The following is a 55,776-nucleotide window of genomic DNA, read 5'->3' as shown; positions in this document are numbered from 1 at the left end:
ATGAAATCTTTCATCTTAAAAACCAGAAAAACGGAATCGTAAAATTCTCAAAAGCCAAAAAGAGAATCCAAGATTCAAAGCGATTGAAGTGACTCAAATCGGAAAACCTGACGTCCAAGGGAGTCATCACCATCAGCAGCGGTCTTGATCACACGTTGCTGAAGAACCCAGAAACCACCTGGCTCTAGGGGCACAAACGTGTCTTCAAATTGGTTTTCAGGGCCACGCGCTTCACCCGTCGCCGGGTCGGAGTACTGACTGGTGTAGGTATGGCTGAGATAGCCGGCTCCGGTGTCGGTGGTACTGCCGGTGTGAATGGTCACCACCGTTCCGTGAATATGGCGATGAACCATCGTCACCACATCGTTCTTGATCCGATAACGATCACCTTCACCCTTGCCGCCGATGATCACTTCCACTCCAGCATCGGTACTCTCACCAGCCGTGAACGTGTTGTCGCCATGCACTTGGTCGAAACTGCGACGCACACGGTGGATGGCGACTTCCCAGAGCTGAGAGGCAAGCGCTTTCTGCACTTCAGCATCATCAACACCGTCCACAGAGGCCTTCAGATCGGCTCCCACGCTGAACGTGCCCTCCACACGACGGTCGCCTTGCTCCCAGACGCAACGACCCTTGTAACCAGCGAAACCAGGATCCCAGGTGTAGCGATTGGCGTAAGCGGCTTGAAAAGCCTCCCGACAATCACTGCCGGGTGCAATCTGGGTGGGAAGGGCCTGGGTCACAACGAGAAGGGATGTCGTTGAAGACGACCTTAATGGCTTGGCATTGTCTGGTGAACATCTTGCAAGGCATGGATTGAAAGGGTTTCTGCCTGCAGGGCTGCAATCGCTTCAACCGCAGCCCTAGCCCCTGCCAGGGTGGTCACGGTTGGCACTGAGTAATCCAGCGCAGCTCTACGGATGTAACGATCATCGTGGGCTGCCTGACGGCCGATCGGCGTGTTGATCGCCAATTGAATCCCGCCCGAACGGATCAGATCCTCAATATTGGGTCTGCCTTCGTGAACCTTCAAAACGGAGCTGACCTCAAGGCCGGCCTGCTTGAGAGCTTGAGCAGTACCGGATGTGGCCGTGAGCTCAAAGCCAAGTTCGATGAGTCGCAACGCCACCGGGACGAGGGCCTGTTTGTCACGATCATGGGTGGAGAGGAACACGCGTCCAGAGGTTGGCAGTGCATCCCCAGCCGCGAGTTCAGCCTTGGCATAGGCCATCCCGAACTCGCGGGCTGAGCCCATCACCTCACCGGTGGAACGCATTTCGGGGCCGAGCACGGAGTCAGCACCAGGGAATCGCCGGAAGGGCAGAACCGCTTCCTTCACTGCCTGCAAAGGCGGTTGCGGCTCTGCCAATAAGCCAACGTCAGCGAGGGTTTCTCCAGTCATCAGCCGGGTGGCGATACGGGCAAGCGGAACTCCGGTGGCCTTGGCCACAAACGGCACCGTGCGGGAAGCGCGAGGGTTGGCCTCGATGATGAAGACAACCTCGTCTCCCTCGGCATCGCGCTGCACGGCGAACTGCAGGTTGATCAACCCCTGAACCTTGAGCGCTAGGGCCAAGGCTTCGGTCCAGCGGCGGATGAGTTGGAGCGCCTGCTTGCCAAGCGAAACCGATGGCAAACAACAGGCTGAGTCACCTGAATGGATGCCCGCGGGCTCGATGTGCTCCATGAGCCCCCCGATCACCACGGCCCCATCCAGATCGCAGAGGGCATCAACATCCACCTCAACTGCGTTCTCCAGGTACTGATCGATCAGCACTGGATGATCAGGCTCCACCTGCACAGCTTCCACCATGTAGCGATTGAGCTCCTGCTCATCGAAAACCACCTCCATCGCCCGACCACCGAGCACATAGGAAGGACGCACGACCACCGGATAACCAACCCGATCCGCCACCGAACGAGCCTCTTCTTCACTTCGAGCCAGACCATTCCGAGGCTGACGGATCTCCAACTCGCGCAGAATGGCTTCGAACTGTTCCCGATCTTCCGCCCGGTCGATGGAAGCAGGCGACGTACCCAGAATGCGGCTACCGGTCTGGCGTCCAGCTTCGCTGTCAAGCCAGCGCAGTAAAGGGAGGGCCAGCTTGAGGGGGGTTTGACCACCAAACTGGACAATGACCCCTTCAGGACGTTCGGCCTCGATCACATTGAGCACATCCTCTAGGGTGAGCGGCTCAAAATAAAGACGGTCACTGCTGTCGTAGTCGGTGGAAACCGTCTCGGGATTGCTATTGACCATCACCGTGGCGAAGCCCCGTTCCTGGGCGGAGAACGAAGCGTGGCAGCAACAGTAATCAAATTCGATGCCCTGACCGATCCTGTTGGGCCCACCGCCGAGAATCATCACCTTGCGGCGTTGCTCCGATTGCACCTCATTCATCGGAGGCAGAGTGTCCAGTTCTCCAGCGGCATTAAGACGCTGAACGCGTCGCTCATAGGTGGAGTAGTGATAGGGGGTGGTAGACGCGAATTCAGCAGCGCAGGTATCAACGGTTTTGAACAGTGGCGTGATGCCTAATTGATGGCGTCGACTGCGTACATCCAGCTCTTCACAACCTGTGGCCCAAGCGATCTGACGGTCGGAATAGCCCAATTGCTTGAGCTGAAGCAGATCATCCGCATTCAGTTGTTCCAAGTTGCGGTTGCTTAAAAGCGCTTTCTCGCAATCGATCAGCTTGCGCAGCTTGGCGAGGAACCAAGGATCAATACGACTCAGTGCATGGATCTCAGCATCAGTGCGACCTTCCACCATCGCCGCTCGCACAGCAAGGATCCGGTCGGGAGAAGGCGTTCGCAGACTGCGTTCCAGTTCCACTGCCGTGACAGGAGCATCAGGGCGATCACAACCCCAGCCAGAGAGGCCGGTTTCCAACGAGCGCAACGCTTTCTGAAACGACTCTTCGAAGCAGCGACCAATCGCCATCGCCTCGCCCACGGATTTCATCGCAGTGGTGAGAACCGCAGGCGAACCGCGGAACTTTTCAAAGGCGAAGCGAGGGATTTTGGTAACCACGTAATCGATCGTCGGCTCAAAACAGGCCGGCGTCTTACCCGTGATGTCGTTGAGGATCTCGTCGAGGGTATAACCAACGGCTAATCGGGCAGCAATCTTGGCAATCGGGAATCCGGTGGCCTTACTCGCTAAGGCGGAGGATCGACTGACCCGAGGGTTCATCTCGATCACCACAACGTCGCCATCCACAGGATTGATGGCGAACTGGATGTTGCTGCCCCCAGTGGCCACACCAATCTCGCGAATAATGGCAATCGACTGATCGCGTAAGCGCTGATATTCCCGATCGGTCAGAGTCTGAGCAGGAGCCACGGTGATCGAATCGCCGGTGTGCACCCCCATCGGATCGAGGTTTTCGATGCTGCAAACGATCACGACGTTGTCGACCTGATCGCGCATGACCTCCAGCTCAAATTCTTTCCAACCGAGCAGAGACTGTTCGATCAAGATTTGGGAAACAGGGCTGGCCTCCAATCCGCTTTTGCAAATTGCGGCGTACTCCTCTGGGTTGTAGGCAATGCCCCCTCCACTACCGCCAAGGGTGAAGGCTGGTCGAATAATGCGAGGGAAGGTCGTGATCGCAGCGCCCACGGCTTCAGCTTCCTCAAGACTTGAAGCGATCCCGGAAGGACACACCTTCACGCCAATGCGCTCCATGGCCTGCTTAAACAGTTGGCGATCCTCCGCCTTGCGAATAGCAGGGAGGTCGGCACCGATCAGTTCCACGCCGAAGCGATCCAACGTTCCGTTCTCAGCCAAGGCAACTGCAAGGTTGAGAGCCGTCTGTCCACCCATGGTGGGGAGCAGTGCATCAGGGCGCTCCTTTTCAATCACCCGGGTGACAACCTCCGGGGTAAGGGGCTCGATATACGTACGATCCGCCAGCTCCGGATCGGTCATGATTGAGGCGGGGTTGGAATTCACCAACACCACTTCGTAACCATCGGCGCGAAGAGCTTTGCAGGCCTGCGTTCCGGAGTAATCAAATTCACAGGCTTGTCCGATCACGATCGGACCGGAACCCAGCAGAAGGATGCGACGAAGATCAGACCGCCGGGGCATGGGCCTTTGCAAGTAGCCAAACCTGTACAGCCTCCCACGCGACACCCCCAACACGGCGGCTTTCAACCATCACTCGCTAGCGTGAATGGATAGGGAAGGAAGCGAAGGACTATGAGCGAGCTCCAGCGCCTCAAGGGGCTGCTGCCACCGGAAATGCAGAGCTGGGTGTTCGTGGAGGCCGCAGCTGCCGTTGAACCGCCGCTGATCACCCTGGAGGAGATCGGCAGAGATGAGGTGGAAATCCAGGTGGATCTGGAGCATTGGGACAACCTCGCTCTAGACCACCGCAATCTGCTGTTCTGGCATGAGGTGGGTCGGGTTCAGAACGACACCATCCCTCGTGACGGCTGGGAGATGGCGGCATTGGCAATCGGCCTGGGCGGTGCCATCGGTGAGCTGTGGGTCCAAGACGGACTGCTACTGCTGATGGCTCTAGGTCTCTCCGGCTTTGCCGGCTACAGGCTTTATCTCAAAAACAATTCAGAGAAGCGCTTGCAGGACGCGATCGCGGCCGACGAAAGAGCAATTGATCTGGCCTGCCGATTCGGCTATAGCGTTCCCAATGCCTACAAAAGTCTTGGCGGGGCATTGAAAGAATTGGTGGAGCAGACGCGCAAGAAGAAAAAGCGCAGCTTCTACGAAGATCGTCTTGAGGCCCTGCGCAAAAGCGCCAGCAAAGCAAGGGCTGAAATGGCTCAGCAACAGGGGTCGAGAGAATCTGTGACCAGTGAGAATGTTTATGGATAGCGAGCAGCTGGCCCAAATGGCTGCCGATGCCTGTGATGACCGCAAGGCAACCGACATTGAACTGATCCGGGTGGACGAGGTTTCAAGCCTGGCCGACTGGATGGTCTTCGCCGGTGGCCAAAGTGATGTTCAAGTGCGTGCCATCGCCCGCTCCGTGCAGGACAAGCTGGAAGAAACCACAGGCCGACTTCCTCTGCGCAAAGAAGGGGTGAACGAAGGCCGTTGGGCTCTACTCGACTATGGGGAGTTGATCGTTCATATTCTTCAGCCGGGTGAACGCAGTTTTTATGACCTCGAAGCCTTTTGGGGTCACGGAGAACGCAAAGGCTTCGTAGCGTCACAAGCCGAACAGGCACTCTGATCAGCGTTGATGGCCAGCACCAGTGCCTGCCCAGTGCCTCACGAGCAACGTCCCCAGGAGGAATTCCAGCAGCTGTGTGCCTCCTGGTTCTTCACCTGGCCCACGACATCCCAACGCAGTCTTGATCAGGCACTGCTGATCAGCTGGCTTGGGATCATGCCGATCACCATGATCGTGGCCAGTGGCAGCTGGCTCCTGCGTAACGACCTCCCCAGACTGTTGGCAGCCGGGGCCGTCTCTGCCCTAGTGCTTCCCATGCTGCTGCTGGTACGTCAGTGGTTGGGATGGAGTTACGTACACAAACGCCTGCTCTCAGAACAGGTGGAATACGAGGAATCAGGCTGGTATGACGGTCAGGTGTGGGAAAAGCCGCTTGCATGGCGGCAGCGTGACCTGCTCATGGCACGCCATGAAGTGCGACCGATCCTTGGACGACTCGCCCGAGCCATGGCCTGGACTGCTGGACTGATGCTGATTGGCGCCAGTCTCTGCCAGGCTCTCTGAACACAACGAACCGGCCGTTCCCATGGCACTGCCCTCTAGCCTCGGCGGCGGTCCTTCCTCCACGGGCATGCCCCCTCTGGAAGTGAGGCTGAAACGCGGTTCCAGCGTGGAATCCGTGCACCGCGTTCATGCCGTGGTCTGTGATCAGCGCGGTCGGATTTTGATGCGGGCTGGACGGGCTGACTATGAAAGCTTCATCCGCTCCGCCCTCAAGCCATTCCAGGCACTGCCGTTTCTCAGTAGTGGCGCGGCAGCCCAAGTGCAATGCGGCGATAAGGGCTTGGCCATCAGCTGCGCCTCCCATTCCGGCACTGCCGAGCATGCCCGCGAAGCCTTCAAGATTCTCTGGAATGCCGAACTGGAGTCCTCACAGCTGCAGTGTCCGATACCTGATGGAGCGAGCAGTCCGCTGGAACACAACTGCTCAGGCAAGCACGCTGCCTTTCTGGCAACCTGTCGAAAGATGGCTTGGCCCACAGAGAGTTATCTCCAAGGCGATCATCCCTTGCAGCAAGAGGTGAACCGACGGGTTGCCGAGCTTTTGGGCCTACCGCCCGATGAACTGATCGCCGCCAGGGACGACTGTGGTGCACCAACACTGCGTCTCCAACTCCCGCAGATGGCCTTGCTTTACGCCCATCTCGGAGCATCAACTCAGGCAGAACTGGAGCAGATCAGCAGGGCGATGCTGGCGCACCCACACATCGTGGCGGGCGAGGGGAGATTCGATACCGAACTGATGCGCCGTAGCCATGGTCAGGTACTGAGCAAAGGTGGCGCCGAAGGTATTCAGTGCCTCAGCAGGATCGGCGAAGGAATGGGCGTCGCGATCAAGGTGGAAGACGGTGCCAGACGTGCCAAACAAGCCGTCGCTCTTCATCTGCTTCAACAACTGGACTGGTTGACGCCCGGGAGCCTTCAAGAGCTTGAAGAGCAGGTGCTAATCCTCAATCCAGGAGTGCATCTAGAGGTGGAGGGAGCCCTGCGCTTCCAGGAGAGCTGAAGGATTGAGTAGCGGCGGCGGCGAACCACGGGATGTATACTTTTTGAGTCATCGCGGGGTAGAGCAGTCTGGTAGCTCGTCGGGCTCATAACCCGAAGGTCGGGAGTTCAAATCTCCCCCCCGCCACCAATTCAAAACCCCCGAGGCCAAACGCTTCGGGGGTTTTTTGTTGTTTGGCCAAGAGCCTGCGCTGCTGTCAACGAAACAGGCGCAGATCCTGCGACATTGTTCTTAGCGGAGGGCATGGATCAACACACAATGGCTTCAGGATTCAGCACTGCCATGAACCAAAGCCCATTTGAGGCAATTGTGGTTGGCTCAGGTGCCACCGGAGGGGTGGCAGCGATGACTCTGGCAGAGGCAGGGGTCCGTGTTCTGGTGCTTGAGGCGGGTCCTGATCTCACCCCCCGGAAGGCGATGGGAGGAGAACCTGGCAACAGCATCCGCAGGCTGGAAGGACTGATCGGGGGCACCCATCGCCGACAGGCCCAACATCCCGGTTATTGGAAACAAAATCCCCTGCTCTATATCGATGAGCAGAAGCATCCCTACAGCCATCCCAATGATCGCCCATTCCTCTGGACCCGCGGCCATCAGGTGGGCGGAAGAAGCCTGACCTGGGGAGGCATCACCCTGCGGTTATCGAATCGTGAGTTCAAGGCTGCCGCCGAGGATGGTCATGGATCGGAGTGGCCGATTGACTACAACGATCTGGCACCGCACTACACCGCCCTCGAACAACTGCTGGCGGTTCATGGTCGTCGCGATGGCCTCGAGCAACTGCCCGATGGGTGGGCGACCACTGCACTGCCCTCCACCAACGAAGAAGAGGCCTTCGCCTCCAAAGTGCAACAACAGCTGGGCTTCCCCTGGATTCCTTCTCGGGGATTTGAACAACCGTCCAAAAGCCAAGAGGCCGCTTGGCCCCGTTCAAGCAGCAAGGGCAGCACTCTGAAACGCGCTCTGGCCACGGGGCTGGTGGAGGTTTGTAGCCATCAGATGGTGGAGAAGCTGGTGATGGCACCAGGCCGAGATCGGGCCACGGGCGTGATCGCAGTGAACCTGAGCAACGGCAGCCGCTGCCGTCTTGAAGCTCCCCTGATCGTGCTTTGCGCCTCCACGATTCAAAGTTTGCGCATTCTGCTGAATTCAGAACAGCAACACTGCAGCGATGGTTTCAGGGATCCCTCTGGGCAGCTAGGCCAATACCTGATGGACCACGTCTCCAGCTGTCGATTTTTTGCGATTCCAGCCCAGTCGGACGTGATCAATCCGGCACCCCTTTCAGGGGCGGGAAGCTTTTTCATCCCCTTTGGACCTTGTCTTGAAGGCACAAGGCCTGTGAATTTCCTTCGGGGCTATGGCCTGTGGGGAGGGATCAATCGCTTTGACCCTCCTGAAGCTCTTAAGCGCCAATCACACTCTCGTCTGGGCTTCTTGATCGGCCATGGCGAAGTGCTTGCACAGGCCCATAACCAAGTCAGTCTGTCCACCCAAACCGATCGATGGGACGTCCCCATCGTTCACATCGACTGTCGTTGGGGGTTGAACGAAGAAGCGATGGTGGAGCACATGCAGAGCACGATGAAGCAGGCCATCGAAGCTGCTGGTGGAGAGATGAGGCCGCTCCAGGATCTTGTTCACATGCCCCTCATCGAACCACTGGTGGCTGGGAGCGCAGCGCTCGACAGTGGAGCACCTCCCCCGGGGTACTACATCCATGAAGTGGGAGGCGCCGCCATGGGCAGCGATGAATGCACCAGCGTGGTGAATGGATGGAACAGACTCTGGCGCTGCCCGAACGTTCTGGTGGTCGACGGTGCCTGTTGGCCCACCTCAGCCTGGCAAAGCCCGACGCTGACAATGATGGCTGTCACCCGAAGGGCATGCCAGAACGCCATCAAAGGCGGGAACGACTGAACAAATCATCCAGATAGCGCTCAGTGACTGCACGGTCTTCACAACCGTTCTGGAACAGGAAGTTGGCCAGAGCCGAGCTCATCACCCGGTACTGGTCCCAGCTGGGATGACGACCGATGAAGTCCTTCATGCCGCGGTACAGCAGCTCGGGAATTTCAGCTTCCAGACTGACAAAGCTGGAGGGAGCAGGCAAAGCGGAGCTGCCGACCTCGAGAGTCTCTGCTGCTTCAACACAAAGTTCGAGATGGTTTCGATCCACTTAGGCCCCTCAGGCGGTCATTGCTGTCCCACTAAGAAGCCACAAACCAAGGGGGAACGTCAAAGGGTGCGCTCAAAATCGACCATACCCCAATCTCTAGCGAGACTCACTGCAGCGCAGGGGGCCTATCAGCGACGACTTGCGATCGACAAAGACGAGAGAGAACCCGGAGAAGCTGTCAAGAAGTGTCCGATACAGAAGCGTCCAACCGAAGCATTCCCCAGTTTCCGGCCCAAACGCCGAGGTGTCGTGGAAAACAACCGCAAAGCTGTGGAAAACACCAAAAGAAAGCTCGAGGAGCAAAATCGATAAGCCCTCCTTATGAGAGAAAGTCTCAAGAGACCAGGGCGAGATTGAGATCAACGAGGTCCCCAGATCCACTGGTTTCCTTCAGGTTTCGGTGTCAAAAGGTTCTCCTTTTGCAGACACCTTGCGAAGAGTCTCCGGCCCTAGAGGGTGATCGGCATGGGGATAGGGGTGATGTCCGTGTCCATGCTCGTGGGAATGATCATGGCTGTGCTGATGCCCTCCACCCAGAGGGATCGGGATGCCGTCGGGTTGACACGCACCTGTGCACTCGTGTTCGCAGAGCTCACATCCATCGGTGAGGCCCTCCACGTGGTGGTGGTGACTTTCCTGCGCCAGGCCAACCTCAGCCTCGAAGCCAAGAACCTGAGCCCGGTACTTGCAGAGCGAGCAATTCATCGCCGTCTCGCCCCCAAGCACTTCCCGCACCCGTTCCACAAAGGTGTCGAGCACAAGCGAGTGATCTCCGAGATAACCAGCTGAGACAAAATCCACTTCAGGATGGTCAGCAGCCACTAAGGCGGTGTGCTGACGAATGCGGCTCACCAAAACGCCTGAAAAGAGGAAATAGGGGAACACGACGATTCGTTTAAAGCCCAGACGCACCACATGGCGCAGGCCTGGCTCCACCAAAGGGAACGTCACGCCGGAATACACCGATTCACCCCACCCGAAACCGAGTCCCTCAACAAGCATGCGGGTGATCTTGGTGACGTTGGAATTTGCATCCGGGTCGGAAGAGCCACGGCCCACGACCACCAGAAGCGTTTCTTCGAGTGGAACGTCACTGGGGGACTGTGCCAAGGCTTCCTCAATGCGCGCGCCGGCCGCAGCGATCATCAAGCGATCCACCCCAAGCTCACGGCCGTAATCGATGGTCAGCCCCGTTTCGGCACTGTATGTATTGAGAACCGAAGGAATGTCGTTCTTGGCATGCCCGGCGGCGAACAACATCGCAGGCACGGCCAGAACACGCTTCACCCCCTGAGCCCGGAGTCGATCAAGGGAGTCTCGCAGGATCGGCTTGGCAAATTCGAGATAACCGTGCTCCACCGGCAGGCCGCCCATTCTTGGCCTGAGTCCGGCAGCAAGGCTGGCGAACTCCTCAACCGCCTGACGGTTGCGACTGCCATGACCACAGATGAGGACGCCCACATCTTCTGCCTTGAACTCAGACAAACCCGCAGTCACACGTCTTTTTCACCTGAGGGGACCCTATCGCCAGCAATGACGCGATGATTTCTATAGAGCGCTGATCGCCAGTGGCCCCGGTCCGCAATCCCCTCGCTGCTGATTGCCTGACGAAGGGAACTCTTTTGCCCTCATCGACGGAGGTCGAATCGATCCTGCGCAGCACACCACAACCATTACCACTGAGAATCTGCAGCGGTGGTACGACCAGTCGTTGCACAGAGGATCAGCATTGGACGCTTGATCTAAGCGACGGGCACCGAACCCTTGTCCTGAACAACGACCACACCAGTGTCCGCTTGGGTGCAGGCCTGACCATGGGCGAGATTCAAGCGGAGCTGGCCATCCACGGGAGGATGATCCCCACAGGCCTATCGGGTCTGCCCGGCGCTGGGTTCCTAGTCACCGGTGGTATGGGCCCCCTTAGCCGCAGCCTCGGGCTAGCCATCGACCACATCGAGGCGATCAGAGGCGTTTGGGGGAATGGAAGCCGCTTCCGCATCACTCGACCCGGTGTTGCCCTGCTGGAGCACAGGCCCGAGCACATGGAATGGCGAGGGCTGCTTGGAGCTGCGCTCTTTCTCGGGGTGGTGCAGGAGCTCGATCTGCAAACGACCCCCCTCCGATCAGTGGAGATCCTTCAAGGCTGTGTGACACCACAAGAGCTAGTGGCGCTGATCTTGGAGGCAGAGAGCTTCCCGAACGGGATAAGCCTGCAGTGGTGCTGGGGAGCACGACTTGAAGTCATGCTTGTGGCCAGATCAGACGATCTTCTAGCCCTCCAGATTCTCAGGCGTCAACGCGACGAGCGAAAGCTCTCACAACCTTTGCAAACTTGCCTGAGCGGGATTCATCAGCTTCCGGCCTTTGGGGCGATGAGTCTGGCCCGGACCGATGAAGCGCCCGTGCACCAAGAGGTTTTAGGCCTGCTTGGACCCCGATGGAGCGATCAAAGCCAGGCCCTGATCACGGCGCTGGGGGTGGCCATGGCCAATCGCCCTCACCACCGATGCACGATCGCTTGCCAACAATTGGGAGGAGCCGTGAGCCAACAGCCCTTCAACAGCAGCTCGTTCATCCACCGCCAGGCGGAATGGAAACCGTGGATCACCGCCAGCTGGCTGCCTGGAGATCAGAGCGGTCGCCAAGCCAGTCTGCGCTGGCTTGAGCAGGTTCGAGACTGCCTCCATCCCCTCTGCCCAGGGGTGCATCTGGCCCAGCTTCACGACCATCTTCCCTGGCACGCCCGCGAACTCGAGCAAGCCTTCGGATCCTGGCTGCCGCATCTACGGGATCTCAAGCAACGACTCGATCCCAACGGGGTGCTGCCGATGCTGTGAATACTGGGAGGGATTAGGGGCAGTGAGATACGGTCGCCGCATGACGAACAGCGTTGGCATGCGGCAGTGGTTCGACAATCCAGCCAAGGAGGTTCTCTCTGGCCTGGTGGTGGCTTTCGCCATGATTCCGGAAGCGATTGCCTTTTCCGGCATCGCTCATGTTGACCCTCAGGTGGGTCTCTTCGGGGCTTTTTGCCTGTCGGTGACGATCGCGTTCGTGGGCGGTCGCACAGCCATGATCACCTCGGCCACAGGCTCCACGGCCCTGCTGATGACCAGCTTGGTGGCCAGTGGGAATGCCCGCGGCCTTGAGCTTGGTGTGGAAGGCCTTGGCCTGCAATATCTGCTTGTAGCAGGCATTCTCACCGGTGTGCTCCAAATTCTCTGGGGTTACCTGCGCCTGGCCCACCAGATGCGTTTTGTACCCCAGGGGGTGCTGAGTGGATTCGTTAATGCCCTAGCCCTGCTGATTTTTCAGGCACAGCTTCCGCAGTTGGGAATCAATTTGCAATTCGGAGAGCACGGCGACCACGGTGGTCAGGCAGTGCTGGCTGCAGCACAAATTCCGACCGTTGGATTGCTGGTGGTCTTGGGATTGGTGATCATCTACGGACTCCCCAGGTTGACCAGGCTTATCCCATCACAGCTGGTGGCGATCGTGGTGCTGACCGTCATCAGCATCAACCTCAATCTGGACATCCCAACGGTTAAAAGCCTGGGGCAACTGCCTGGCAATCTGCCGATCCCCAGTCTTCCTTTCGGGGCTTTAACCGATGGCAAGGTTCCCTTCAGCCTGGCGACGTTTGGCATCGTCTTGCCCACAGCCCTGTCGATCTCTCTCGTCGGCCTGATGGAGACCTTCCTGACCCAGGACATCTTGGACGACAAGACCGACACCACATCCAACAAGAACCGTGAGGCGCAGGGGCAGGGCATTGCCAACCTCGTCTCGTCGCTGTTCGGAGGGATGGCGGGCTGCGCACTGGTAGGGCAGTCGGTGATGAACATCGACAACGGAGGACGAGGTCGCTTCTCGACCCTGTTCTCTGGCGTCAGCCTGATGGCCATGATCCTTCTGGCCAGAGGCTGGGTGCAACAGATCCCGATGGCTGCTCTGGTGGCAGTGATGATCAGCATCGCCGTCAGCACAGCAGATATCAATGGGTTGCGTGCGATCCTCCGCATTCCCAAAAGCGACACCGCTGTGATGGTGATGACCTTTGCGGTGACGATGCTCACAACCCCCCACAACCTTGCCCTAGGCGTGTTGGCAGGTGTAGCGCTCGCCGCTCTGCTGTTCAGCAGAAAGGTGGCGAAGGTGATCAAGGTGGATGTCGAGGACATCGCCCCAGACCACCGTCGTTATCGGGTCACAGGCCAGTTGTTCTTTGTGAGCAAGGTGTATTTCCTCCAGGGCTTTGATGTCCATCAACATCCGCCGCGGATCACGATCGATCTCAGCAACCTGCACATCTGGGACCAAACCGGTGTCGCTGCCCTCAAGCAACTCACCCGCAAGCTGGAACGTGGAGGATCAGTGGTGACCGTGGAGGGCCTCAACCGTGAAAGTCTTGATCTGCTCGAACGGATCGGCTCTCAGCCGGAAGCAGCTCACGGTTAGAGACGTCCGGAGGCCTTCCCTGGCCTCCACAACAATCAGCGCAACGTCAGTAGTTCAGTCATCAAGCTGATCAATCGGCTGTTGGCAGACCGACGAGGCAAGTGTCGAGATCAGCTTTCATCACCTGATGCCGTTCCTGAAGCGCAGGATCGGCATCGAGAGCCTGCAGATATTGATCGGTCACGTCAACGCCAATGCCAAGAATCAGACAGAGCGTTTGAAGATCCCCACTGGCAACGGCGCGTTGACGGGCGCTCTCTCTGAGCACACCAATCAGAGCCATCTTGTTGTTGTAAGTGCTCCGTTCTGGATCTTCGGCAGAAAAACCAGCACCAGGCCAAGTGAGGGCCATCAGCATCAACGCCAGCGCTGGCCAGGATCGGCTGGCGTTCATTCAGGCAACCAAGAGCGGAATTCTGTTCACGCTAAGGAGGATGATCCTGTCTGGCCACTAAGCAAATCCACAAAGCGTCTGAGACACTTGGGGTCGCAGCAGTTGAGCATGCCCTTCCGTACCCTCTGGGTCTCGCTCGCCGCTGCACTGATGCTGCAGGCTTGCGCCACCCTTGGCGAAGGCGGTGCCTCTCGCCTGGGTCTGATCCAACAACGTCAAACGCTCCGGTGTGGCGTCAGCGGCAAAATCCCTGGCTTCAGCTTTCTGAGCTCAGACGGCGACTATTCCGGCCTCGACATCGATCTATGTCGAGCCTTTGCCGCAGCTTTCATCGGTGATGCCGATGCCATCGAGTTCCGGCAGCTCACAGCTCCAGAACGCTTCACCGCCCTTCGGACTGGCGAGATCGACCTGCTCTCGCGCAACACCACCTTCAACCTCAGTAGGGATGCGGCTGGCGGCAATGGCGTCAGCTTCGCGCCGGTGGTGTTCCACGACGGTCAGGGCTTGATGGTGAAAAACGCTCGAGGGATCCGCAGGATCGACGACCTCAACGGTGAGACCATCTGCGTGGGCTCAGGCACCACCACAGAACAGAACCTCAACGATGCCTTTGAAGCACGCGGAATTGCCTACACACCAATCAAGTATCAAGACCTTAACCAGGTTGTAGCCGGCTACCTCCAGGGTCGATGCGCGGCCATGACCTCCGATCGCTCACAACTGGCGGCGGCCCGTTCAGGCTTCGCGGATCCGAAGCAACACCAGATTCTCGAAGCCGTATTGAGCAAAGAACCACTGGCTCCCCTGTCGGCGGGTGGGGACCAACGCCTTGGAGATGCAATGCGCTGGGTGGTGTATGCCCTGATCACGGCAGAGGAACTAGGGATCACCAAAGCGAATGTGGGGGATTGGCTCGACAAGGCAAACAAACAGACGGAGCTAACACGTCTGCGCCGTTTCCTGGGAGTTGATGGAGATCTGGGCCTGAAGCTCGGTCTCGAAGCGGATTTCGTCGTCAAGACGATTGCTGCCATTGGCAACTATGGCGAGATCTACAACCGTCATCTCGGCCCGGACAGCGCCGTACCGATTCCACGAGGGATCAATCAGCTGTATCGCGATGGGGGAGCAATGACAGCTCCGCCCTTCCAGTAGTGGCAGTCATGAAAGGGACACGCCGCTGGCTGCTGCAACTCGCGGTGGTGGTGCTGCTGCTCACGCTGATGGGGGTTCTGATCAACAACCTGGCGGTCAACTTGATCCGCACAGGTCTGGGGCTCAGTTTCAGCTGGCTGAGTCGTCCCACAGGCTTCGCCCTTGCCGAGCACGCTCTGCCTTATAGGCCCTCAGACAGCTATGCCTGGGCGTTGCTCGTGGGTTGGATCAATAGCCTCAAGGTGATTAGCGCCGGTCTTGTCGCCGCCACAACCCTCGGAGTACTCGCGGGTTCGGCGCGGAGAAGTACCAATCCTCTGCTTCGAGGACTAGCTGCTCTCTATGTGAGTGTGGTTCGCCAGATCCCCCTGCTGCTGCAGCTGTTTTTCTGGTATTTCGTAGCCCTGCTCGGGCTACCGCAATCGAATCCATCACCGCTGGGCTCCCTCTTCAGTCTCACGAACCAGGGGATCGCCATTCTGGGAGTTCATCTCAGCGTGGAATTCACTGCTGTGCTGTTGGGACTGAGTGTGTTTACAGGCGCTTCGATCGCCGAAGTGGTGCGTGGTGGCCTCGATTCGGTCCCTCGCGGGCAATGGGAGGCCTACAGAAGCCTGGGCCTATCCGAGCGCTTGGGTCTGCGAAAAGTGGTGCTCCCCCAGGCTCTTCCAGCAATCCTTCCAGGCCTCAGCAGTCAGTATCTCAATCTCGCCAAAAACAGCACTCTGGCCATCGCTGTCGGTTACTCCGATCTCTACTCAGTCAGTGACACCAGCATCACCCAGACAGGCAGGGCGATTGAAGGTTTTCTGCTGCTGTTGCTGAGCTTCCTGCTGCTCAATCTGCTCATCAACGCTGTGATGCAAGTGCTCAACCGAGCCGTGATTCGGCGTGGACAGCGCTCTTAAGCTTCGCCTGACACATCGGGCAGCATCATGCCTTCCAAGCCGAAACTCGCAGCCATTCTGCTCACGATCGCTGCCGTGGCTGCGATCCTGCTTCCCTTCCTCTCGGCCACCCTGCTGACGGTGGGCCTGGGTGGCATCGCCTTCGCTGCGGGGATCGGCCAGTTCCTCCGACTCAGCGGTCCGGAAGGTGCCTCAGCCAAACTGTTTCGGGCTCTTTCCGGCCTGTTGTATTGCGCCGCTGCCGTCTGGGTACTGGTCGATCCGATCGACAGTGAGATCAGTCTCACCCTGTTCGCTGGTGTGCTGATGTTGGTGAATGGAGTGATGGAACTGGCGGCTGGTGCCAGCGCTGGAGGCCAGAGCGGTGGTTTTGTGCTTGTGGATGGCCTGATCACCTCTCTACTGGGTCTCTTTCTTGTTCTGGAATGGCCGAGCGACAGTCTCTGGGCACTCGGCACATTGTTCGGCGTTGGTCTGTTCATGACCGCCCTCAATCTGTTCAGAGCTGAGCAATCGGCACCGCCAGCGGGCTAATGCGTGCATGCAAAGCCTTGATCAGGCACTGTCGTTTTTATCCAATCGACAGTGTGTTGAGCCTTGGGGTGATCGCACTGATCAACTGGGTTCTCTGGGCCAGCGTCAGCTGGATTGTCCAGGCAGCTGACTGGTCTGTTGTCAGTACACATCTTCCTTTGTTCGCTACCGGCAGTTACCCGCCTGATCAACGCTGGCGCCCCCTGCTCTGGATATCACTGCTCGCAGCATTGACCCTGATCACATTGATCGTTCCAATCAAGCGTGGATCCAATCGCTGGATGGGGATGGTCCTGCCCTGGTGCTGGGTCAGCATGATCCCGCTCGGCCTTGTCCTCATGGCAGGCGGTCTCGGTCTCTCCAATGTCCCCAGTCGTGCATGGGGGGGCATCAGCCTCACCCTTCTACTCACCGTCTGCAGCGCAGTGCTCGCTCTCCCTTTCGGAATCCTGCTTGCGCTTGGGCGCACCAGTGACCTTCCGGTGCTCCGCCACAGCAGCCGTCTGTATATCGATGTGATGCGCGCAGTCCCTCTGATTGCCGTGCTCTTCTTCGGGAAACTGCTAATCCCCTTGTTCTTGCCTATGCAACTGGAAATCAATCAGGTGCTCAGAGCGGTTGTCGCATTCGCCCTCTTCGCAGCGGCTTATGTGGCTGAAGACGTCCGCGGCGGACTTCAGGCCATTCCACAGACACAGCGTGAAGCTGCTGCGGTGCTTGGCCTCTCGCCCCTCCAGAGCCTGCAGCTTGTGGTGCTTCCACAGGCTCTGCGCATCGCGATTCCCGCCCTGACCAACCAGGCCATCGGCCTGCTACAGAACACAAGCCTGATGGCCCTGCTTGGATTGGTGGAACTGTTGGGCATCGGTCGAAACCTGCTCGCCAATCCGGCGTTCATCGGCCGCCACCTCGAGGTGTATGTATGGCTTGGAGCGCTCTACTGGCTGTTCTGTACTGCCATGGCCCTGCTGGCACGCAAGATCGAACACAGCGGCCCAACCCTCAACGGCCGCTCCGCCTGATCACTGCCTGCGCTGATGACGCACTCCATGAACACTGCCATTAAGGCTCACCACATCTGCAAGACCTACGGCGCTGACCATCGTGCTCTCGACGATGTCTGCGTTGACGTGATCAGTGGCGAAGTTCTGGTGGTGATGGGCCCATCCGGCTCAGGCAAGAGCACTCTGATCCGCACATTCAACGGTCTTGAAGAGATCGATTCAGGTGAACTGGATGTGCTCGGCATCAAACTCGACAATGAGGCAGACCCTCGCCATGTTCAGCGCATTCGCAGGCGAGTGGGGATGGTTTTTCAGCAGTTCAATTTGTTTCCCCACCTCTCCATTCTCGAGAACATCACCCTCGCACCAATGCGTGTTCAGAAGCAGGCAAGGGTTCAGGCCGAAGCAAAAGCGCACAGCCTTCTAAAGCAAATGGGGATCTCAGAACAGGCGGAGAAATATCCCGCACAACTCAGCGGAGGCCAACAGCAGAGGGTCGCCATTGCCAGGGCTTTGGCGCTCAATCCAGAGATCATGTTGTTTGACGAACCGACCAGCGCACTCGATCCCGAACGGGTGAAAGAAGTATTAGATGCGATGCGAACGCTCGCGAACCAAGGAATGACCATGGTGGTCGTCACCCATGAGCTCGGATTTGCCAGGGAGGTTGCCGATCGCGTTCTGTTTATGGATAGTGGGCGCGTGATCGAAAGCGCAGACGCCAAAACCTTCTTTAATCAAGCGCAAGAAGAGCGCACAAGAAAATTCCTCAACCAGATCAACTGATCAAATAATTCGATCAAATAAAAAGCCTGACAGCTGATGAGCTATCAGGCAATGATCAAGGCAACGATTCAATCACTCTTCAACGTCACTAGATCCCTCAGGAATTAAACGAATCACCTTTCGACCAAGCTTGATCTCGAAGTTATCACCTGGATTGAGGTCGAGCATGGCGGTATAAGCCTTGCCGATCAGAAGATTGCCATTGCCCTGCACCTTGGCGATGTAAGAGAGCTTGCGACCGCCTTTTCCGATACCCGCACTGCCGGCACCTAAATCGATTCCCTTCGCATTGAGAAGGGCCTCATAGAACGCCGTGAAATTGACACGGTCCGATCCATCCTTTTTCTGGGAGACGTAACCGCATGCTGTGGCCAGGTCTGTCTTGGAGGCATCTCCCATCTCCTTCACTTTCGCGAGGAGCTCTACGCCAGTCAGCATTGAAAAATAAGCAACCCGATTGTTATAGCGCTCAATAATCGGCCAGCAAGGGCATTGTTTCACCTGCCCAAATGAGACTCAAACCCACCAATCAGGACGCCAAACGTTTGGGCAGACATCGCAATGCCAAAGCTTCGGCTTAGCTCCAGTCGGAGCCAGACCTCAACACTCCAGGCTCCGCAGTTGGCGAAGCGCCTGCTCAGCCGCCACCAGCTCCCGCTCGGTCTGCATCCAAGCTTCATTACCGAACGGAAGGGACTCAACCTGATCAGACAAGGTGAGCCGCAATTGATCCAGACGTCGCATCAACGAAGCCCGCAAGTGGACCACCCTCAGCGGGATGGAGCAGGAAGGAGCTGAAGCGAAAGCCACGACCGAAGCTCATCAATGGACAGTAGCCACTTTGGCACAGGGGTCAACAGGTTTTTGTTTAGGTTTCCGATGCTTAACGGAATCCTCTTATCCTCACACTCTTCGCTGAACTGATTCCCTGCCTGGGCTTGGGGTTCTGGATCGGCAGGCTCAGACCGGGATGGACCCAACCGCTCGCCATTCCTCTCGTGCGTTTCGGCGTGCCCCTAAGCGTGATGGGCTTACTGCTCAAAGGGGGGCTGAACTGGAGCCTGGCCACCATCGCGCTCACTGCCGCCCTGGCCATCAGCACCTGGATGTTGGTGCTGCAAGGGCTTCCCCCAGCCTGGCGACCGGTCAACAGTCCTACTCTTCAGATCGGCTGCGCCCTGGGCAACACCGCCTACTTCGGCATTCCCGTCGCCCTAGCCCTGCTCCCCAGTGAGGCCCTGCCAGTCAGCATTGGCTATGACCTCGGAGCGACGCTGCTGGCTTGGAGCCTCGGCCCTTTCTGGCTCCGGCGCAGGTCTCAAGGTGGAAGATCCGCGCCAAGCCGTGCAGCCGATCTGTCTACAGGGCGCCAAAGCACCATCAGCGCTCTGCTCAGTCAGATCAGCGCCAGTCCTGCCAGTCGCGGCCTGGTCGGCGCCCTACTCGTACAGAGCACTCCATGGAGCGATGCAATCGCCTCAGGCCTGTGGTTGCCTTCCCGGATTGTGATTGTGCTCGCCTTGGTGGTGGTGGGGATGCGGCTGGGTGCCATTCCTGACGCCAGGAACGCGTCCGCCTCTGACCTCGACAAGCGGTCGGAGCTTGATCAACAGCCAAGCGGGGAACTCCGAGCCGCCCTGATTTGCAAGCTGCTGCTCTTCCCCTCCTGGGTCTGGTTGCTGTGCAGTCTTCTACCCCTCTCCACACTCAGCCGTCAGGCCTTGGTTCTGCAAGGCGCGGCCCCCGCCGCCATCTCCGTGCTGCTGATGGCCGAACATGCCGGCAAAGATGCTGATCGAGCCGCGCGTTTGATTTTGAGAAGCACCCTGCTGGCCCTGATCAGCGTCCCGCTTTGGTGGTATTTGCTATTGCAACCGAGCGGAACACTCTGAATGTGAGGTTGAGACGAGAGCAAGCCACGCGCTTTCGCACTGGAAGAGCGTGCATCCAGTCCCTTTGGCACGGAGGATTCATCACCAGCAGATCGCCATCGGCCAGCTCAAGGGAATGGCTGGCAGAACCATCGCGGCGGCGCAGCTGAAAACTGCGCGTGGCGCCGAGCGACAGAGAGGCGATCGGTTGGCTGGGATCAATCTCCGGCTCGTCATCGGCATGCCAACCCATGCGGTCATGACCATCGCGGTAGCAGTTCAAGAGACAGCCGTTGAAACGTGTTGCGCAGCGGGCATTCACCTGCTGCAGCAAGGGCATGAACCAATCTGGCCACCCTTGGCCGCGGTGAACGACACCGCTATAGCGATACGACACACCGCACTCAGCCAGAAAAGCCGCCAATCGAGGTGTGAGATAGCGGCGGCCATACACGAGAACCTGCGGCTGTCCCCAAGCAAGCTGTTGGCTGAGCGTGCCCTGCCAGAGGCGGGCTTCCGAGGGCTTCAGCCAACCGCTATACAACCTCCAGGGCACGCCTGACATCAAACGGAACGAGACAACTGCCACCATGCTGAAGGCTGTTGGGATCGAGTCGTGGTGAGCGCCAGCGAGGGACAACCGCCGCTGATCCTTTCGCTTCTGCGTCCCGAGGCCTATCCCCACCCAGTGGGAGCGATTGAGCTGATCGAAACCCATATCTCTTGGGTGCTTCTAACCGGCCGCTTCGCTTACAAGATCAAGAAGCCGATCAACCTGGGATTCGTGCAGGCGGCCAGCCTGAGCCAACGCCAGCACTACTGCCAGGAAGAACTACGCCTGAACAGGCGCTTAGCACCCGAGCTTTATCTCGGGGTGGTGCCTGTAGTGGGCCCAGAAGGAAAGGCACGCATCCTCTCGGATGACATCGCCTCCGAAGCCGGTCAAAGCGGAACCGTGATTGAGACAGCGGTCAAAATGCACCAATTCCAGCCGCAGAAGCTGCTGAGCAAGCTCCTTGCTCAGGGAGCGATTGAAACCAATCAAATCCATGCACTGGCTTGGGATCTAGGGCATTTTCATCAGATCGCGATTCCCGCCGCCACCGACAGCCGCCTCGGGAGCCCAGACCAGGTGTGCGAACCGGTGTTCACCAACCTGGATGTGCTCAAACGCCTGGCCTGGAAGGCTGACCAGCAGCACCTGCTCAGCAGGCATCGCCACTGGGTTAAGCAGCAACAGCAACAGCTCAAGCAACGCTTTGCCGCGCGCCAGAGGCATGGAGCCATCCGTGAATGCCATGGCGACCTGCACTGCAGCAATATTCACCTCACCTCCCAAGGGCATCTGGAGGTGTTCGACGCCATCGATTTCAACCCTTCACTGCGCTGGATCGATCCAATCAGCGAAATGGCGTTTCTGGTGATGGATCTGCAGACGCTTGGCCACCAAGAACAGGCGATCGACTTACTCAATGCCTGGCTGGAATGCACCGGGGCCTACGACGGGATGGATCTCTGGCCCTGGTATCACGCCTATCGGGCCATGGTGAGGGCCAAAGTCAGCGCAATCCAGGCCGAGCAGTGCATCGAGCCTGAACGGAAGCAACGCTTACTCCAAGATCTGGATCGCTACCTGATCACTGCTGGCACCAATGAGAGGCAAGCGCGGGGAGGCCTCGTGCTGATGCATGGTCTCAGCGGCAGTGGCAAATCAACAATCAGCAAGCAACTCTGCGCCAGTCTCGGTGCCGTTCGCATTCGCTCCGACCGGGAAAGAGCCAGGGCCTTCACTGCCACCGCAACGCATCCAGCGAGGTATTCAGGGAATCGCTATCGCCAGGACGTGAACTCCTGGCTATTTGAGACACAACTGCCTCAACTGGCGGAGCACTGCCTGATGAGCGGTTTCCACGTGATCATTGATGCAACCTTCCTACGTCGGCACGAACGACAAACCATGGCCGCTGTGGCCCAACGGCTGGATCGCCCCCTAGCGGTCGTTCACTGCCACTGCAAAGAGACCACGGCACAGACTCGGATTAACCAGCGCCAGCAGATAGGAAACGACCCATCTGAAGCCGACAGTGCTGTCAGGGAGCGCCAGAAGCAATGGCTGGAGCCATTAGATGCAGACGAGCAACAACGCACCGTTTGCGCTGATGAAACAACCGCTTTCGAAGCGGTTAACACCGCCTTGGCAAAGCTGCTCAAAACCGAGGACGATACGTAACAAGCCATAACGCCGCATCGATCGCGCCTGGATTCTGCCCATAGATTCATGGCATGGGAGCTCGGATCACTGAAAAGCAATTTCTTGAGCGCGCTAAGCAGCGCTTCGGGGATCGTTTTGATTACTCCGAAATTCATTACCGCAGCTACAAAAGCCCGATCAAGATTCGCTGCCGCAAGCATCCAGTGCAGTTGATCTGCATTACTCCGGAGAAACATCTGCAGACAACCGGGGGCTGCAGGCACTGTTTGCGGGAGAAACGGGTTGAATTCCTTGAGCGTGAACTGAATCGCAGCAGCCTGGCGAAACACCCGACAAGCAAAGACAGAACTGCTACCAAGGCATAAAGACCGTCTGACTGCATTCGCAGTCTCTGCCATGCCCAATTCCAGACTGCTGAATGCTTTAGGGCTCTTCATTCCCCTGGTTTGTTCCGCAATAACACCGCTGCCTGTGATGGCAGGAAGTGTGACAGCAGAATCAATCTGGGATCAGAACAACGCCTTAGAGCGTGCTCAGAACCAGGTGCCCAAAGGGCGGACCATCACAGGACAGCACTGCACAGAGCTTCAGGTGCGCGAAAGCTACCGCTACCGCTGCACTGTCACCTTCAACTGAACACGATCCAGTGCAACAAAGCACATCGCCTAGGTATTCAGACTGACCCTCTGATAACAGAACCACACCCATTGCTGGAACAACAGATTGCGGTGTGATCTCCAGAGGGTCTGCGCCTGGTCTGAGTCAAAGTTCTCGGGGGGTGGCACATCGCCACGAGCCTTATCACGCTCCATCTCGGCCTGAATCCGACCAGCGTTGTACTCCGGATGCCCCAAGTGCATCAGCTGGCGCTGGTCCGTGGTTTCAAAAATGGTGTATCCCACCTGCTCCCCATGCGCAAGCAGGCGCAATCGGCCCTGACGCTGCGCTGCTTCCATCGCTGCATCCGGAAGCCCAGCATGGCGACTCTGGGGACAGAGGAAGACGTCATCCTGTGTGCCCATCAAGGCATGGCCAGGCACAAGACTGCGCATCGGATAAACACCGAACAACTTCTGCTCAAAAGCAATCTTGTCCACTCCAGCGAGATAGGCCAGTGCGAATCCGGCCCAGCAGAGGCCAAGGGTGCTTGCACAATTGCGGCGAGCATCCTCAATCAACTCCACCAGCTCAGGCCAGTAGTTGACCTGCTCAAAAGGAAGATGCTCCACTGGCGCACCGGTAATGATCAGGCCATCAAGAGGGGCATGAGCGGTGGCTTCCTCCCAGCTCACATAGAGCTGATCCAGGTGACGTGTGTCCCAGGTCTTGTACGAGTGGCTTCTCAGCCGGATCCAGATCGGCTCAATTTGCAGGGGTGAGAGGCCAAGGGGATGCAGCAAGTTGAACTCATACTGCTTTCCCAAAGGCATGATGTTGAGAATGCCGATCCGCAGCGGGCGGATGTCCTGGCGTTCAGCCAAAACAGGCTCAATCCAGGAGATCCGGTTTCGTTCAACCGCGGCGATTTTGTGATAACTGCGCGGAAGAATTAGAGCCATGACTGCAATGAATCAGGCAATCGCCGCCAGGGCCTGATCGAAATCAGCCTTGATGTCATCGATGTGTTCAAGCCCCACAGACACCCGCACCATCGTGGGGGTGACTCCAGCAGAGGCCTGCTCCTCATCGGACAGCTGCTGGTGCGTGGTGGAGGCCGGATGGATCACCAGCGTCTTGGCATCGCCAACATTGGCCAGGTGGCTGGCGAGCTTGAGGCTGTCGATGAAACGCACGGCATCGTCGTAACCGCCCTTCAGCGAGAACATCAGCATGCAGCCCATGCCTCGGCCGGTGAGGTACTTCTTGGCAACATCGTGGTATGGGTCGCCCGCCAGACCGGGATAACTCACAGACGCCACCAGGGAGTGATCCTGCAGCCATGTGGCCAACGCCATCGCATTCTGGGTGTGACGCTCAACGCGAAGGCTGAGAGTTTCCAGCCCCTGCAGGAGCAGGAAACTGTTGAACGGGCTCACGGCCGGCCCCCAGTCACGCAGCCCCTCTACGCGAGCACGCAAAGCGAAGGCGATATTCCGATCATCAGGGAGGCCGAGCATCTTGCAGATATCGCTGCCAAAACCGAAGGCATCCCAGTGCACCAGGCCGTGATAGGCGGCACTGGGCTGACTCATCAGCGGGAACTTGCCGTTACCCCAATTGAAGGTGCCCGCATCAACAATCACTCCGCCAAGACTGGTGCCGTGGCCACCGATCCACTTGGTTGCACTCTCCACAACGACATCTGCGCCATGTTCGATCGGGCGCAGCAACGCCCCGCAGGCCCCCAGGGTGTTGTCAACGATCAAAGGGATGCCGTGGTCTTTTGCTAGAGCCGAAAGCCCCTCAAAATCAGGGATATTGAAGCGGGGATTCCCCATCGCTTCGACATAGATGGCCTTGGTTTTGGAGTCGATCTGAGCGGCGAAACTCTCCACGGAATCGCCTGCTGCGAATTTCACCTCAATGCCGAGACGTGGGAACTGCACCTTGAACTGGTTGTAGGTTCCGCCGTAGAGGAATGAGGTGGAGACAAAGTTGTCACCCGCCTGCATGCAGTTGGTAATCGCAAGGAACTGAGCCGACTGACCAGATGCCGTTGCAAGAGCCGCCACACCGCCCTCCAGTGCTGCCACCCTTTTCTCGAAGACATCCGTCGTCGGATTCATCAGACGGGTGTAAATGTTCCCGAATTCCTTGAGGCCAAACAAATTGGCCCCGTGCTCTGCATCGTTAAAAACGTAGGAACTGGTCTGGTAAATGGGCACCGCCCGCGCATTGGTCGCGGGATCGGGAGACTGACCGGCGTGCAGCTGAAGCGTCTCGAAGCGATGCGTGGTCAAGGCTGATCAGGCGAGCGTGATCCTGTTCTAGCTGTCGGCATCAACGGCACAACTCCACTCATCAGCAGGCTCGGGCTTGTCGGTCTCAGCCAGGGAAGGCAAGGTCTGCCGAACGAGGGGCACGAAGCGGCTGCGAACCTGCTGCCGGAAGGACGCCGCCGTTGGGCCATCCAGGACTGGATAGGGCTGGGCACCATCTTGATCCAACAAGTGACGCCAACGACTGGTTTCCGTCGCCTTGAGGGTGTCCAGCGCTGCTTTGAAGTCGTACTGCTGCATCGAACCACCATCGGCGGCGAGGCTGACGGCATCAGCGGCCATCTCGGCGCGCACAGCGTCGAACCCCTTGGCCTTCAGGGTGTCGGGGAGACCAAGCACAGGTTGGTAATAGTCGAGCAGGCGTAGCTCCTCCTCAAGCAGCATCGCCCATGCCCCACGGGCCCCCTCGGATAGTCCGAATCCCTGCTCCGCCGCGGTCATCGCATCAAGATGGAACTGCAACCAGAGGTAGTAGGACTTCTCCCGAATGTTCTTCTTGGCTGCCGCCTTGCCGGTCACAATCGCCGGCAGAGCAGCCTCGGCCTTGCGCAGAAAAAGTCGGTCCTCCCGCTCGAGGTTCATCGCACCCCAGCGCTGGCGATAATCCCAGAGTTCGGCATAACGAGCCACCTCATCAGCAGACCAGCCGAGGGCCTGAAGTTCATCGGCGCGATGGGTCAGTTCCTTCGCCACTCAGCTCTGTGTGTTTGTACTTAAGGGCAGCGTAGAGGGCGGTTTGCTGAACGGCTGCTCTCGGCTGTGCTGATGGGCAGATGCAGGCTTGCTGCGGTGATAGCCCTCATGCAACCAAAGGTCACCAGCCGCCGAGGCGTAATGGATCTGCCAGTGATAAAGCCCCCGGTAGGCCAGGGGATCGCGATCAAGCAGCGCGGCATAGCGCAGCACCGCTTCACCGTAATGATCGCTGTTGTTGTAACCCCACAGTCCCTGGCGAAGATCGCGCAGGCCGCCACGACGCACCAAATACCGAGCGGCAGCATGAATCGAATCCCAAGGATCGCGGATGTCTCCGCCTTGGCCGATGCCCGCCTCAGCCCAAGTCGTGGGCAAGAACTGCATCGGGCCCTGGGCATTCGCCACAGACACGCCATCGATGCGGCCCATTCCGGTCTCGACCAAATTCACCGCAGCCAGGACAGTCCAGGGAATTCCTGTGGCCTCAGCCGCGCTGCGATAGGCACGAAGGAGCTGCGCTTCAGGCGCTGGCGATTGAATCCGCCATGCGGGAACACGAGCGGAAGCCGGACCGCGATGCATCGCCAGAAACTCCCGACGTGCAGCGATGTGCTGATCGAACACCCAGCGCCAGCGGGTTGGGAGGGCGTTGCGCACAGCTGTTGCGCGCTCAGGCTCGTGAGACAAAACCCGATAAATCACCTGCTGCTGATGGGCGAGCTGGGGGATCTGATCGAAGGGGGTGGCAGGGTTGCGGATTGCCTCCTCTAAAACGCTGAGCAGCTGGGCAATCGCATCGGCCTTGGTGGGCACTAGCGGATAGTGACGGCCACTTGGGCTGAGGGGCAACAAGGGATCCGTTGGCAGCATCGGGCCTTCAGACGGGCTCGTGGCCGGAACCGATGAGGGAGCCATCTCTTCACCGGAAGGGATGGCAAGGCGCTGCTGGGCGACGAGGGCGAGGGGCACACCACAGCCAGCGACAAGAATGCCAATCCATCGCCGCAGTGAGGTCATGGGAAGAGAAGGAATCAGGGAACCAGGAAGCTGCGGCGATCGTGAAAATCTGCCTGATCTCCAGGATGGGATAAGGCCCAGTAGCTGAGGGCACCCGTGGGATCTTCCGCAACCATGGTCAGGCCGATCTCGGGCACAGCCGAGGCTGGCCAGAAGCCTCGGGGATCCAACTGCACAGTGCAGCGAAGTCCCAGGCCCTGTCGCTTGATCGATACCAGAGGCGGAACAGCCGCCATTTCGGCCAACCCATCCCTGCGGTAACCGCTGAAGTGATAAAGATTCCAATCCCCACCAGGAGACACATTCAGCTCCCAATAGGCCTCACTACCAGGGAGTCCCAGGAAGGCCTCAAAACAGGTGTGCTGCCATAGCTGATCGCAACGCTGGCCCTGCGGGCAACCCCACTGCCAGGGACCGACCAGCTGTTGATCGAGTGGCTCAGCAGCCTTGCGATCACCAATTGGCAAAACGCCATAACTGAGAAGGATCGTGCCGGCCTCCTGCCAGATGATCTCTGCAGTGATCGCAAGGGATGGAGCTGGTTCCAGGCAGTGAGGTTGCAGCCTGCAAACCTGGCAAACCATCGTTGAGTGGCGCGCCATCTTGGCTCAGATCAGGTGGTGCTTGTCAGTTCAACAACGAGGGTCTCAATCGCCTCGAATTGGTTCTCAATGGAACGCATCAAGGCGAACTGCACAAGAGCACGATCCAGATTTTGACCGCGACGATCCACCTTGAAATACCGATCACCCTCCAGATGATCCGTCAGAAAACGAAGACCAAGCTCGAACGGAATCAGGCGAATGCAGGCAGGCAAATAAGCCAGATCAGCAGACGAGAGGAAAGCGCGTGCCACCGAGAAATACCCCTCAAGGATGGCGCGACAGAGGCCGAGATCAAAACGGACCTTGCTCAGGTCGCTGACCTCCTCACCGACCGGATTGCAACAGGATCGCAGGCAATCACCGATGTCGTAGTGCACCAAGCCGGGCTTCACGGTGTCGAGATCGATCAAGCCCACGGCCTGACCACTGCTCTCATCGATCATCACGTTGTTGATTTTCGGATCTCCATGGATCGGCCTGCGCTGCAGCTCTCCTCTTGAACAGGCCGCTTCCAGCACATCCGCCCCGGCTCGACCTTGGGCGACATAAGCGAAAGCCTCCGACAAGCGAGACGCATCAACATCGACATCTCCATCGACACCTCCATTAGCGCCAGACCAAGCCGACAACACGCCGTCGTAACGCTTTAGATACGCAGGCGTGACATGAAACCCTTCAAGGGTGTCGGCAAGGGCCTCCACCGGAAGGTCACTGATCAAATGGTGAAACATGCCCAGGCCATAACCCACCTCTCGGGCATGAGCACAGTCGGTGACAACATCGTGGGCGGTGGCGGCACCGATGTAGCTGATCGATCGCCAGAACTGACCTTCATGCTCCACCCAATGACGATCCTCGCTGAGGGTGGACAGCACGCGTGGCACCTCCCAACGGCGGCCATCCAATTCGGGAAGCCCTGAGGCGATGCGGCGCTGCACGTGGCGCCCCAGGGCGATCAGATTGCCCATCACGAGATCGGGCCTGGTGAATACCTGGGTGTTGATGCGCTGCATCACAAAGGCATCGGGATTGGACTCCCGGGCCAGTCGCACTAAAAACGTGTCGTTGACATTGCCTGATCCGATGGCATCGATGGCATCAATCTGATCCGGTGGGTGAAAACGACCGGCAATCACCTCCAGAGAGCGAGTAGCAGAGGAGGAAGCCAGGGTCACACGATTCGCATGCGTCTCAGACCGCAACCTTGGCGGGTTGAAGCCTGAGATTCAGGCAGCAGTGTGCAGAACCTCAGGCGTTATACGGGCAAGCGAGCAGAGAATCAGCGCCAGTTGTCAGTCTTTCGCCCAGCGCTGATTGCAACGGCTGCTGCATTTCATCTCGCCATCGGGGTAGTCGAAACCAGCTCGCCGCGCGTTCTTTTCCACTTCAGCAGGGTTGGAACCGCTGAAAGAACGGGTCGTTTTGGCTTCAACCGGAGACACCACGGCTGAAACGACCCCAACACTGATCGCCAGCGACAACGTTCCAGTGGTGAGAAGACGGTTAAGAACCATCAGCGAGATTTCGAGGCCCTTTCATCTTCGCGCCATTCGCCAACCATGACAGCGCAAGGCAGCATGGGCGCAACTCCGTTGTTCCTCGTTCCACCGTGCCTCGTCTGCTTCACACCGCTGACTGGCAGATCGGCAAGCCCTATCGATGGATCACTGATCCGGAACGCCGCAGCCGTCTGCAGCGGACACGACTCGTCGCAATCGAGCAGATCATCGAACAAGCCGCAAATCATGCGGTTGATGTGGTGATGGTGGCTGGCGACCTGTTCGACAGCAGCACCGTGGACGGTGCCCTGGTGATGGAGGTGCTCGAACTGATTGGGTCAATCAACATTCCGGTGCTGGTTATTCCCGGAAACCATGACCACGGTGGCGCCGGTGGCGTCTGGCGCCGAGGCGATGTGCAGGTGGAAATGCAGCAACGGGCCGCCAATCTCCATCTGCTCCTCGAGCCCGTTCCGTTGGAAATCGCCGGCTTCACCGTGCTGCCTTGCCCCTTACGGCGCCAGCACGAGAGCGTCAGTCCTGGCGCCTGGATCGAGACTCTCGACTGGAGCCAACTCAAGCCAGATCTCGCCCGCATCGTGCTGGCCCATGGCTCGATCCAAGGCTTCACAGCCACCGACTACGCATCCATTCACAACGAAGACGACGTCGCCCAGACAGACAGCAAACGACCCCAAGCAGTCAATCAGCTCAACCCATCCCGTTGGGATGTCGAGGCCTATGACTATCTCGCCCTCGGCGATTGGCATGCTCTCAAGGCGGTAGGTCCAAAAGGCTGGTATTGCGGCACCCCCGAACCTGACCGCTTTCCCACCAGCAGCGACGACCAACGCAACCAGGTGCTGATCGCCGATGTGGAGCGCGGTCAATCCCCGGATGTCCGGCCGGTGTGCACCGCTGGGATGCACTGGCATAGCGAACGGATCAGCCTCCGCAGCGGCAAGGATCTCGAACGCGTCAAACAACGGATCCAAACCCTCACCGGCAGCAGAGTTGGACGGGACCTACTCCGCCTGGAGCTCGATGGACAGCTGGGCCTTGAGGATCACCACGCCTTGCAGCACTGGCTCGATCGACTACGCACCCGGCTGCTCCACCTCAGGATCCGCGGACATTGTCACCGCCGCCCTGAGGCCTCGGAACTCTCCGAACTGTTGGATCGAAGCAACGCTCCCCTCATGCGCTCGATTGCCCAGACGCTTCAGACCAAGCTCGAGCAGACCGACCCGACGGACTCTGAACAGATTTCCCTACTGGAGACATCACTGTGCGAACTGCACAGGCTTTATCAGGCGGCGGAAGCGGAGGAAGCGTTGGAGGCCGCCGCATGAAATTGCTGCATTGCAGGCTCAGCAGCGTTCGCCGACATCGTGAGCTGACGCTGGCCTTTGATCCTGGACTCACCTTGATCACAGGTGCCAACGAAACCGGCAAGAGCTCCCTGGTGGAGGCCCTGCACCGCACCCTTTTCCTTCGGGCCACTGCCACTGGGGCCCCAGTGCAGCGAATGCGCTCCCTTCAGCACCCTGGCCATCCTCAGGTTGACCTCCAGTTTCAAGCCCGCGGACGAGAGTGGGCCCTCCAAAAACGGTTTAGCGGGCAGAGCGGCACGACCAGCCTGAAGGGGACTGGGGAAGCACCTCGGCTGGGAGCAGAAGCCGAGGAACATCTGGCAACCTTGCTCGGCGTGGAGGAGATCATCGGCAGCCGCCAAGCCGGACGTGTATTACCCAGCCGCTGGGCCCATCTGTGGGTCATGCAAGGAGAGGCCGGCAGAGATCTGCTCCAACTCGGTGGTGAGTATTACGACCTCCACGGTCTAATTGAGCAATTGGAGCAACGGGCTGATGCCGCACTGCAATCCCCTCTTGATCAACAGCTGCATCGTCAACTCGAACAGTTGGTGAGTTCGAGTCTCACCAGCCGCGGCACACGCCATCAGAGCCGGCTTTGGCAGTGTGAACAGGCGTTGGAGGAGCGTCGCCTCCAGCTGGATGCCGCCACCGCGGACCTGGAGCGTTATGAACAGGCCAACGCCGCGTTGGATGCGATTGAAGACAAGCAGCGTCAACTCGAGCAGGTTCAGAGTCCGTCGTTGGAAGCGAAACGTCAGCGGCTCGTTGCTCTGCAGCAGCAACAAGACAAGGCCTTGGCAGAGCGCAAGGGCGTGGAACAACAACTCATCCCCATGCAGCAACAGCAGAGCCAATTGGCGATGCAGCAGCGCAATCTGCGCCAGACCGAAGAGAGCCTCCAGCGTCAGCAAAAACAACTGAAGCAGGTTGATGCCGAATTAAACCGCCTCAGCGAAACGATCAATCAGGCTGAGGAGGCGGTAAAAAATGCGCGTCGCAACCGCGACCAGCGCGAGGCAGAGCGCAGTGCATTGGAACAGCAAGGCCAAAGGCTCAGGCGCCTGGAAGAACACAAGCAACTGCAAGAACGCCTGGGGCACCTGATCCAACAACGTCAGCATCAACAGGCCTGGCAACAGGAGCTCGTCGACATCACCAAAGCCCTGGCCGGGCTGAGGGCACCAGCGCGAAAGGAACTGAACACCCTCAAGGATCAGCAACGCCAACTGGAGGCCGTCCAGGTCCGCCTTGAGGCCATGGCCTCGGTGGTCACCCTCGAACGCAGCGATCAAGAGGTGCGCCTTGATGACGAATCGCTCGCAACAGGTGAATCCCAGCGTCGATCCAGCACCTTTGCTCTATCGATCGGTGAGAACGTCAGGGTGCGCATCAGCCCCGGAGGAGGCGCTGGCCTGGAAGAGCTCTGCCAGGACAGACAGGCGCTTCAGGATGCGATTGCAACAAGCCTCAAAACGTGGCAGGCCACCAGCCTTGAGGAACTCGATGGGCGCTTTGAAAAGCGAATGCAACTGCACACCCGTGAATCCCTGTTGAAGCAGCAGCGATCGTCCGCAGGCACTGACGAGGGCCTGGAGAGGGACGAACAGACCCTGCGGCAGCGGCTGCGTGATCTTGACGAGGAACTGTCAGACGAGGAACTGTCAGACGAGGAACTGACAACAGTGGATCCCTCACTGCCAGAGTCCAGCAGCAGCCGGAATGGGGACACACTCCAGCAGCAGCTTGCGCACTGCCGCAGCCGCTACCGCCAGGTGAAGGATGAAGGCCAGAAGGCCCAACAAGGGTTGCAGGACCTGGAGCAGAGGTGCATAACCGTCAGCAACACACACCAGGCTTTGCAACTCAAGCGCGAGGGGTTGCTAGCCGAAACCCGCAGCCTCCACAAACAACTGGAGACCATGATTCGCGACCACGGCGATGGAAACGTGCTGACGGAGACGCTGCGGCAGCTCACCGAACAGATCGAACAGTTGCGCTCCAAGCTCTCAGCCTTCGCAGACACCGCAGGCAGCAATGACGCTCAGCGACCGAACGCCGCAAGCCAGTTGGCGACGCTTCGGCAAGAGGAGCAGGCGATGCAGCAACAGCTTCAGAACCTCAGTGCTGAACGAGGTGGACTGCTGGAACGATGCCGCAGCCTCGGCAAAGGAGATCCGTATGCGGTAACCGAAGAATCCAGAACGCTGCTGCAACAGGCCGAACAGGAGCATCAGGACGAAGCACTGCAGGTGCGCGCCCATCGCCATCTGCTTGAACTGTTCGACACCGCGCGAAGCGATCTATCCAGCCGCTACACCGCACCCATTCGTGACGGCATCAGCAGCTACCTAACCCCGCTGCTCAGACACCCCGGCGATGCATGCGCCCTGAACTATGCCGCCAAGGATGGACTGAAGGATCTCAGCCTTCAACGCGACGGACTGATGCTGCCTTTCACAGCGCTTAGTGGCGGCATGAAGGAACAGTTGAACGCAGCACTTCGACTGGCCATTGCCGACGCCCTGCGCTCTGGCCATGACAATTGCCTACCCGTTTTGTTTGATGATGCCTTCACCAACACGGATCCGGAACGTCTCCAGACCGTTCTGGCGATGCTGAGGAAGGCGGTGGACAGCGGCTTGCAAGTGATCGTGCTCAGTTGCGATGGCAGCCCCTATTGCGAGATTGCCGATACCGTCGTCACATTGGGCTAAACACAATCCAGACAGCAGGCGCCTGGGCAGGATCACTGCTTAATCCAGAGCGGTTTCAATCACATTCATGGCCCGCAGATAGGCAGGGGGTTGGCCAAGATCGTCCCCCTCGTCGAGGGCCAAATCATCACGGATGGCCTTACGTGCGTTATCGGCGATCACCGCGTTGACGATGAGATCCATCGCCTCCGGCTGCTGCAAACTCTGCAATGCCTCTGCATAACGTCGGCTGTGGGTCGGACGCACAGACTCCTGGCAATACGTGGAGAGTTCTCGACTGTCCGTCATCACCGATAAAGCCACATCCTTCGTGGAAGGTATGCCGTAGATCGCCATATACAGCAAGTTGACCATCGACGCGTCATGTACAGGGATGGCGTACTTGCGCACGATCTGAGGCCAATAACGCAACGCCTTTAAACCTTCGAGGCCTCCTTTACTGAGCCCCTCTTCTTCGCACCAGCCCTCTAGCTCCTCCATCGAAGCCGGACAACGCTGAAGCTCGCGCATCCGATCGGCAAGCACCTGTCCCGCCTGGAAGTTGCGTGTAGGCCGACCGGAAACCGGCAACATCATGCTGCCGCGCACATCGGCAACCATTGCCGTGAGTTGGGCGAAGGTATGGTCCCGAACCTTCTCCATATCGCCACCACGCACCAAGGCCGCCTCAATACGTTGCACCCCATAGCCGAGCTCTGTCAGAGGGAAGGGTTGACGGTTGTAAAGCCTCTGACGATCACGGCGCGCCATCGAGACCGTTGCCGCTTGGTCGAGGCACTGCTCGAGTAAAAGGGTGAGCAGAGTCGGTAAGACCCCAGGGTTCTCCTGGTGATAGGTGTAGCCAAAGCCAGCAAACACCGAAGACATATTCTTCGCAGCCTTGATGTATTGCCCCTCAACGTTGTGCACGCCAGGGGAAACCTGAATGTTCGGTGACAACCGATCGAGCATGCGTGCGCCAAGCAGCGCTGTGAGCGCATTGGGATGGCAGAAGTTTGCCGTGAAGCTGTCGAGTGGATTGCGTAGGGCACCGTGCCGATGGAATCCAGAAAAGAAGGCGAGATTGGGCTCTCGTTCACAGAGCACATAGGACTCGTTCTGAATGTGATCGTGACTGAAGGATCCGGCCAGACAGGCCAGCACAACGTTTTCGCGACCGAGCTCCTGTCGCAACCTGCAGGCCTCCTGCAGGTCTTCCTCAATGTGGTTGCTGTTGGCCGCCAACACCACCAGTTCACACTCCCGAATCAGATCGCTGAGGGTATTGGGCACCCTCTCGCCAGCGACGGCATGGCTGGCCATCCGCTCCATCGCATCGACGTGGTCTGAATCCATCCCATCCAGTGCGCTCGCTGGGAAGGCCCCGAACAAGGCGCGACCTGGGCGAGGCGCCAGCATCAGACTATTTTCTGATGCCTGCTGCATCGCGCAGTTGTAGGCCAGTGAAGCGGGGTATAGGCCAACGCTGTACAGACCGACCTTGCCTCGCTCAAGATCGAGGATGCGTTGCTTGATCAGATCGGCATCCAGGCTGCGAGGGAAGAAAGCATTGCTGCGAAGGCCATTTTCAAGCGTCATCCGTCCGGTCAACTCACTGGCGCGATGATCGCCTCACACCCTAATCAGCAAGACCAATGACACTCACCCTTTACGGCGGTCAGCGCACAAGAGCATCGATGCCGCGCTGGTACATGGAAGAGAAAGAGATCGCCTACAAGCTGGTGGAACTGGATCTGAAGGCCAATCAACACCGCCAAGCGGACTTTCTGGCGATCAATCCTTTCGGCAAGCTGCCAGCCATTGTGGATGACAGCCTCTGCGACAACGAAGGACAACCGTTGAAGCTCTTCGAAAGCGGTGCAATCCTTCTCCACCTTGCAGACCGTCACAGTCAAGACATCCAATCCGATGCCGAGCGAGCCCTCACCAGCCAATGGCTGCTGTTCGCAAATGCAACCTTGGCCATTGCCCTGTTCGTGCCCAGCAATCGGGAACGCGAATTCCCGCGCCTGATGGATGCGCTCAACCAGAGACTTGACCCAGCCCAGCCTCTTGTGGGTCGCCAGTGGGGCGCCGCCGACTGTGCTGTGCAAGCCTACCTGGCCTACCTGCCGATGTTCTTCCCCGAGCTCGACCTCAGCCCTTACCCGACCATCCAAACCCTGATCGCCTCAGTGCAGCAGAGGCCCGCCTACCGGAAAGCGATGGGACTGCAAAGCTGAGCGCGTTCGCAGGCAAGAGCAGATAGGCCACTTTGCCTATAGCACACCTCGTGACAAGGCTCTATGAAGTGATGACTCGCCATGCGCGAACGCATCCATCGCCATCTCATTCACAACGTCTATGCACTGCTCGCCATCCTTCAGCCGTACGTCGGCCTCTAACCCTCAAGCCTGGTCATCATCGCGATCAGGACGAAGCTCCCAAGCCTTTGCAAAGCTTGTGGCTGCTGGGTCATTGCATGACTTGATGGTCGAACAAGAGGTGAGGTTGCTCCAACGCTGCAGCAACGTGGCCAGCTGAAGCTGTCTGGCGCAAACAGGGATCACTCCACCGGCTCACCCTCAACACTGATCTCAAAGTCAATGCCGAAGCGATGCGCGGTAAGCCGAAAACGCCTCGCCAGCTCAACGAACAGCTTTTTCACCAAGGCATCGTCGAATTCATAAATCTCGAGGTTGGCCGTCTTGGCCACAGCCTGAAGATCCTCGATTAATTTCTCAACCCGAGGAGCGAAGACCTTGCCGAACCGGGCCCGCTTCTCTTCGGAACTATTGAAATCAGGCAAGCCAGCCATCGCTGAATTGTGACGCCCACCATTTTGCCAGTGGCATCTTCGCAATCCAATCAGATCAAATCTTTTCCAAGCCGAAGCGTCTTGAGGTCCTAGCTCCGGACCGTTCAGAGGTGATCAGCAAGGGTTCCACCGCCGACCTCACTCAGCCCTCCTGATGCGTTCCAGCGGTGCCCTGATGGCGTTGGTGATCAATGTCATCCATTGGGCAATGTCTGAGCAACCTGGCCATTTGCCGTAGGGTCCCTGCGGCAGCCAGGATCTGACTCTGCATCCATGCACTGGTGGTGTTGATTGACCACCAGGCTGAGCAACGCTAGACACGAGCCCCTCTTACCTCGCGACACACCTTGCCACGACTGACATCTGACGAGCTGCTCAATGAGCTTTCAGGCCTTGAAAACCTCTTGATCGTTCAGGACCTCGATGGGGTCTGCATGGATCTGGTCAAGGACCCTCTGACGCGCACCATCAAGCGGAGCTATGTGGAAGCCGTGGCGCGGATGGCAGGCCGATTCTCTGTGCTCACCAATGGCGAACATGAGGGCAAACGGGGAGTCAATCGGCTAGTTGAGCGAGCCCTTGGCAAGACTCAGCATCCAGGCCGTGATGGCCTCTACCTGCCGGGACTCGCCGCAGGTGGCGTACAACTTCAAAACAGCCATGGAGAGCTGTCGCACCCTGGCGTCAGCGAAGCAGAGATGACCTTTCTGGCGGATCTACCCAAACGCATGGAAGCAGGTCTTCTCCAGCGTCTACCTGCCCTCATGCCGTCCCTCACCGGAGAAGAATTGCAGGCAGAGGTGAGCAAGGCCGTGCTCGACACCCAGGTCTCTCCCACCATCAATCTGAACGGACTATTCAGCCTTTGCCGCGATGACGTCAAGCTGCAACGCGCCCTGCAGGCCATGCTGCAAGACCTGATGGAAGAACTCCTCACGCTCGCAGCGATGGAGGGTCTAAGCGATGCCTTTTTCCTCCATGTGGCCCCGAATTTAGGTCGGGATGCTGAGGGGAAGGAACGCTTGAAACCAGCTCAGGAAGGTGATGTGGGTTCTACCGACATCCAATTCATGTTGCGCGGTGCGATCAAGGAAGCAGGCTTGCTCGTGCTTCTCAATCGCCACATCGCCGCCCGCACGGGCAAGGCCCCGCTTGGGGATGATTTCAATGTGAGAACGGCACCACAAGAGCATCAAGCGTTGATCAGCCTCTGTGAGCAGGCCATTCCCAAGGAGCAAATGCCAGTGCTTGTCGGGGTCGGTGACACCGTCACGTCCACCCCGACCGCAGAGGGAAACGGCTGGCTTCGTGGAGGGAGTGATCGCGGCTTCCTGATGCTTCTGCAGGACATCGGTGTGCGCTACAGGCAACCGAACCGTGTGGTTCTGGTGGATAGCAGCGGCGGTGAAGTCGATCGCCCTAGCCTCTCCAACAACAGCCTTACTGGCATCAGCGATCCAGAGGATCCACTCCATTTCGATCTGCTCATGCCAGGAGGTCCAGAGCAATACGTTGCCTGGTTCCAACAACTGGCGACACGCACCTAGGGAGTAGACCGGGCCACCACCCGAAGCATGAATGGCAGCGCTGTGATCGATGGTTTCCCACCGCTGACCCACTCAGCTTGTTCCTCACTCCAGAGGCGTTGACCGGGAACGATCAAACGCGACTTCGAGGCATGGTCTGGCAGATAGGCCGCCTGAAAACCCTTGGCACGCACAAACAAACGCAAATCAGGGAACAGCACACCATCAGCAGTTTCCACCACCTCGAGTCGACCGTCCTTTCTCAATCCGTAGACGATGCGCACATCGGCCATCGTCATGGCTCCATACACACCCTTGTAGTCAGCCGGTGGGGTCTCAAAGGAATGGTGAAAGGCATGCAATCCACCGATGAAGAGGCGGAAGTGATCTGCGGCTGAAGCGGTGAATGGCCCGAAGCCAAACGTGAGTGTGCCGTCGTGACGAATGCCAATGAAGGCACGACCAGCGGCAGCAGCTCGGTTGCCAGCTCGAATCAGTCGGTTGGTGAGCTTGAGGTCTCCATGGAGGACCATGCCGAGAGGTTGATCGGGATGGCCTTTTTCAAAGGTCGGTCCAGTGAAAAAGAGCAGCGCCTCAGGATCCGTGTTGGCATCAAACTCCCGGCTCCAGCCTTCGTAGTAGTGAAGGTCGATCCAACGAGGATCAAGGATCACGCTGGAATAGGCGATGGTGAGCTCACTGCCGTCCTCCCTCTCAATCTCGAGGGACTGATCAGGCATAAAAACCGCGATCTCACTGGGAGAAGGGGCTGGCGGTAGATCCGGAGAGGGATCGACGCCAAAGCTTGTCAAGGGAAGCTTGGGCGACTGCTGCAGCCAGGACGGTGCTGACAGGAGGGTGGCAGCCACGGCACCAAAGACCGCTGAAGTCAGCGCTATCAAAGCCAGCCAACGTCGCCGCACTCGAATGAAAGCGTGAGAACAAATCCTGTGGTCAGGGTCGGGGCTGCCGGCACCACTGTCAACGTCAATCGTGGCAATGATCTCTCAGAATGAGGCCTGATTCGGCCTACCACTGATCAGCGTCTCTCCAACGTCTACCGACTGCATCACCACCACAGCGCCCTTCCCAACACTGACGCGAGGAGCTCTGAGAACACTTCAAGTGAATCTCGGCTACCGCTGCAATCAGAGCTGCAGCCACTGTCATGTCAATGCCGGACCCTGGCGCACCGAGATGATGGCCGAATCGCAGGTGACATTGATCCCCCGCGTGTTGGAACATCTCAACCTGCAGGTGCTGGACCTAACAGGCGGCGCACCGGAACTGCATCCCCTGTTTCGCCAGTTGGTTCGAGACGCACGCCGGCTTGGAGTGGAGGTGATCGACCGCTGCAACCTCACCATCCTCAACGAACCGGGGCAGGCCGATTTAGCAGCCTTCCTTGCCGACCAGAGCGTGCATGTGGTGGCATCCCTTCCTTGTACCGAAAAGGGTCGGGTGGACGACCAGAGGGGCCAAGGGGTGTTTGAGCGCAGTCTCGAGGCACTGCACCAACTCAATCAGCTCGGATACGGAGACCCCAGCACAGGCCTCAGCCTGGACTTGGTGTACAACCCAGCCGGTCCCAAGCTTCCACCGGCCCAGAATCAGCTTGAAGAGCATTACCGGCAGGCACTGCTAAGCGACCACGGCATCCGCTTCAACCATCTGCTCACCATCACCAACATGGCGATCGAACGCTTCGCCAGAGAGTTGGAACGGAGCAATCAGCTGCAGAGCTATCGGGAGCTGCTGCGCCAGTCATTCCGGACGGAGAACCTCGAGGCGGTGATGTGCAGGTCCCTGATCAGCGTGAACTGGCAGGGGAGACTCTTTGACTGTGATTTCAATCAGCAACTCGGGATCGCCTGCGGCGGCAATGTTCAAACCCTTGAGAATCTGTTGAGCATCCCTGCACAAGAGCTAGAGCACCAGGCGATCACCGTCGCCGAACACTGCTTCGGCTGTACCGCCGGCAGCGGTTCCAGCTGTGGGGGGGCTTTGAATGGAGGCAGTAATACCACCTAGGGTCATCCCAAACCACCTTCTGGCTCGATGAGCGCATCAGCAGACACAGGACCTGCCCACTGCGGCAGCAAGCCCAAGCGCTTCGCTATCGGCATCGCCCCGCTTGGCACTGTGTCCATCGGCATCGTGCCCATGGGGGTGGTTTGTATCGGTGTCGTGCCGATGGGAGTTGTCTCCATTGGCGTTGTCGCCATGGGCGTGATCAACCTTTCAGTCGTAGGCATGGGCCTCTTGGCCGTCGGCGTGAACACGATGGGGATCTGGACGGCGGGCCCGGTGAGCATGGGGCTGGTGCAACTCGACGGAAGCAAGAGCCACGACCACCAATTGCACAACCACACAACATCGGCACAGAAGTCAGAGCCATCAATGGCCTACCCCAGTCGGGAACAGGCCGAAGAGGAAGCGAAGAAGATCGGCTGTCAAGGGGTGCATGCCATGGGAGATCTCTGGATGCCCTGCGAACACCATCCAGGCACTGACTGACGGATCAGGCCGACCGAGACACTTAGCGACAGTCTGGGCAGATCCCTCTGACGTTCAGGGTCGATTCGATCAGGTCAAAACCATGTTGATCGGCCGCCGCTTGGCCTGCAGAGATCACAGGAACACTTTCGAACTCCTCCGTGCGACCACAGCGGATACAGACCAGGTGATGGTGATCGCAATGATCCGCAGAGGAAAGCTCAAAGCGGCGGCCGGCCTCGCTCAGTTCCAGCTCTTGGAGGAAACCCATGTCCACCAGCAGCCGTAAGGTGCGATAAATCGTTGCCAGTGAAACCTTCGCTTCACCTTCGAGTAACTGCTGATGCACGTCTTCAGCACTGAGGTGCCGACCTGCGCCCATGCGCTCAAAGAGATCCAGAATGCGCAGCCGTTGGGGAGTGAGACGGCGACCGTCCTGATGTAATCCCTGCTGAAGGGGCTCCTGAACCGGTGTCGAAGACGAACTCGTTGCCATCGTCATTCGATATGGTCTTCTCAAGAGTAGCCACTAATGAGAGCGCCCGTCAGCCCTGCAGGTCATGCGTGTTGTCCAGCTCAGTGACCCGCACCTGGTGAGCACACCATCAGGATGGGTTCGCCAGCGTCCGGCATTGCAGCACTGGCAAGGCTAGATGCCTGAACGCAGCGATGTCACGCTGCTGGCTTGCCCATCCACGCTTTGCGCCTTTCCGGCACTACAGGCGTGCCCACTAGGACGCAGTCAGCTGCCTGGCGGTCGCCTGCTGGACCTAAGCAGCAATGGGCGCCTCATACACACACTGCTGAGATGGCCGATGCCCAAGAGAGGTTGAATCCCTTCGGCCAGTCGGCTTAAGGTGCTGAGACTCTTGATGGTCCATTGCCGAAAGCCTCGAGTGGATCCTGGGACGTGCTGATGCGATGCATCGCCAGTGCCCTGTTTCTGCTTGCCCATGGGCTTCTGGTGCTGGAGCACATTGCCATTGGCACCGCCTTGCATGGGATTGCCGAGTTGTTTCTCGCCCCATGGGCAGTGCGTCATCGAGCCTGGGACATCATCGTGATCGGTGTGATCTTCTGCGTCTTCGATCTGTGGGGCACCGTTCGACTGACCACTGCCATCGGCTGAAAACCCACCGCCTTAACGACGGCTCTGCACTGTTTCGACCCACCAGCGCTTCACCACGCCGCCAAGCTGGCTGGTCTGACTTGAACGCTGCGAGATTGGAATCGTAACCACCGAAAGCTGACGTCCATTGCGTCGGTAATCAAATCGGCAGAAGCCATAACCAGTGCCCGAACAAGCGGAAAGGCTGGAGAGAGGCACACCAGCTCGACGCTGATCCAACGCCATTGGTTGTTGCTGGGGATGGGGCCTCCAACCTGAAGCGAGCAACACAGCATCGGCCTCGAGAATGGGTTGCCCAGCACTCAGCGGGAGCACACCACGCGGCTGCGCAAGGGCAGCCGGCATGACGGCGGCACTGACCACCATCAGCAGGGCTGCGATTGAGAATCGAGGCATGGTGGAGATGGCGGTTGCCACTCACTCCATAGCCATGACATGCGAAAGCTGGCCATTCGAGGCTGAATCATGAGTACCAGTGCAGGAGGCAATGCAACACTTCAGCGGCTTGCCCCCTATTTAGTGGCCAGGCCCCGCCGCGGTGTCGTCGGCAATAGCCCGCAGGCAAGACGACTAAGGGAGGCGATACATGAGGCCTCAACGGATCGCCATCCCCAGGCAGTTTTGCTGGTGGGTGAACCGGGGCTTGAGAAAGACAACCTCGCAGCACTGATTCACTTTGGATCCAAACGAAGGCATCAACTGATGCTGCGCGTGGACGGGGCCCAGATGCGCAGTGATGGCAGTGAGCTCTTCGGGCGGCAAGGGGACCATGAGCCGGTCCCGCTTCTGGAGCTGGTGGGCGAAGGCAGTCTTCTCATCGACAACTTCGAACAGCTCGAAGCGCCTGTGCGCCAAAAGATTGTGGAGATGGCAGCCAATGGCCGATGGCAATCTCCCGGGCTGGAGCGCAAACCTCAGACTTTTCGGGGACGGCTGCTGATAACCGCCGAAAGCGCCATCCCTGAGTTGTCACCGCTTACGCAGCTGATCCGAGTGCCACCACTACGGGTACGACGTCAGGATCTCGGAGATTGGTTGCGTTACGGCATCCGACAACAGAGTGGCCGCCTGGGCTGGAAGAAGCCACCCAAGCTGCCGATTGCAGTGGTGAAACAACTGCAGAACCATGACTTTCCGAACAATCTGCGCGAGCTCGAGGCGTTGGTCGAGCGAGCACTCCAGCAAGTGCGTCGCCAAGGCAACAGTCCGAAGGCGTTGCCAGAGGACGTGTTCTGGACGTCACCAAGGCAACAGCATTCACGGTTTGACCTGTGGGCATGGAAACCAAAGTTGCGCAACTGGATGCGCGCACCTCAGCTCTGGAATCTCCTGCTCTTTGGAATCGTGAGCTGGCTATTTGTTCTGGTCAATCTTTGGTTGTGGTTTGGCCCCCAAGACAGGGATCACAACGGAGCACTCAATTTGTTTTGGGCCTGGTGGTGGCCACTGATTCTGCTCAGCTTTCCTGTTGTGGGCCGGTTGTGGTGTTCGTTCTGCCCGTTCATGGTTTGGGGTGAACTAAGCCAGAAGCTGGCACGGCGGTTGGGCTGGACCCCATCCCCATGGCCACGTGGTGATCACGATGCCTGGGGTTCAAGATGGCTGGCCGGTGGATTTGCCCTCATCCTGCTCTGGGAAAGCCTCTGCGATTTGCCTCAGAACGGGCAACTCAGCAGTTGTCTGTTGCTGCTAATCACAGCAGGAGCCGTGATCGGATCGATACGCTTCGAAAAACGCTTCTGGTGCCGTTATCTCTGTCCAATCGGTGGCATGAACGGGCTGTTCGCCAAATTGTCCATTTTGGAATTACGCGCCCAAGCCGGAGTCTGCAGCGGAAATTGCAGCAGTTACGCCTGTTTCAAAGGAGGGCCCGCTGAAGGGGAGGGACTACAGACATCAGGTTGCCCACTTGGGACCCATCCCGCCCATCTCCGCGATAACCGCAATTGCGTGTTGTGCATGACCTGCGCACAGGCCTGTCCGCATCGGTCCGTACGCCTAGCGATCCGGCCACCTGCTGCCGACCTTCAACGCGACATGGTGATTCCCAACGGTGAACCTGGCCTGGTCTTGGTCCTAACCGGGAGTATCTGCTTACAGCAATGGCAGAAATTGTGGGACTGGACTGGTCTAACGCCAAGCTCGATCACAAGTGGACCTCTGCTACCGCGGTTAGCAATCGCATGCCTCAGCCTTGCCCTACCGGCGGCGGTTTATCTCATGGCCCGGATGATCATCAACCAACAACGCCTAGAACACACGCTCTATGGCTTCTTACCAGTGCTGTGGGCACTGTTGCTGGCCTCCCATCTACCGATAGGGATGAGGGAGGCGGGGATGTTTCTACCCGTCAGCATGGAGGGCCTACAGGCGTTGCCTCCGTTGGGGCTGCCAAACTGGCAAGCTGATCCCCATGTGATCCGGTTCTGCCAGAGTGCAGTCGTCACAGTGGGAGCTCTCGGCAGTGTTGTGGTGCTGAGACGAATGCTGTGCAACCAACGCAAAGCTTGGTTGGCAGCCTGCATGGTGCTGACCGCTGTTGCGGGCTGCGGCAGATGGCTCGTTGGGAGCTGATCGTGCACCAAGGCGGCAACCCGCTTTGGGAGCAAATCCTCAAGCCAAGGGATGATGATGAAGCTGCTGCAGAACTCGGGCCGCAAGACCACGAGAAACACTGCGATGAACAAGCAAGGAGCAGACCCAGTCGAACAATTGAGGATTAGAAGGATCCTTGGCCAATTGATCTCTTAGCAGGAGTAGTTGCTGCAAGTTCTCACAACCACGCAAGGCATCAATGAGCGTGTCTTCAGACACTGGAGCCTTGGGTGCAGAGGCAACAGTCATGGCAAACGCCTGATTCGATTCAACGCTAAGCCAGCGAGGGGAGAGACCTGAAGGCCAATGGCGTGCAAGAAAATTGCCTCGGAAACGAAAAACCAATCCTGATCGGCTATCAGAGAGAACACGATTATTGGCGATAGAAAAATAATCCCCAGGGGGGGCTGCCGCATCAGCAATCAAGGGCCACGAAGAAGCAAAGCGAGATGGACTCGGCAGAAGGAACAGCTTCGTTTACCTCAGCGAGTCAGCTCATGCAATGAGTCATTCACCCCTGGCGGATGTTCGGGTTGTTACACACACTGGAAACAGGGAAATGCTCCTGAGCAAACATAACGGCTCTGAGGGGGGCCGTTTTTTATGGGTGCTCTGAGCCGAGAGAAGCAACCTGAAGCGCAAGCGAGAGTGCCTGAATCAGACGAACTAGGGCAGGTTGAGACGAGCACGCTCAACGAACAGCCCAAGTGAGACGCAAACCATCGGCTCTGAACGGGAAACCGCGACGACTGGACCTGCAAACAACATTTCAAAGCGAGATCCGCATCAAAGGCGAATGAACACGAATCAAGGGCCGCGCAGGTAGTCGATAGCGACGATACCCAGGCGGACCATTAAGAATGCCAGGAGGGGAAGTCGGGGCCAAGCGAACAGAGCCAGGCCGATAACGAGGAGCAGCCGGCACCAGGCGGGGGCCCACGTCGCGACGAAGGACGCAACGTTCTAGGCGGTACGAAAAGCGATGGAACCTTCCGCAACCATCAGCGGCCAGAGCAGGGGCAGCAATAGCGAAACATGCACTGACACCAAAAAGGACGAAGCCGAGGTGTCGACTGGCAGGCTTGGAAGGCATGGCTCGCAGCACGATGAGGTTGAAACCCCGAGGTGCCTAGTTTCTGGTTCAAGCCATTGAGCAGGGATGACTTAGATCAATGGTTGGCGTGATCGTGCTCACAACCAGAAGTTCTGGTACGGATCTGAGCCAATCTGAAGAGCAATCACACATGGGCGTCACTCGTGACAAATAAACGATCAACAGATTTAGTCGACCATTCCTGGACAGCACCATTAGTCAAGGAGTAGCGATCACCACAGCATGTGCTGACGTCGAGAGCCCAAACAAAGATTCGCTTGCAGGAGCCAGCCTGAGACAAAACAACGGCCAGATCATGACCAACCAGAAAAGGTGGGCTAGGGAGGAAAAGGCCAGCACGACAGAAGCGTGAAACGTATCCGTGAAGCGAAACAATTGCAGAAACCATGAATCAGGTCGGAATTGCCCCATCAAGATGGGAACATTGGGACACCGTTGCAGTGCAGCCATTCAAATAAGAATGAAGGAGCAGGGGCTGGGGGAAAGATTCAATCTCGCGACAAGGCGCAAATGCTGTGATCGCTAGACAGCCCACCACTGATTGCGAATATCGAGCAGAGGCAGATCAGCGATTGCGAAGTAGTCAAAATCGATCAAGGGATCAACAAGGCAGGCTTTACCTCGCTGAATGGCGCTTGCGACTCTGGAAATTCCATCACCAGAGGAAAGGGCCAAGCCAAACTTGTCGGCACCATAAAAACTATGAAGAAGACCAGTCTCCAAGATAGAAATTGCACCTATAAATCCAAGCGTTGCTCCAGGCGAGGCACTGGAGGAGGCCATGAACGATGTCACCTCCAACTCACCAATTGGAGTGGTGTCGTAACCGGCAATCAAATGAATCCAATCATGATGTGCCAGTGCAGCGTTACCAGCTCCAAGCTCACCAGGAAGCTTAAAACCTCTGGCTTGGTAGAACTCCCAGAGACTTCTACCAAGACTGTATGGAGGCAAAAACTGAAGTTGATTCCATTTAGAAAACTCTTCTGAGTCTGCTTCAACACACAACCCATAGGCATGATCACCATACTGTTGCACAAGGTGCTGAAAGGCAGGATCATCCTGATGATCACCCTTGCCAATCCAATTTAATCGATAAAAATCAGAGGTCGCCTGCGCGATCGCATTACGGGCCAAGTCTCGTGACATCAAGAGACAGTCACTTTGAACGTCAAGGGTTTCAGACCAGGTGTCAATATCATCAGCCAATGCTGCAGGGATGGGGTTGCAAAGCATCTCAAAAGCGATGAGAAGCTCGAGTAACTCCTGTCGCTCGCCAGGAGTGTTCAAACTTGTAGTGACAAAAGCTGGAGCAAGACCAGGATGAGAATTGAAGTCAATCTCGGCACCGAGAAGCTTCAGAAACAACGAATGCGCCAAGTCAGCTTGGGAAGGGGCATACCAAACACCGTCAGGACGATGCACCTGCACCAGTGCTGAGGCGAGAAGAGAAGCCTGCTCTGGCGAGTTATGAACTAAAAACATTAAAACCCCTACAACAAATCGAGCCAAGTCTATCGACATTGAATAAGAAGGCCTAGCCCTAAGTATTCACACAAAGTGGACGGATCAAAAATGCTCGCCTGAGATGAAAGGAAACAATCGGAATGGCGGCGATTAGGGATGCAGAGCAAAGGGAGTGCGCTGACAGAGACCAACGCAACAGCGCACGCAAGGCTGGATGAAGGAGAAGGGCGCAGAGAATAACGAGCGCCGCCATGGAGAGTCGAAAGGGTGCCCAGCCAACGCAGGTCAAGGGTTGCAAGACACAAGAGAGGGAAGCACAAATATTGGCGGTTCCAGGTATGCAGAGAACGACAAGCTCCACAAACACCAATGATGAGACGGAGAGAGACGTTGCGAATAGAGGCTTAAACTGGAATCAATCCAGGCAGTCACTAAATGCCTGCACCTCGTTTGCGACTGAGCGATAGCGCTCCTGAAAATAATCTTCCCTTGCCTGATTAGCTCGATGCTCCGCTTCACGCGCTAAATGTTCAAGATGAGCATTTTGCTTCTTACGGGCTATTTGGCCAATTTTGTACATGGTGATGGAATTCAGTTCACAGAACCTAAATTCAAAGCCAATAGAGCGAGGAGCATCTTTACCGAACTTCGCGCATCGATGAAGTTGAGTAAAAACTGTGATCCATGATACAGATAAAAGCAACAAGCAGAGCGCAATTGTGCTTGACGAAATCGACAGTCAATACACGTTCAAACACGATAGATAGGTCCCCAGGGAGGCACTAGGACGATTGAAGACCCTAAGAGTAAAAGGGATAACCAACGCGAAGCAAGACAGAACAACGTCGCCCAAGACAACGAAAGGGCTGACAAGCCAACAAGAAACGGAGTCTCGCAGGAACGAATGATCGTCATGACCGAGGAAGCCAAGAAGGAGACAAACGAGGCAATGCAAGGCTTGAAACATAGAAATGAGAGCCCGTATCAATGCTCAAATCTGGTCCTCAGTGCCGTTAACCAGCATTGGGAGCATGAGATGGCGCAAAGAAGGTTGAAAAACAGACCCAGAAAAGGCCAAATCCCGATCAGTCCGGCACACTACAAGAATCGGATGCCAACAGTGAGGCGAAGGTGAGTCAGGATCAAGATCAGGGAAAGAACAAGCCAGTGGGAGATGGGCGCTCCAACGAGATGACGGGGAAGAAACCCGAGGGAATGGAAATCGAGATGCGCTCCGAAGAGGAGAAGGCTCTAGCGCAGCCAGAAGGAGACGACAGGCTGAAAGCAGCCCGGGCCATGACTTACACAGAGATGATGAACAGCGGCATACAGCGTTTAGGCTGAAAAGGCAATTGAGGCATCATTGGTATCTGCAACAAGGGGCAAGACAAGTCAGCAAATCTGTGAGAAGGTCAGGTTTTCAAGCTTGATTCATGCCGAAAGGGTATTGGGTGTGCACCGGTACAATTCACACTCCGCTGGGCATGGTGCCCTACATCAGCAAGTTCACAGCTTGGCTAGCGACAGTCAATGCAAGGATTTTGATCCGAGACCTTAGCAGTGACGTAAGAGAAGGTAGCCCAGGTACGGTGAACGTGATTGTAGAATTTGACTCAAAAGAAAACGCAATCGATGCTTATGAATCTGAGGAATACCAAGAGCTCATCAAACTCAGAACGCCTTACTCCGAACTAAGCCTAACCATAACCGAAGAGCTGAATGATTAAGTGGCTGATAGCTGGGCGATCAGGAGATCGCCCTTGTCGCACCAAAAGCTTATTTGCACAAAAGAGGTATCGTACAGAATCAGGGAGACAAGAGCGCATTAATAGCTAGTGGCATATTTTACCAATATGAAATCACCTATGGAATCAATCCATTTGGTCATCTTTTGGTGGTTTAATCAATTCACCTGTCTGCCAAGACACAACAGCAAAGCTGCCAACAAAGACAAGCGAAACAACCGCCAGAAACAGCACGGTGACATTGCTGATTTCAAGCTCACCGAGCATGAAGGCAACAGTACTGATCATGATCCAGTGCAATGCATGTCAAATGTTAGACACCCATTTGTGGTTTCGACGAAAGGCATGACAAGTATGGAAACAGAAACAACAGCACAATCTGAAGCGAAAAGCACACAACGGAGAGGCCCTGTTCAGGACATTAGATCAAATCGATGGTCATGCTCGCAGTGAGGCTCCAATTGATCCCAAATCCGTGACTGACATTACTGACGCCCCCTGATGCGCGTCGAGGTGAAGACCAGCTTGAGCTGGGGGGGGGGGGGGGGGGGGAGAGCGGGAAGGATTGCTAGACATGAGCTAGTGATGCAAAAAACCCAAATGCAACGAGCTGCATTGCTGTTTTGTCTCGGGCTTCTTGCTTCAGGGTTGTCACAAACGTCTGCGAGAGCCTTTGACGATGACGGCTTCGAGGGCTGGGTCAAAAGCCGAAATCCCGCAGAATTGTGCGAACTGTTTCTGAGTGGGATGATTGATGATGAAGATTTACCCTCAGGCCGAGCACAGGATCCCTGCGTTGGTGTTCACAACAAGTGATGTTGAGTCAGATGAAACCACAAAGTGAAAGGCTTAGGGATTAAGAGTGATCAACATGTGAGCCATTGCAGAACTAAAACTGGCAGAGATTGCTGCTAACAAGAACGACACTGGAGGCCATCGAATGAGACAAGCCAACGTGAATTCAAGTTCCAGTATTGATCCAGCCGAAGGGAGACGTACAGCCATCACTGCAGCACTGCTTGTACTGGGAGCCATCGTCGTGCCAGTAGCGAGCCACAGTAATGACACCAATCATTGTGATCTGATCAAAGCTGCTCAGAGCAGGCTTGGAAGAAGCATGGCGATCAACCGTTTCATCATCTCCTCCAACGATGACGAGCAGGTGGTCGAAGCAGCGAGTCAGCAACTTGCCAAACAGGAATTAAGTTTTAGAGAAAATAGGCGTCAATACGAAAAGGAGAACTGCACCAGCATCTGGGATCGATAAAGAGACAATAAGGTATTACTCCATAAACCCTGTGCGGCTGAATCAGGGCATTGACTCAAAATCATGATAAGTTTTGGCGAACAGAATAACACCATTCACCAAGATCAACACGAACAAAATACAGCAAATCAACTCACACCAATCAACACAAGCAATGACCTTGATCAGCAGTCATTGGATCCCACAAAGGAAGAGCAAACCATTCAAGATCAATCAGATAGGAACTATTTGCAGGGTTGAGCTGCTGAATCCGCTTAAGCTGAATTTCGCCGAGCTTTGTCACTTGCTTGACTCATACTCTCTTAATTCTAACGGTTATAAAAAGATGACCGCCAGTGCACAGTCAAACCAAGCTGCATCGAACGCTTCCTCTCGCGAGGAGTCACGATAGTTGTGATACAAAGAAGCGATGACCCGCTTGTTCAGTTAAACCTGTTTCTGCCTCAAGCTGCACCCGTTGCCCCATGCCTCCATATCGATTGATTGGAGGCATGGGTGCTGATTAGAAAAGACCACAGCACCGCCGCGGAACTGTGGTGCTGTTTCAAGCGAAGTCAGGCTTGCGGCGGATTGATGCTCACCACTTGAGCTTCAACTGCCCGCCGTGAGGTCCTTCAAAGGTGATGCTGCCAGATTTATTGCGAGGTTCGTAATAAGGCCCCCATTCAACGGGTCTACGACCAGTCCACCAAGGACCATTTCTGACACACCGTCCTTTGCCGGCGTAGTGGTAACCAATAGCGCAGACGAAATGATCTTTACGGTGCTTGGGCTTGCAGTAACCAGCACCCAGCATTGCGCCGGTCTGGACCCAACGGGCATCAGGACCGCAATTTTGAGCTGCTTTGCCTGGCAGTGCACCAAAAGTGAACACCTGAGCAGCAGCAAACACTGCTGCTGCTACGGAATAGGGTCGAAGCATGTGGAGGCCCCAGAAAAGCTCAGCCTGATCAACCACTGGCCTTTTGTCAGGCAACTCAGGCAAAAACATTTGCCTGAGTGTTGCTATTAGTGGGAGCCACCTGTGAGATATTGAGCATCGAGCAGGCTAAAGCCCCCTCATCAGCAACAGTGACCGCGATTGCAGGTCAAAGGGATAGGCAGCGTTTTCCTGCCCTAGCCCTGGACCCTTGAAGGTTCCACCAAAGCCCTGCCCCGCATTCAGCAGATCTTCAAGCGCTGGGCTGGTGGGCAAATCACCCTTGCTGCTGCTGCACAGAACGCCGATACCTCCAGCCGTCACCAGAGGCTGAATTTCAGCCAGTTCATCGAGAAATATCAGGCGTTTGTGCCCAACCCTGGCCCAACCAAGTGGAACACGTTTATAGACCTGTGCTGCGCAACTGCGCCAAAGCCTTCGACGGCAAGCCACCTGTTGACGGTGAAGCGTTAGCGATGCAATGCCTGGCGCCATGGGAACAGGGCTCAAGAATGCGTCAGATCTCCCGCCAAAAGCTTTACGGCTTCCTGAATTTGGCGGTGCAACGCGGACACCTCAAGCCCATTTACAGACCCCCTGCAGCGCTGCCAGAGGTGCTGAAGCCCAAGCGGAACACCATTTAGACGCCGTTCTTTGGCGTGACGGGCAACTCCCCGAAAGTGATCAGCAGGTCTTTCGTGAGTTCTAAAAAGTTCGAGGAGCTCATGAACGTTCCGCCCAGCGGTGATGGTTTCACCGTTGACGCGGGCTTGATTGGCAGCCTTGTCGGCGTATCGGTCCTGTTTGCGCGTCATCGCACAGGGGGAGGTTTACAGAACCGACGCCATCAGCCAGCCTTCCCTCGATGGCAGTACGGAAAGCCCACTAAAAAGGGTGAGCCTTGAGAGGCCGCGAAAAGGAATGACTGGGGGTGAACCCTGCCCTTAGCGCTTTCTCTCATCAGCAAACCAACGCTAGCCGTCACGCGTTACGTACAAGCACCTGCAGGAACAATTGTGTGGTGAGCGCTGCATGGTCTTGCGCCCTGACCACACCCTGACCACACACGCGGTTGCGAGCAATAAAAAGCCGCCTTGGGAAGGCGGCTCAGAATCCAGTCTTTGACTGGCATTTGAAGGAGTCGGGGTAGAGGGATTTGAACCCCCGGCATCCTGCTCCCAAAGCAGGCGCGCTACCAAACTGCGCTATACCCCGATGCAACAGAGTTTAGCGGTCAGCAGGCAGACGCAATCCCTTCCCCTCCCTAGCCTGAGCAGGATTGCAGTCCTTCGATGGCCAGCGAGTGGACCCCAGGAGCCGTTGCAGCCTTGCGTGAGCGGCATGACCTTCCGTTTGTCCGCGCAGATGCGGAAGGCCGGGTGATGGAGTTCAATCCACGCTTTCACGATGTCTATGGCTGGGATGAGCAATTGATCGGTCAGTCGATCAGTGCCATCCTTCCTCAGGAATTCAGAGAGCAACATCACAGTGGCTTCTCACGCTTCAAGCTCACGGAAACATCCAAGCTGGTGAATCACCCTCTGGAACTAATCACTATCTGCTGTGATGGAACCAGTGTGCGCAGTGAACATTTCATAGTTGCTGAAAAAACAACCGATAATCACTGGAGCTTTGCCGCAACATTGCGCCCCCTGGAAGGGCCCCATGCCTGTTGACGACAGCGAAAAACAGGAGAGCGTCCAACAGGACCTTCTAGACCAGATGCGGCAGTCACTTGGATTGCTGCGGGTGGCCTTCGACAGCACTGACGAAGCCATGTTGATCCTCGATCACAAACAAACGATCCGATGGGCCAATCAAAAAGCAGCTGACCTTTGCAGCAAGGGAATGACAGCACTTCTGCTCGGCAAACCACTGAGCAAAGCCATCCCTTTTTACAGCCTGAAGGGTGAGCTTCTTCCAGCTGACTCTGAGCAGCATCCTTGTCATCGGTTTGAAGATGGCGATGGTACAGAACGTCTTCTCATCGCCAACAATGAAGATCAATCCGGTTCTACGTCTCAAACTCTGTCGCTGCTGCTGTGGAGACACATCACCAACCTCAGAGAACCCTTTCTTCTCCTGATCCTTCGTGATCTCGATCCGATAGAGCAAGCACTGCTGAAACAACGGATCTTCATTCAGGCGCTCGCCCATGAACTGCGCACACCCTTGGCCATTCTTTCGGGCAGCCTCAAGCGTTTAAGTCGAATCATTCAGAACGACAAACGAGTGCTTTCAAATCTTGAAACTGCAACATCAGAATCGAGACGTGTGTGCAAGCTAGTTGACAAGCTGATGCTTCTCTCAGACTTGGATACTGGTCAATTCAATTGGGCAATTGAGGAGACATCCCTATCAGAAGCTTTAGAGGAATGGAGAACATCCTTACCGAAAGAGAAGGCAGCAAGGATCAAATTTCGATTCGACCCAAAGTGCCGCTACGCCAAGATAGACAGACAAGCATTCTGCATTGTTCTTGATCAGTTACTCGACAACAGTTTGCACTTCAGTGATCAAAAAGCGACTGTAGAGATCTCCGCCAGGCTAGATGCTGAAACCGTGTTGATTTTCTTCGAGGATTCTGGGCCTGGGTTTACTGACACAGAGCAGGCTGAAGTCAACAGCATCTTCGAACGCTTCAAGCGTCTGGAAGAACACCGCTCTAACAGCAGACCGGAAGGCTCAGGACTCGGGCTCGCGATCGTCAACGAGCTGATGCAAGGAATGGGAGGACGTGTGGAGGTGAAGCTCCGCACCCCGAGGCCGGGACCGATCCGGCAGGGCGGTTGCATCGTTCTCAGCCTTCCTTTCAGCGGCAAAGCGCAGGGTTGTCTCATTGAGCCTCGGTAGGGGAACCCTGGAGATGGCGCTTTAACAGCAATGGAAGGACCTCAAACAGATCTGGCTTCAAGATGTAATCACAGGCACCCGCAGCAAAAACACGCCTGCGAAAACTTGGGTCCCCGTGGGCTGTGACGACAACAATCGGACCGGCATAGTGCTGGTCGCGCAAGGCATCCAAACAAGCGAAGCCATCCATCACTGGCATCATCAGATCCAGCAGAATCAGGTCGACCCGCTGGTTGGAGAGCAGCTCGATCAGCGCAGCACCGTTGTCGCAAAGCAAGGGATCAACGCCCAAATCCTGGAGTTCCTCTTCAAGCAGAGAACGGAGGCGAGGGTCATCGTCAACGACGGCAACCGAAGCAGCTTCAGTCTGTGAACACGTCTCCACCACAGGAACGGCGCAATCACCGAAAGACACTCCCATCCTGGCGCAATCTGGAGCGTCAAGCAGAAGGATGAGGGAAATGGGTCGCCTGAGATTCGAACTCAGGACCAGCCGGTTAAAAGGGGGTCGCTAATCCCTCAAAAGCCTGTCCACCACTAGAGCAATTTCCAAAAGTTTCCGCAAAAGTTTCCGCACACGATCCCTTACCCCATCTCCTCGGGCTTCTCATCACTAGGGTTCCGCCACGGTTTTCATGAAGATCTGGTCACATTTGAGGGCCTAGTCGTTCGTCGCATTCCTTTGCCTCTGAGTGGCGTCGGCCATCGCCGGAACACTGAATCGACCTCCGCGCCCAACCAGATGGCGATCACTCATTACGACGCGAAGACGGGTGAGCCCGTCGCATTTCACCACGCGATCGACGCAAGCAAGCAACTCAACAAGCGTTGCAGCGAATGGGCGCCAACGTGGAAGCAGGAGGCAGCTGGTGGGTCAATGGGGAGCACTGTTGTGCAAGAAGCCAAGGTAAGGATGAGTATCGGCGGGGCTTCTGGACCTGGTGGCACCACCTTCCTGAAGGAGAACATCGCCGGCAGCGGTGATCCTGGTGGTGACGATATCTAATCACCTGCTGCCAACACGATCACCAGCCCCGCCACGAGCGGGGGGTTTTATTGGTTTGGAGAGATGTCATCTCCTGCCCACGGTGGAGTGATTGGGAGGTTAGATGGGCGGCAGTGATGGAAGGAGCAGGTTATTCTTCGACTGCTGACTTATGACCGACGCTGACCTCACCAACGACTTCAATGACTTAGCGCCCACTCAAGAAAAGTTCGAGTGGGTCACACCGCAGCTTTCGCTTATTGAGGCGGACGAATCAGAGGGTAAACCGGACCCGTGAGTAGTCGAAGGCACTGATAGGGAATACGCCAATGGTCCTTCCTAACCAATTATCCACAACTTCACCCAGCACCATCAAAACCCAATCATTCCAACAGCTCCTACGGGACCTTTTTAATGTGCCGCTTACTTTTTGAAGAAGTAAATGATGACGGACGCGACTGACATAAAGAGAATGCCGAATGTCCATATCTGAGAGGACGTGCCACTCATCTCAAACCGGAACAACTTGTCTCTTAATTCTTTATTGCCATTGGAGAGAAGAATAGTCCCGACGATTAACAGTACTGCGGGAATACCAACTGCTAGAAGGAGATCCATTGGTTACCTCTGCGCTTCAGAAACCAGACAAGAACTCTGTAGCTGGTGTGGGCACCTTCTGCATGGCATGTAATTGGTCTTCAAGGCCTCTACGCGGGCTAACAGCTTCTGTAGGGCTTCACGGACAGGCTGATCTACTGCAGGGCCGCCAGAGGGCACAGGGGGGCTAATCACAGTGCCAGGGCCACTAGTTAGCAGCAATTCAATCGCAGTACGGATGGCATTTGTGCGGTCTATACCACCGTGTTCTTTAGCCCATGCATCAAGCCTTGCTAGCTGGTCTACGTCTAGACGGAGGCCCACATGGACGCTGTCTGGATTTCTTGGAATAGCAGCAGTATAGCCCCAGCAGTCTGTCAGTCTTTACGCATCAAGATCCCAACGGCACTCGCGCCAGCAATTAAATACAGAAGCCCCCTGGCTTGATCTCCTTGGCTGCAAGGGGATGGGCCTAGAAAGAAACAAGCACGCGTCATCTTGTCGCTACCGGTCAGTGAGGTCTGCCATGCCACCACGGCCCACAACAGCAGGAAAGAGATTTTGGTCTGAAGTGTCAATTACAAGGTTCCCTGTATAGAGACGCTGGCAGCACCCGAGAGCAGTGCAACGTTCCTTCCGCCAAATTTGTTTATCTTCTTATCCCCGCCCAGGTTATGAGCAGCACCACCAGATAGCTTTTTTAGCTCTTCTTGGCTTAGCTCTTCTGATAGCTGCTCTTCTGATTGCTGTTGAGTCATGGTCGTGGTCCTAGGGCTGTTTATTAGTGATACCAGAAACAGCTCACTATGCCTTTTGATGCGGCATGAGAAGTCGAAGGGCAAAGCCGCCTGCAATCCAATACAGCGTGCTGCGAGCACTGTCTCCTTGGATTCGCGTTGTAGGTCCTTGGTTCGTTCCCAACCAATCGTTCAGCAGCCACCATCTCCATAGTTCCCACCAGCAATGGCGACCAGAGCGATGGCATCGAGTTCGATGTCATCAAATTCTTCATCGACATCAATGGTTTTAATCAGCTCCGAGACCTCAGCTTGATTGAGCTCCAGCCCTTCCTTGGCGGCTAGAGCAATGATGCTGTTGATGCCTGCTTCTGGATTGGAAACAAACTGCTGATAGAGCTCCAGCTTTGTCGCCATCGGCATGGCGTCAGAAAGCTGCTTAAACCGTTCCAGCTTGTCCATCAGGCGTTCCTCCCGAACAACCA

The 55,776-nt window shown here is 57.0% G+C and carries 62 protein-coding genes and 2 tRNA genes (1 of these 64 only partly in view); 33 read left to right on the top strand and 31 right to left on the bottom strand.

Going from position 1 to position 55,776, the window contains the following annotated elements; genetic code table 11:
- The 3 genes in view from DXY10_RS01930 to carB are tightly spaced (at most 60 nt apart) and all read right to left on the bottom strand, a layout consistent with a single transcriptional unit that may run on beyond the window.
- Positions 1-14 carry the beginning of a sodium:alanine symporter family protein gene (locus DXY10_RS01930; protein WP_115015510.1) on the bottom strand. 1,345 nt of this gene lie to the left of the window's left edge, so the window shows 14 of its 1,359 coding nt (coding positions 1-14); it begins with the start codon at positions 12-14; the stop codon falls past the left edge of the window.
- A gap of 60 nt (positions 15-74) precedes the next feature.
- Positions 75-746, bottom strand: a complete 672-nt coding sequence (locus DXY10_RS01925; RefSeq protein WP_115015507.1) for a DUF3386 domain-containing protein — start codon at positions 744-746, stop codon at positions 75-77.
- A gap of 29 nt (positions 747-775) precedes the next feature.
- Positions 776-4,099, bottom strand: a complete 3,324-nt coding sequence (gene carB / locus DXY10_RS01920; RefSeq protein WP_115015505.1) for a carbamoyl-phosphate synthase large subunit — start codon at positions 4,097-4,099, stop codon at positions 776-778.
- A 111-nt stretch (positions 4,100-4,210) separates the two neighbouring features.
- On the opposite strand from carB, the gene DXY10_RS01915 reads away from it, so the two are divergent.
- The 6 genes from DXY10_RS01915 (at position 4,211) to DXY10_RS01890 (ending at position 8,634) form a co-directional block, all read left to right on the top strand.
- Positions 4,211-4,846 (top strand): DUF3318 domain-containing protein, encoded by a 636-nt coding sequence (locus DXY10_RS01915; protein WP_115015503.1) that lies wholly within the window; start codon positions 4,211-4,213, stop codon positions 4,844-4,846.
- A complete protein-coding gene (gene rsfS, locus DXY10_RS01910; RefSeq protein ID WP_115015501.1) occupies positions 4,839-5,207 on the top strand; it encodes a ribosome silencing factor in 369 nt (122 codons plus the stop codon). The genes DXY10_RS01915 and rsfS overlap by 8 nt, the downstream gene beginning before the upstream one ends.
- 9 nt (positions 5,208-5,216) lie before the next feature.
- Entirely contained in the window at positions 5,217-5,711 is a 495-nt protein-coding gene (locus DXY10_RS01905; protein ID WP_115015498.1) for a CGLD27 family protein, read from the top strand.
- A gap of 22 nt (positions 5,712-5,733) precedes the next feature.
- A complete protein-coding gene (locus DXY10_RS01900; RefSeq protein WP_115015496.1) occupies positions 5,734-6,714 on the top strand; it encodes an asparaginase in 981 nt (326 codons plus the stop codon).
- 52 nt (positions 6,715-6,766) lie between these two features.
- Positions 6,767-6,843, top strand: a tRNA-Met gene (locus DXY10_RS01895).
- Between the two features lie 153 nt (positions 6,844-6,996).
- Positions 6,997-8,634 carry a GMC oxidoreductase gene (locus tag DXY10_RS01890; protein ID WP_115015602.1) on the top strand — a complete coding sequence of 546 codons (1,638 nt, stop codon included), beginning with the start codon at positions 6,997-6,999 and terminating at the stop codon, positions 8,632-8,634.
- Here the strand turns inward: DXY10_RS01890 and DXY10_RS01885 are convergent.
- Both DXY10_RS01885 and DXY10_RS01875 read right to left on the bottom strand, forming a co-directional pair.
- A complete protein-coding gene (locus tag DXY10_RS01885; RefSeq protein ID WP_115015493.1) occupies positions 8,615-8,893 on the bottom strand; it encodes a DUF2811 domain-containing protein in 279 nt (92 codons plus the stop codon). The genes DXY10_RS01890 and DXY10_RS01885 overlap by 20 nt on opposite strands.
- Before the next feature lie 390 nt (positions 8,894-9,283).
- Positions 9,284-10,390, bottom strand: a complete 1,107-nt coding sequence (locus DXY10_RS01875; protein WP_115015491.1) for a sirohydrochlorin chelatase — start codon at positions 10,388-10,390, stop codon at positions 9,284-9,286.
- 71 nt (positions 10,391-10,461) lie between these two features.
- Here DXY10_RS01875 and DXY10_RS01870 point away from each other — a divergent pair, with 71 nt between their 5' ends.
- The gene (locus tag DXY10_RS01870; protein WP_115015490.1) at positions 10,462-11,730 is read left to right on the top strand and encodes an FAD-binding protein; all 1,269 of its coding nucleotides are present in this window, start codon (positions 10,462-10,464) and stop codon (positions 11,728-11,730) included.
- 40 nt (positions 11,731-11,770) lie between these two features.
- Positions 11,771-13,351, top strand: coding sequence for a SulP family inorganic anion transporter (locus tag DXY10_RS01865; RefSeq protein ID WP_115015489.1), 1,581 nt, complete (start codon positions 11,771-11,773; stop codon positions 13,349-13,351).
- Between the two features lie 70 nt (positions 13,352-13,421).
- Here the strand turns inward: DXY10_RS01865 and DXY10_RS01860 are convergent, their stop codons facing one another.
- Positions 13,422-13,703 carry a hypothetical protein gene (locus DXY10_RS01860; protein ID WP_206749684.1) on the bottom strand — a complete coding sequence of 94 codons (282 nt, stop codon included), beginning with the start codon at positions 13,701-13,703 and terminating at the stop codon, positions 13,422-13,424.
- A 150-nt stretch (positions 13,704-13,853) separates the two neighbouring features.
- Here DXY10_RS01860 and DXY10_RS01855 point away from each other — a divergent pair, with 150 nt between their 5' ends.
- The 5 genes from DXY10_RS01855 to DXY10_RS01835 are packed head-to-tail and all read left to right on the top strand — an operon-like array spanning position 13,854 to position 18,135.
- Complete coding sequence (locus tag DXY10_RS01855) at positions 13,854-14,903, top strand: amino acid ABC transporter substrate-binding protein (protein ID WP_115015485.1); 1,050 nt, start codon at positions 13,854-13,856, stop codon at positions 14,901-14,903.
- An 8-nt stretch (positions 14,904-14,911) separates the two neighbouring features.
- On the top strand, positions 14,912-15,811 hold the full coding sequence (locus DXY10_RS01850; RefSeq protein ID WP_115015484.1) for an ABC transporter permease subunit: 900 nt from the start codon (positions 14,912-14,914) through the stop codon (positions 15,809-15,811).
- 27 nt (positions 15,812-15,838) lie between these two features.
- Positions 15,839-16,345 (top strand): HdeD family acid-resistance protein, encoded by a 507-nt coding sequence (locus DXY10_RS01845; protein ID WP_115015482.1) that lies wholly within the window; start codon positions 15,839-15,841, stop codon positions 16,343-16,345.
- On the top strand, positions 16,345-17,367 hold the full coding sequence (locus tag DXY10_RS01840) for an amino acid ABC transporter permease (RefSeq protein ID WP_115015481.1): 1,023 nt from the start codon (positions 16,345-16,347) through the stop codon (positions 17,365-17,367). The genes DXY10_RS01845 and DXY10_RS01840 overlap by 1 nt, the downstream gene beginning before the upstream one ends.
- Positions 17,368-17,394: 27 nt before the next feature.
- On the top strand, positions 17,395-18,135 hold the full coding sequence (locus DXY10_RS01835) for an amino acid ABC transporter ATP-binding protein (RefSeq protein ID WP_115015479.1): 741 nt from the start codon (positions 17,395-17,397) through the stop codon (positions 18,133-18,135).
- 72 nt (positions 18,136-18,207) lie between these two features.
- Here the strand turns inward: DXY10_RS01835 and DXY10_RS01830 are convergent, their stop codons facing one another.
- Together DXY10_RS01830 and DXY10_RS01825 are read right to left on the bottom strand one after the other, a co-directional pair.
- Entirely contained in the window at positions 18,208-18,573 is a 366-nt protein-coding gene (locus DXY10_RS01830; protein ID WP_115015478.1) for an AbrB family transcriptional regulator, read from the bottom strand.
- 162 nt (positions 18,574-18,735) lie between these two features.
- Complete coding sequence (locus tag DXY10_RS01825; RefSeq protein WP_206749685.1) at positions 18,736-18,903, bottom strand: hypothetical protein; 168 nt, start codon at positions 18,901-18,903, stop codon at positions 18,736-18,738.
- Between the two features lie 170 nt (positions 18,904-19,073).
- On the opposite strand from DXY10_RS01825, the gene DXY10_RS01820 reads away from it, so the two are divergent.
- Positions 19,074-20,027 (top strand): AEC family transporter, encoded by a 954-nt coding sequence (locus tag DXY10_RS01820; RefSeq protein ID WP_244281882.1) that lies wholly within the window; start codon positions 19,074-19,076, stop codon positions 20,025-20,027.
- On the opposite strand, the gene DXY10_RS01815 is transcribed toward DXY10_RS01820, so the two are convergent.
- Positions 19,975-20,598: an alpha-ketoglutarate-dependent dioxygenase AlkB gene (locus tag DXY10_RS01815; protein WP_244281881.1), complete on the bottom strand. Its 624-nt coding sequence runs from the start codon at positions 20,596-20,598 to the stop codon at positions 19,975-19,977. The two genes, DXY10_RS01820 and DXY10_RS01815, sit on opposite strands and share 53 nt — an antisense overlap.
- Before the next feature lie 24 nt (positions 20,599-20,622).
- Here DXY10_RS01815 and DXY10_RS01810 point away from each other — a divergent pair, with 24 nt between their 5' ends.
- The 3 genes from DXY10_RS01810 to DXY10_RS01800 are packed head-to-tail and all read left to right on the top strand — an operon-like array spanning position 20,623 to position 22,854.
- The gene (locus tag DXY10_RS01810) at positions 20,623-22,236 is read left to right on the top strand and encodes a bifunctional aminoglycoside phosphotransferase/ATP-binding protein (protein WP_170955656.1); all 1,614 of its coding nucleotides are present in this window, start codon (positions 20,623-20,625) and stop codon (positions 22,234-22,236) included.
- Positions 22,237-22,289: 53 nt separating this feature from the next.
- Complete coding sequence (locus DXY10_RS01805; protein WP_115015470.1) at positions 22,290-22,583, top strand: hypothetical protein; 294 nt, start codon at positions 22,290-22,292, stop codon at positions 22,581-22,583.
- 31 nt (positions 22,584-22,614) lie between these two features.
- Positions 22,615-22,854, top strand: coding sequence for a hypothetical protein (locus DXY10_RS01800; protein WP_115015469.1), 240 nt, complete (start codon positions 22,615-22,617; stop codon positions 22,852-22,854).
- A gap of 29 nt (positions 22,855-22,883) precedes the next feature.
- Here DXY10_RS01800 and DXY10_RS01795 read toward each other — a convergent pair whose 3' ends face one another.
- The 7 genes from DXY10_RS01795 to DXY10_RS01765 all read right to left on the bottom strand — a co-directional run bounded on the left by DXY10_RS01795 (position 22,884) and on the right by DXY10_RS01765 (position 28,989).
- The gene (locus DXY10_RS01795) at positions 22,884-23,777 is read right to left on the bottom strand and encodes a homoserine O-succinyltransferase (protein ID WP_115015467.1); all 894 of its coding nucleotides are present in this window, start codon (positions 23,775-23,777) and stop codon (positions 22,884-22,886) included.
- Positions 23,778-23,789: 12 nt separating this feature from the next.
- Positions 23,790-25,118, bottom strand: coding sequence for an O-acetylhomoserine aminocarboxypropyltransferase/cysteine synthase family protein (locus DXY10_RS01790; protein WP_115015465.1), 1,329 nt, complete (start codon positions 25,116-25,118; stop codon positions 23,790-23,792).
- 27 nt (positions 25,119-25,145) lie between these two features.
- Positions 25,146-25,850: a hypothetical protein gene (locus tag DXY10_RS01785; protein ID WP_115015464.1), complete on the bottom strand. Its 705-nt coding sequence runs from the start codon at positions 25,848-25,850 to the stop codon at positions 25,146-25,148.
- Positions 25,851-26,870 carry a lytic transglycosylase domain-containing protein gene (locus DXY10_RS01780; protein ID WP_115015462.1) on the bottom strand — a complete coding sequence of 340 codons (1,020 nt, stop codon included), beginning with the start codon at positions 26,868-26,870 and terminating at the stop codon, positions 25,851-25,853.
- Between the two features lie 14 nt (positions 26,871-26,884).
- Positions 26,885-27,454, bottom strand: a complete 570-nt coding sequence (locus DXY10_RS01775; RefSeq protein ID WP_244281880.1) for a DOMON-like domain-containing protein — start codon at positions 27,452-27,454, stop codon at positions 26,885-26,887.
- Between the two features lie 29 nt (positions 27,455-27,483).
- Entirely contained in the window at positions 27,484-28,650 is a 1,167-nt protein-coding gene (locus tag DXY10_RS01770) for a phosphotransferase enzyme family protein (RefSeq protein WP_115015459.1), read from the bottom strand.
- A 117-nt stretch (positions 28,651-28,767) separates the two neighbouring features.
- A complete protein-coding gene (locus tag DXY10_RS01765; protein ID WP_115015457.1) occupies positions 28,768-28,989 on the bottom strand; it encodes a hypothetical protein in 222 nt (73 codons plus the stop codon).
- A 95-nt stretch (positions 28,990-29,084) separates the two neighbouring features.
- On the opposite strand from DXY10_RS01765, the gene DXY10_RS01760 reads away from it, so the two are divergent.
- Together DXY10_RS01760 and DXY10_RS01755 are read left to right on the top strand one after the other, a co-directional pair.
- Complete coding sequence (locus DXY10_RS01760; protein ID WP_115015456.1) at positions 29,085-30,326, top strand: DNA repair exonuclease; 1,242 nt, start codon at positions 29,085-29,087, stop codon at positions 30,324-30,326.
- Positions 30,323-33,064 carry an AAA family ATPase gene (locus DXY10_RS01755; RefSeq protein ID WP_115015454.1) on the top strand — a complete coding sequence of 914 codons (2,742 nt, stop codon included), beginning with the start codon at positions 30,323-30,325 and terminating at the stop codon, positions 33,062-33,064. The genes DXY10_RS01760 and DXY10_RS01755 overlap by 4 nt, the downstream gene beginning before the upstream one ends.
- Before the next feature lie 39 nt (positions 33,065-33,103).
- On the opposite strand, the gene DXY10_RS01750 is transcribed toward DXY10_RS01755, so the two are convergent.
- Entirely contained in the window at positions 33,104-34,642 is a 1,539-nt protein-coding gene (locus DXY10_RS01750; protein ID WP_115015452.1) for a hypothetical protein, read from the bottom strand.
- A 56-nt stretch (positions 34,643-34,698) separates the two neighbouring features.
- Here DXY10_RS01750 and DXY10_RS01745 point away from each other — a divergent pair, with 56 nt between their 5' ends.
- Positions 34,699-35,286, top strand: coding sequence for a glutathione S-transferase family protein (locus DXY10_RS01745; RefSeq protein ID WP_115015450.1), 588 nt, complete (start codon positions 34,699-34,701; stop codon positions 35,284-35,286).
- 323 nt (positions 35,287-35,609) lie between these two features.
- On the opposite strand, the gene DXY10_RS01740 is transcribed toward DXY10_RS01745, so the two are convergent.
- A complete protein-coding gene (locus DXY10_RS01740; RefSeq protein ID WP_115015448.1) occupies positions 35,610-35,861 on the bottom strand; it encodes a hypothetical protein in 252 nt (83 codons plus the stop codon).
- 347 nt (positions 35,862-36,208) lie between these two features.
- Here DXY10_RS01740 and stpA point away from each other — a divergent pair, with 347 nt between their 5' ends.
- Positions 36,209-37,408, top strand: a complete 1,200-nt coding sequence (stpA, locus tag DXY10_RS01735; protein WP_115015446.1) for a glucosylglycerol 3-phosphatase — start codon at positions 36,209-36,211, stop codon at positions 37,406-37,408.
- On the opposite strand, the gene DXY10_RS01730 is transcribed toward stpA, so the two are convergent.
- Positions 37,405-38,256 (bottom strand): hypothetical protein, encoded by an 852-nt coding sequence (locus tag DXY10_RS01730; RefSeq protein ID WP_179949416.1) that lies wholly within the window; start codon positions 38,254-38,256, stop codon positions 37,405-37,407. The genes stpA and DXY10_RS01730 overlap by 4 nt on opposite strands.
- 199 nt (positions 38,257-38,455) lie before the next feature.
- Between DXY10_RS01730 and arsS the strand changes: the two genes are divergently transcribed.
- Positions 38,456-39,418: an arsenosugar biosynthesis radical SAM (seleno)protein ArsS gene (arsS, locus tag DXY10_RS01725; RefSeq protein ID WP_115015445.1), complete on the top strand. Its 963-nt coding sequence runs from the start codon at positions 38,456-38,458 to the stop codon at positions 39,416-39,418.
- A 27-nt stretch (positions 39,419-39,445) separates the two neighbouring features.
- Complete coding sequence (locus DXY10_RS01720) at positions 39,446-39,904, top strand: hypothetical protein (protein ID WP_115015443.1); 459 nt, start codon at positions 39,446-39,448, stop codon at positions 39,902-39,904.
- A 22-nt stretch (positions 39,905-39,926) separates the two neighbouring features.
- Here the strand turns inward: DXY10_RS01720 and DXY10_RS01715 are convergent, their stop codons facing one another.
- Positions 39,927-40,379: a Fur family transcriptional regulator gene (locus DXY10_RS01715; RefSeq protein WP_115015598.1), complete on the bottom strand. Its 453-nt coding sequence runs from the start codon at positions 40,377-40,379 to the stop codon at positions 39,927-39,929.
- 420 nt (positions 40,380-40,799) lie between these two features.
- Between DXY10_RS01715 and DXY10_RS01710 the strand changes: the two genes are divergently transcribed.
- Positions 40,800-41,012, top strand: a complete 213-nt coding sequence (locus DXY10_RS01710) for a hypothetical protein (protein ID WP_115015595.1) — start codon at positions 40,800-40,802, stop codon at positions 41,010-41,012.
- Positions 41,013-41,024: 12 nt separating this feature from the next.
- On the opposite strand, the gene DXY10_RS01705 is transcribed toward DXY10_RS01710, so the two are convergent.
- On the bottom strand, positions 41,025-41,408 hold the full coding sequence (locus DXY10_RS01705) for a hypothetical protein (protein ID WP_115015592.1): 384 nt from the start codon (positions 41,406-41,408) through the stop codon (positions 41,025-41,027).
- Positions 41,409-41,477: 69 nt separating this feature from the next.
- Between DXY10_RS01705 and DXY10_RS01700 the strand changes: the two genes are divergently transcribed.
- On the top strand, positions 41,478-43,586 hold the full coding sequence (locus DXY10_RS01700; protein WP_115015440.1) for a 4Fe-4S binding protein: 2,109 nt from the start codon (positions 41,478-41,480) through the stop codon (positions 43,584-43,586).
- A gap of 39 nt (positions 43,587-43,625) precedes the next feature.
- On the opposite strand, the gene DXY10_RS01695 is transcribed toward DXY10_RS01700, so the two are convergent.
- The 3 genes from DXY10_RS01695 to DXY10_RS14175 form a co-directional block, all read right to left on the bottom strand.
- Positions 43,626-43,856 carry a hypothetical protein gene (locus DXY10_RS01695; RefSeq protein WP_115015591.1) on the bottom strand — a complete coding sequence of 77 codons (231 nt, stop codon included), beginning with the start codon at positions 43,854-43,856 and terminating at the stop codon, positions 43,626-43,628.
- A gap of 1,387 nt (positions 43,857-45,243) precedes the next feature.
- The gene (locus DXY10_RS01685) at positions 45,244-46,233 is read right to left on the bottom strand and encodes a hypothetical protein (protein ID WP_136989006.1); all 990 of its coding nucleotides are present in this window, start codon (positions 46,231-46,233) and stop codon (positions 45,244-45,246) included.
- Positions 46,234-46,603: 370 nt separating this feature from the next.
- Positions 46,604-46,894, bottom strand: a complete 291-nt coding sequence (locus DXY10_RS14175; protein ID WP_136989004.1) for a hypothetical protein — start codon at positions 46,892-46,894, stop codon at positions 46,604-46,606.
- A gap of 425 nt (positions 46,895-47,319) precedes the next feature.
- Between DXY10_RS14175 and DXY10_RS01675 the strand changes: the two genes are divergently transcribed.
- Together DXY10_RS01675 and DXY10_RS01670 are read left to right on the top strand one after the other, a co-directional pair.
- Positions 47,320-47,532 (top strand): hypothetical protein, encoded by a 213-nt coding sequence (locus DXY10_RS01675; protein ID WP_115015432.1) that lies wholly within the window; start codon positions 47,320-47,322, stop codon positions 47,530-47,532.
- A gap of 89 nt (positions 47,533-47,621) precedes the next feature.
- Positions 47,622-47,915 carry a DUF1330 domain-containing protein gene (locus DXY10_RS01670; protein ID WP_115015429.1) on the top strand — a complete coding sequence of 98 codons (294 nt, stop codon included), beginning with the start codon at positions 47,622-47,624 and terminating at the stop codon, positions 47,913-47,915.
- 144 nt (positions 47,916-48,059) lie between these two features.
- Here DXY10_RS01670 and DXY10_RS14390 read toward each other — a convergent pair whose 3' ends face one another.
- Positions 48,060-48,200 (bottom strand): hypothetical protein, encoded by a 141-nt coding sequence (locus DXY10_RS14390; RefSeq protein ID WP_170955651.1) that lies wholly within the window; start codon positions 48,198-48,200, stop codon positions 48,060-48,062.
- A gap of 850 nt (positions 48,201-49,050) precedes the next feature.
- On the opposite strand from DXY10_RS14390, the gene DXY10_RS14385 reads away from it, so the two are divergent.
- Entirely contained in the window at positions 49,051-49,200 is a 150-nt protein-coding gene (locus tag DXY10_RS14385; protein WP_170955655.1) for a hypothetical protein, read from the top strand.
- Between the two features lie 577 nt (positions 49,201-49,777).
- Here DXY10_RS14385 and DXY10_RS01655 read toward each other — a convergent pair.
- Both DXY10_RS01655 and DXY10_RS14780 read right to left on the bottom strand, forming a co-directional pair.
- Positions 49,778-50,122 carry a hypothetical protein gene (locus DXY10_RS01655; RefSeq protein ID WP_115015588.1) on the bottom strand — a complete coding sequence of 115 codons (345 nt, stop codon included), beginning with the start codon at positions 50,120-50,122 and terminating at the stop codon, positions 49,778-49,780.
- A 126-nt stretch (positions 50,123-50,248) separates the two neighbouring features.
- The gene (locus DXY10_RS14780) at positions 50,249-50,443 is read right to left on the bottom strand and encodes a hypothetical protein (RefSeq protein ID WP_244281879.1); all 195 of its coding nucleotides are present in this window, start codon (positions 50,441-50,443) and stop codon (positions 50,249-50,251) included.
- Positions 50,444-50,511: 68 nt separating this feature from the next.
- Here DXY10_RS14780 and DXY10_RS14775 point away from each other — a divergent pair, with 68 nt between their 5' ends.
- Together DXY10_RS14775 and DXY10_RS14170 are read left to right on the top strand one after the other, a co-directional pair.
- Positions 50,512-50,763 carry a hypothetical protein gene (locus tag DXY10_RS14775; protein WP_244281878.1) on the top strand — a complete coding sequence of 84 codons (252 nt, stop codon included), beginning with the start codon at positions 50,512-50,514 and terminating at the stop codon, positions 50,761-50,763.
- 54 nt (positions 50,764-50,817) lie between these two features.
- Positions 50,818-51,024, top strand: a complete 207-nt coding sequence (locus DXY10_RS14170; RefSeq protein ID WP_136989001.1) for a hypothetical protein — start codon at positions 50,818-50,820, stop codon at positions 51,022-51,024.
- A gap of 236 nt (positions 51,025-51,260) precedes the next feature.
- Here the strand turns inward: DXY10_RS14170 and DXY10_RS01645 are convergent.
- Positions 51,261-51,334, bottom strand: a tRNA-Pro gene (locus DXY10_RS01645).
- Between the two features lie 77 nt (positions 51,335-51,411).
- Here DXY10_RS01645 and DXY10_RS01640 point away from each other — a divergent pair.
- Positions 51,412-51,795, top strand: a complete 384-nt coding sequence (locus DXY10_RS01640) for a PAS domain-containing protein (protein ID WP_115015422.1) — start codon at positions 51,412-51,414, stop codon at positions 51,793-51,795.
- A complete protein-coding gene (locus tag DXY10_RS01635; protein ID WP_115015419.1) occupies positions 51,785-52,972 on the top strand; it encodes a PAS domain-containing sensor histidine kinase in 1,188 nt (395 codons plus the stop codon). Before DXY10_RS01640 ends, DXY10_RS01635 begins: the two co-directional genes overlap by 11 nt.
- Here DXY10_RS01635 and DXY10_RS01630 read toward each other — a convergent pair.
- Positions 52,956-53,393: a response regulator gene (locus DXY10_RS01630; RefSeq protein ID WP_115015418.1), complete on the bottom strand. Its 438-nt coding sequence runs from the start codon at positions 53,391-53,393 to the stop codon at positions 52,956-52,958. The genes DXY10_RS01635 and DXY10_RS01630 overlap by 17 nt on opposite strands.
- Positions 53,394-53,714: 321 nt before the next feature.
- Here DXY10_RS01630 and DXY10_RS01625 point away from each other — a divergent pair, with 321 nt between their 5' ends.
- Positions 53,715-53,978, top strand: a complete 264-nt coding sequence (locus DXY10_RS01625) for a hypothetical protein (RefSeq protein WP_115015415.1) — start codon at positions 53,715-53,717, stop codon at positions 53,976-53,978.
- 1,154 nt (positions 53,979-55,132) lie between these two features.
- On the opposite strand, the gene DXY10_RS01615 is transcribed toward DXY10_RS01625, so the two are convergent.
- Together DXY10_RS01615 and DXY10_RS01610 are read right to left on the bottom strand one after the other, a co-directional pair.
- Positions 55,133-55,312: a hypothetical protein gene (locus DXY10_RS01615; RefSeq protein WP_136988999.1), complete on the bottom strand. Its 180-nt coding sequence runs from the start codon at positions 55,310-55,312 to the stop codon at positions 55,133-55,135.
- A gap of 171 nt (positions 55,313-55,483) precedes the next feature.
- Positions 55,484-55,776 (bottom strand): hypothetical protein (locus tag DXY10_RS01610; protein WP_170955653.1); only part of this gene is annotated, 293 nt, incomplete at its 5' end.

Source organism: Synechococcus sp. UW140, from assembly GCF_900474295.1.
Taxonomy (GTDB): domain Bacteria; phylum Cyanobacteriota; class Cyanobacteriia; order PCC-6307; family Cyanobiaceae; genus Synechococcus_C.
This window is presented reverse-complemented; position numbering and strand designations above follow the sequence as displayed.

Coding starts and splice junctions, on each gene's coding strand:
- carB (WP_115015505.1), bottom strand. CDS start 4,099: ATGCCCCGGCGGTCTGATCTTCGTCGCATCCTTCTGCTGGGTTCCGGT.
- DXY10_RS01915 (WP_115015503.1), top strand. CDS start 4,211: ATGAGCGAGCTCCAGCGCCTCAAGGGGCTGCTGCCACCGGAAATGCAG.
- rsfS (WP_115015501.1), top strand. CDS start 4,839: ATGGATAGCGAGCAGCTGGCCCAAATGGCTGCCGATGCCTGTGATGAC.
- DXY10_RS01905 (WP_115015498.1), top strand. CDS start 5,217: ATGGCCAGCACCAGTGCCTGCCCAGTGCCTCACGAGCAACGTCCCCAG.
- DXY10_RS01900 (WP_115015496.1), top strand. CDS start 5,734: ATGGCACTGCCCTCTAGCCTCGGCGGCGGTCCTTCCTCCACGGGCATG.
- DXY10_RS01890 (WP_115015602.1), top strand. CDS start 6,997: ATGAACCAAAGCCCATTTGAGGCAATTGTGGTTGGCTCAGGTGCCACC.
- DXY10_RS01865 (WP_115015489.1), top strand. CDS start 11,771: ATGACGAACAGCGTTGGCATGCGGCAGTGGTTCGACAATCCAGCCAAG.
- DXY10_RS01860 (WP_206749684.1), bottom strand. CDS start 13,703: ATGGCCCTCACTTGGCCTGGTGCTGGTTTTTCTGCCGAAGATCCAGAA.
- DXY10_RS01855 (WP_115015485.1), top strand. CDS start 13,854: ATGCCCTTCCGTACCCTCTGGGTCTCGCTCGCCGCTGCACTGATGCTG.
- DXY10_RS01850 (WP_115015484.1), top strand. CDS start 14,912: ATGAAAGGGACACGCCGCTGGCTGCTGCAACTCGCGGTGGTGGTGCTG.
- DXY10_RS01845 (WP_115015482.1), top strand. CDS start 15,839: ATGCCTTCCAAGCCGAAACTCGCAGCCATTCTGCTCACGATCGCTGCC.
- DXY10_RS01840 (WP_115015481.1), top strand. CDS start 16,345: ATGCGTGCATGCAAAGCCTTGATCAGGCACTGTCGTTTTTATCCAATC.
- DXY10_RS01835 (WP_115015479.1), top strand. CDS start 17,395: ATGAACACTGCCATTAAGGCTCACCACATCTGCAAGACCTACGGCGCT.
- DXY10_RS01830 (WP_115015478.1), bottom strand. CDS start 18,573: ATGCTGACTGGCGTAGAGCTCCTCGCGAAAGTGAAGGAGATGGGAGAT.
- DXY10_RS01815 (WP_244281881.1), bottom strand. CDS start 20,598: ATGGTGGCAGTTGTCTCGTTCCGTTTGATGTCAGGCGTGCCCTGGAGG.
- DXY10_RS01805 (WP_115015470.1), top strand. CDS start 22,290: ATGGGAGCTCGGATCACTGAAAAGCAATTTCTTGAGCGCGCTAAGCAG.
- DXY10_RS01800 (WP_115015469.1), top strand. CDS start 22,615: ATGCCCAATTCCAGACTGCTGAATGCTTTAGGGCTCTTCATTCCCCTG.
- DXY10_RS01795 (WP_115015467.1), bottom strand. CDS start 23,777: ATGGCTCTAATTCTTCCGCGCAGTTATCACAAAATCGCCGCGGTTGAA.
- DXY10_RS01780 (WP_115015462.1), bottom strand. CDS start 26,870: ATGACCTCACTGCGGCGATGGATTGGCATTCTTGTCGCTGGCTGTGGT.
- DXY10_RS01775 (WP_244281880.1), bottom strand. CDS start 27,454: ATGGTTTGCCAGGTTTGCAGGCTGCAACCTCACTGCCTGGAACCAGCT.
- DXY10_RS01765 (WP_115015457.1), bottom strand. CDS start 28,989: ATGGTTCTTAACCGTCTTCTCACCACTGGAACGTTGTCGCTGGCGATC.
- DXY10_RS01755 (WP_115015454.1), top strand. CDS start 30,323: ATGAAATTGCTGCATTGCAGGCTCAGCAGCGTTCGCCGACATCGTGAG.
- DXY10_RS01750 (WP_115015452.1), bottom strand. CDS start 34,642: ATGACGCTTGAAAATGGCCTTCGCAGCAATGCTTTCTTCCCTCGCAGC.
- DXY10_RS01745 (WP_115015450.1), top strand. CDS start 34,699: ATGACACTCACCCTTTACGGCGGTCAGCGCACAAGAGCATCGATGCCG.
- DXY10_RS01740 (WP_115015448.1), bottom strand. CDS start 35,861: ATGGCTGGCTTGCCTGATTTCAATAGTTCCGAAGAGAAGCGGGCCCGG.
- DXY10_RS01720 (WP_115015443.1), top strand. CDS start 39,446: ATGAGCGCATCAGCAGACACAGGACCTGCCCACTGCGGCAGCAAGCCC.
- DXY10_RS01715 (WP_115015598.1), bottom strand. CDS start 40,379: ATGGCAACGAGTTCGTCTTCGACACCGGTTCAGGAGCCCCTTCAGCAG.
- DXY10_RS01710 (WP_115015595.1), top strand. CDS start 40,800: ATGCGATGCATCGCCAGTGCCCTGTTTCTGCTTGCCCATGGGCTTCTG.
- DXY10_RS01705 (WP_115015592.1), bottom strand. CDS start 41,408: ATGCCTCGATTCTCAATCGCAGCCCTGCTGATGGTGGTCAGTGCCGCC.
- DXY10_RS01700 (WP_115015440.1), top strand. CDS start 41,478: ATGAGTACCAGTGCAGGAGGCAATGCAACACTTCAGCGGCTTGCCCCC.
- DXY10_RS01695 (WP_115015591.1), bottom strand. CDS start 43,856: ATGACTGTTGCCTCTGCACCCAAGGCTCCAGTGTCTGAAGACACGCTC.
- DXY10_RS01670 (WP_115015429.1), top strand. CDS start 47,622: ATGCCGAAAGGGTATTGGGTGTGCACCGGTACAATTCACACTCCGCTG.
- DXY10_RS14390 (WP_170955651.1), bottom strand. CDS start 48,200: ATGCTCGGTGAGCTTGAAATCAGCAATGTCACCGTGCTGTTTCTGGCG.
- DXY10_RS14385 (WP_170955655.1), top strand. CDS start 49,051: ATGGCGATCAACCGTTTCATCATCTCCTCCAACGATGACGAGCAGGTG.
- DXY10_RS01655 (WP_115015588.1), bottom strand. CDS start 50,122: ATGCTTCGACCCTATTCCGTAGCAGCAGCAGTGTTTGCTGCTGCTCAG.
- DXY10_RS01640 (WP_115015422.1), top strand. CDS start 51,412: ATGGCCAGCGAGTGGACCCCAGGAGCCGTTGCAGCCTTGCGTGAGCGG.
- DXY10_RS01635 (WP_115015419.1), top strand. CDS start 51,785: ATGCCTGTTGACGACAGCGAAAAACAGGAGAGCGTCCAACAGGACCTT.
- DXY10_RS01630 (WP_115015418.1), bottom strand. CDS start 53,393: ATGGGAGTGTCTTTCGGTGATTGCGCCGTTCCTGTGGTGGAGACGTGT.
- DXY10_RS01625 (WP_115015415.1), top strand. CDS start 53,715: ATGGCGATCACTCATTACGACGCGAAGACGGGTGAGCCCGTCGCATTT.
- DXY10_RS01615 (WP_136988999.1), bottom strand. CDS start 55,312: ATGACTCAACAGCAATCAGAAGAGCAGCTATCAGAAGAGCTAAGCCAA.